Here is a 57671-nt window from a genome sequence, read left to right as displayed (position 1 = left end):
TATTGATAGAAGATATAAAAGAGGATTTCCTTCAACTACTGGAACTACGAATATTCCACCATGAGGAGCTGGTAAACCTATTTTAAATACCATTGATAATCCTCCAGCTATAGCTGAACCTATAACACAAGCAGGAATAACTCTGAATGGGTCAGCCGCAGCAAATGGAATAGCTCCTTCAGTTATGAAAGTTAATCCCATTATATAGTTAGTAGTACCAGCATCTCTTTCATCTTTAGTAAATTTATTTTTGAAGAAAGTAGTTGCTAAAGCTGTAGCTAAAGGAGGTACCATACCACCAGCCATTATAGCAGCATGTGGATAGTAGTTTCCAGAAGCTATCATAGCTATACCAAAAGTAAATGCAGCCTTATTTATAGGACCACCCATATCTATAGCCATCATTCCACCTAATACTATTCCAAGAAGAACTAAGTTTCCAGTTCCCATGTTTTGTAACCATATTGCTATGTTATTATTTAAAGCAGTTACAGGGCCAACAATTACTAAGTACATTAGGGCACCAGTTATTAAGATACCAAATAGAGGATATAGTAAAACAGGTTTAATACCTTCTAATGATTGAGGTAATTTACTAAATATTTTCTTTAATAATACAACTACATATCCACCAAGGAAACCAGCGATTAATCCACCAAGGAAACCAGAGCCACTGTTAGCAGCAATTAAACCACCAACCATAGCAGGTGCAAATCCAGGTCTATCAGCTATACTTGATCCAATGAATCCAGCAAGAACAGGAATCATAAGGAAGAAAGCATTTCCCCCACCAATATCTTTTAATAATTTAGCTATTGGATTAAAAGTAGGATCATTTATTTCAGCTGAGTGAATACCAAACATAAATGATATAGCTATTAATATACCACCACCAACAACGAATGGTAACATATTTGAAACACCATTCATTAAGTGTTTATAAAATCCTCTTCTTTCAGTCTTACCAGAAGATTGATTAGAAGAATCTCCAGAATGAGAATAAACTGGAGCAGAGCCACTTAATGCTTCGTTTATTAATTCTTGAGGTCTTTTCATAGCTTGAACTACAGGAACTATTACGACCTTTTTACCATTGAATCTAGCCATTTCAACTTGTTTATCAGCTGCAACTATTATACCGTCAGCCTTATCTATGTCTTCTTGAGTTAATCTATTTTTTACTCCTGTTGAACCATTAGTTTCAACCTTTATATGTACATCCATTTCCTTAGCAGTTTTGTTAAGTGAATCAGCAGCCATATAAGTATGAGCAATACCAGTTGGACATGCTGTAACAGCTAAGATATATTTCTTATTTGAATTATTTTCTGCTTCATTAGAAGCTTGAGTTTCATCAGATTCTTCATTTTCTTCAAATTTATCAAGAAGAGAAATAACTTCTTCTGGTGTTTTAGCATTTAAAAGTCCATTTTTGAAATCAGGATTCATTAAAAGTACTGAAAGTCTAGATAGAGTTTCTAAATGCTCATCATTTGCTCCAGCTGGAGCAGCAATCATAAATACTATATTAACAGGTTCACCATCAAGTGAATCATAATCTACACCGTATTTGTATATACCAAGAGCTAAAGATGCATTTTTTACTGCCTTTGTTTTAGCATGAGGAATTGCTATTCTTTCGCCAATACCAGTAGAAGATAAACTTTCTCTCTTTAAAATCTCTTCTTTATAAAGATTTTTATCAGTTAACTTTCCAGCATCCCATAAAACATCAACTAATTGATCTATAACTTCATTTTTATTAGATGCAGCAAGGTTAAGTTTTATTGTGTCAAGACTTAATAATTGAGAAATTTTCATATTTTAAACCTCCTCATATTTTTCAATTTTTATAATTGGTAATAATTTATTGACATCTTCAGCAAGAGCTAAATCTAGAGAAAATGCACTAGCACTTCCTGAGGCTATTCCATTTTTGAAGGAAGCAATTAAATCTTTAGTTTCAACATATTTTGCTAAGAAACCTCCTACTAAAGAGTCGCCAGCTCCTACAGAATTTTTAACTTCTCCTTTAGGTGCGTTTCCTTTGAATACACCATCCTTATTTATTAATAGAGCACCATCTCCAGCCATAGAGATTATTACGTTTTCTGCTCCAAGGGAAACTAAATCTTTTCCGTATTTAATAAGTTCTTTCTCAGAATTTATTTTTACATCAAATATTTCTTCAATTTCATGATTATTTGGTTTTATTAAAAAAGGTTTATTTTTTATAGCTTCTAAAAGAGCTTTTCCAGAAGTATCAACTACAACCTTTACATTTTTCTTAGAAACTCTCTTTTGTATTTGAAGGTATAAATCTTTAGGAAGAGTAGATGGAATACTACCTGCAAGAACTAATATATCGCCTTCTACTAATTGATCCAATCTATTAAACAGTGAGTCTAATTCTTCAGATGTTATCATTGGACCAGCTCCGTTTATTTCTGTTTCTTTGTTAGATTTAATTTTTACATTAATTCTTGAATCACCTTTTACTTTTATAAATTCTGTTTTTACCCCTAAAGCCTTTAGATTATCTTCAATAAACTTACCAGTAAATCCACCAAGGAATCCAAGGGCTATATTATCTATTTTTTGATTTCCTAAAATTCTTGAAACATTAATTCCTTTTCCGCCAGGAAATTTAAAATCTTTACTTGTTCTGTTTACTTTTCCTAGCTCTAAGTTTTCTACATCTATTACATAGTCAATAGATGGATTAAGAGTAAGAGTATAAATCATTAAATATCAACCACCTTTATATCAGTTTTTTTATCATATGTATTATCTTTAGGTTTTTCGTTTGTTATTATTACACATTTGTTAATATCAGAGAATTTTATTGTTGAAATCTCTCCAAATTTAGAGTCGTCAGCTAATACATAAGCTTTTCTAGAATTATTTATTGCACATTCTTTTAATATTGCTTCTTCAGTATCTGGAGTAGTAAGTCCATAGGTATGATGAACTCCATTAGCACCAATAAAGCATTTATCGAATCTAAATTTTGAAAGACACATTAATGCATCACATCCAGTTATTGCTTTTGTAGAAATTTTAATATTTCCACCTATTACATAGCACTTAATATTTTTTTGGATTAATGTATCTATATGAGATAAGCCATTACTTACAACAAGTATATCTTTTCCTTCTAAGTAATCGATTAATTCATATGTTGTAGTGCCTGCATCTACAAAAATACAATCGCCATCTTCTATTAAAGAAGCTGCATATTTTGCTATAGCTCTTTTTTCGTGAATGCTTTTGGATGATTTCTCGTTGTAACTTAATTCTTTTGAAACATTAGCCAATGATTTAGCGCCACCATGAACTCTTTTTAATAGATTTATAGATTCTAAATAACTTAAATCTCTTCTTATAGTTGATTCAGAGCTTTCAGTAGCTTCAAGCAATTCAGTTAGGCTAACAAAACCCTTTAGTTTTAATAAGTTTAATATTATCTCATGTCTTTTTTCACTTAACATAATAACCTCCTAAAACCTTGTAACTAAATTATACATCCAAAAACAATCAAAATCAATAAAAAACATTCAAAAATTACAAGGTATTATATCAAAAATTTTAATTATAAAAGATTTTGTGATTGAATTTGGCTTTTTATGAATTATATATTCTATAACTTATTATAAAGGAAAAAGATAATTTATTAAGATATTCTTTAATTAAGATAAGTGTAGATAGAATTATAATTTAAAAGCTGAAAACATATAAATTAATAAGGTCTAAATATTTTAAAAACAAGAGGTGTTTATATATGTTAAATAAATCAGATAATGAAATTTATATTATGGCGCCAGGTGAGGGAAATGTTTTAGATTATATTGTTTTAAACAAGGCTTTTAATTTAGAGGATTTAGAAGAAATAATTAGTTTAAATTCACATAATGAATTTTTATTTTCTCCAGTTCATGGGGAAGTTATTAATATTTCAAAGGATTATGGATTTATAGAGATTGGGATGAAAGAAGGAGTTAATATAATAGTAAGCACTCATATAAATAAGAATATAAAAGCTATTGAGCCTATGGTTGATATTAGGGGAGAAGTTTTAACTGGTCAAATACTTATGTATTTTGAAAAGGATAATGACTGTGATATGCCAATTACTGTAGCAATAAAAAAATCTCATTCAATATTAAAAATTGTAAAATCAAAAAATAAAAATATAGTTGTAAATGAATATATAATGAAATTAAATTTGATTTAAAATATATTTAAGTAATAAAAAGAAGTTGTATTAAATACAACTTCTTTTTATTATTCTGCTCTATATTCAAATTTTTTAATTAATTTTAAAGTATAGATTCTAATAACTGACATAACTGGACTTCCAAGTATCATACCTATAGGACCATAGATAGCTCCTCCAAGGGTAACTCCAAGGATTACTAAAAATGGGCTAAGACCAACTCTGTTTCCTATAAGTTTTGGATCTAAGTACCAAGCATCAAATTGTTGTAATATGAAAAGATATATTAAAACAATAACTGCTTTCATTGGGCTTATAAATACATTTATAAAGAATCCTACAACCATACCTATAAATGGTCCAAAGTAAGGAATCATATTAGTTATACCAACTACTACTGATAATAAAAGTGCATACTCAGATTTCATTATTGTTAATCCAATAAAGGCTAGTACACCAATTATTAAGGAATCTATTGCTTTTATTCCAACATAAGTTCCTATTTTTTCATTAAGTATCTTTATAAATTCTAATATTTCGTTTCCAAGATCTTTACCAAAAATGATTCTTGTAACTTTACTACTGTGAGCTAAGAATTTATCTTTATCTACTAAAACATATATGGAAATTAAGAATCCAAATATCCAGTTTATTATAGAACTAGTTAAGCTTATGGCAGCATCTAGTAACCAGTTTGATAACACTGTAACCATAGAACCAATAAATGTTATTAGTTTATTAGTATCTCCATGAGGTAAATAAGAGTTTATTCCTTCAGGAACTTTAAAACTTGCCATTATTTCTGTAAATAGGTTTTGTACATAATTAGTAAATGCAGGTATATTATCTATTAACTCAATTAAACTTGTATATAATTTAGGTAATAAATAAGTTGCTGCTAGTGAAATTGATGTTACAAATATTAAGTAAGTTATTACTATACTAATTCCTCTTGATAATTTAAATTTTTTGCTAAATAAATTTACAATTGGATTTAATATATAGGCAATAATAAATGCTAATAAAAAAGGTAATAGTACTGCTAAAATTGTATGAATAGCAGACATAACACTAGGAATATTATCTATTAACTTTATTGATAGATAAGATACTATTATTACTAATACCATTTTTATATATGATTTATTGTTTCTAAAAAAATTATTCAATATGTACCCTCCTTCTCTATAAGATTTAACATTTGATAATATAAATTACTCTTTGATTATATGGGTTTAAAATCAATTTATCAAATGAGAGTTCATGTTATATAAATATAATAAAGGAAATTATTTTATGTAATTTTTAAAAATTTCTTAAGAATCAATTCTTTAATTAAATGTTAAAAATATCTATAATTATTGATAAAGATATGAATTGGTTACATAATAAAATAAATATAAAAAAATATAGGGGGATTTAAATCGTGGATACTAAAGAACTATTATTAAGTGAAAGTAATGAAATGATAAGTGGAATTTATGAAAGACTTCAATCTTTAGAAAGTTTAGATTTAAAAAGTTTAGATAAGAATAGAACAATGCTTTTAATAGTTGATATAAATAAAGGATTTGCTAAAGAAGGAGCTTTATATAGTGATAGAATAGAGAAGTTAATAAGTCCAATAAGCAATTTAGCAAATTATGCTTTAAATAGTGGAATAAGAGTTAAAGCCTTTACTGATTATCATACAGAAGACTCAATAGAATTAAAAGCATATCCTAAGCATTGTATGAAAGATACAGATGAATGGGAACTTGTTGATGAGTTGAACTTAGAGGGAATAGAAGTTATAAAGAAAAATTCAACAAATGGATTTTTAGAGGAGAATTTCATATTAAATAAAGAAGAGATAGACAATGTAATAATAGTAGGAGATTGTACAGATATATGTATTTATCAATTAGCTATAAGCTTAAGAGCAGAGTTTAATAGAGTTAATAAAGATGGAGAGATATATGTACCAAAAAAACTTGTAGATACATTTGATATGCCTATGCATAAAGCTAATTTTATGAATTATGTATTTTTAAACTCTATGCTTGATAATGGTGTGAAGGTTATTGAGGATATTATTTTAGATTAGAAATATAATTTCTTCAGTAAATTAATATAAGTAGTTTTAAGTAATTATAAGTTTTTTATAAGTTGAAATTTTATATCTTAGTTAGAATTTGAAAAAAATTTTAATCCTTATAAGAGTTTTTTATTATCAATGTATATTTTCTAAGTAAATTAGTTAATGACCAGTTATTAACTTAGTATGATTTGAAATTGAATATGGACAATTATTTATAATTATGTTACTATTTTTAAGTAATTTTTATAGGCGATGGAGTTCGCCATTAAATGCTTTATGCTAATGACTCCTACAAAATACAAGTTATATGTTTATATAGCTTATATTTTGTAGGAGTTATTTTTTGCTCAAAAATTATTAATATCAATGAAGGGAGAATATAAATGAAGCAAAAATCTAAGAAATATTTAAAGTATATAAGTAGAAATAATACCTTTCTTCTAGGAAAGACATTTTTAAAGTGGCTATTAATAGGAAGTTTAATAGGAATTTTTATAGGAGGAGTAATAGCTATATTTTTAAAATCTTTAGAATGGGCAACTGATTACAGAGTTAATCATGGCTTTGTTTTATTTTTACTTCCTATTGGTGGAGCTTTAGTAAGCTTTCTATACTATAAGTTTGGAAGGAACTCAGTAAAAGGTAATAATTTAATTATTGAAAATATAAATAATTATTGTGGAGATGTACCACTTCGCATGGTTCCCTTAGTTTTCTTTGGAACAGTTGTAACTCACTTTTTTGGAGGATCAGCAGGTAGGGAAGGAACTGGAGTACAGATTGGTGCAAGTATAGCAGAAACTATAGGAAAGTTATTAAAATTAAATAAGGAAGATTCAAAGATAATGCTTATGGCAGGGGTAAGTGGAGGATTCTCAGCTATATTTGGTACACCGCTTGCTGGAACTATATTTGGATTAGAAGTCTCTGTATTAGGTAAAATGAGTTATGAAGCTTTAATACCAAGTTTCTTTGCTAGTATTGTTGGAAATGAGGTTGTTAAAATCTTAGGAGTGCATCATTCTCATTATAAGGTTTTGGGAGTGCCAGATATCTCAGTTCTTATTATTTTAAAAGTAATAATTTCAGCAATTTGTTTTGGACTAGCTAGTAGATTATTTAGTGAACTTACACATAAATTAAAAGGTCTATTTTCTAATAAGTTTAAGAATACCTCATTAAAAAGCTTTGTAGGAGGATGTATTGTAATATTATTAGTTTATTTAGTAGGAAGTAGAAAATATTTAGGTTTAAGTCTTCCTTTATTATCAGAAGCTTTTGATGGACATGTATCACCTTTTGATTTTTTAGGGAAACTTATTTTTACATCAATAACTTTAGGTGCTGGATATCAAGGGGGAGAAGTAACTCCTTTATTTGTTATTGGATCAACCTTAGGAAATACATTATCAGGAATATTAAATTTATCACCTTCATTTTTAGCTTCTTTAGGGTTAGTAGGTGTATTTGCAGGAGCAACTAATACGCCTATTGCTTCTTTTATTTTAGGAATAGAGATGTTTGGAGTAGGAGGTGCACCATATTTATTTATGGGCGTGTGCAATAAGTTATATCTTCTCAGGGCATACAGGAATATATACTTCTCAAAAAATAGGAGTAAGTAAGAGTAATTTAATAAATTTTTCTCATGATTCAACTCTCGCATCATTGAGTAAAAGGGAAGAGGTAAAACTATAGTCAATAAAATAAGTCACTTTCTAATTTTTTTATAAGAGTATTTTTATAAATAGCTTATAGTATTCTTTGAAGTTTTTCTAAAGAATACTATAAGTTAATAAAAAGTAAATAAATTCATAAAAAATACACTTTTAGGATTAGGTATAAGTTAAAAGCTACTTTGTTTTAAAATAAACTTAATTTTAAAATTAAATTCGTAAATAACCTATAGAAAAATTATATGAAGTAAAATTTTTGAGTTTTGATTTTGAAATTATTAACTGTTTATAATATTTTTAGAAGATAAATTTAGAGGTGATTTATATGGATATAAATTTAGATGCTTTAGTAGAAGCTAATAGAAAATATACAAAAGAAGGACATGTAGCTACATATATTCCAGCCCTTGCAAAGGTAAATCCAGATCAATTAGGTGTTTGTATTTATGATTTAAAAGAAAATAAAGAGTTTTCAGCTGGAGAATATGATGTTAGATTTGCAATTGAAAGCATATCAAAGGTTCCTACATTAATATTAGCTATATTAGATAATGGAATAGAAAAAGTATTTTCAGAAGTTGGAACAGAACCTTCTGGATTTGCTTTTAATTCAATTATGAATATGCAAATAAATCATAAAAATAAACCATCAAACCCATTTATTAATGCAGGAGCTATTAAAGTAGTATCCTTACTTAAAGGAAAAAATGATGAAGAACGTTTTAAAAGAATTTTAGATTTTTATAGAAAGATTATGAATGATGATGAAATTACTTTAGATACTGAAATATATTTATCAGAAAGAGAAACAGGTGATATAAACAGATCTCTTGCTTATTATATGAAGGGTAATGGAATCATGGAAGGTGATGTTACTGATATTTTGGATTCATACTTTAAACAATGTTCAGTTTTAGTTACAGCTAAGGATTTAGCAAGATTAGGTGCTGTATTAGCTAATGAAGGGGTTATGCCTTGGAATGGTGAAAGATTATTTTCTGTAGAAACAGCTACTGTTGTTAAATCATTAATGACTACTTATGGATTATATGATGAATCAGGAGCTTTTTCAGTTCATATTGGACTACCATCTAAAAGTGGTGTAGGAGGAGGAATACTATCTTCAGTTCCTAATAAATGTGGTATAGGATTATTTAGTCCAGCCTTAGATGTACCAGGAAATAGTGTTGCTAGTATGAAACTTCTAAAGGAAATAGCAGATAAATTAAAATTAGATATATTTAGATAGAAGTTTTTAAATAAGTAAATTAGGTTTAAGTATGTTTAGAGTGATTAAAAATCTAAATATATTTAAGCCTATATTTTTTAGAATTTAACAACTATTTTATAGGTTAAAGAATATTTAATAGTGTAGAGATTAATAAGTAGGTTAATATTTATTTTATATTTAATAACATACTTTATATAAATATGTTGTTTAAATTAATTCTAAAATAAAAATATTCTAATATGAATTAAGACTAAATATTTTAACATTTATTTAGCATATCTTATAATAAGTTCATTTAAAGTATTTGAGGAGTTTATTATGGGATTAACTTTAAGTTTTAAAGATATAATTATAAGGTTGTTATTAGCAACAATAGTTGGAGGGGTTATAGGTTATGAAAGAGAGTATCACAATAGAGCTGCTGGATTTAGAACACAAATATTAGTTTGTGTAGGCGCAGCTATAGTTTCTTTAATAGAAATAAGATTAGGTCAGGATGTGTTCGAAGCCATAAAAGATAATTATTATATAAGAAGTGTAATAAAAATTGATTATGCTAGATTGGGAGCTCAGGTCATTTCGGGAATTGGCTTTTTGGGCGCAGGAACAATATTACAAAACAAAGGATCAGTAAAAGGGTTAACAACTGCTGCATCACTATGGGTTGTGGCTTGTCTTGGTTTAGCTATTGGTATGGGGTATTATAACTTAGGCATTTTAGGGTTTTTATTTATATTCTTAACCTTAGTAAGCTTAAAGAAGTTTCAATCTAAATTTATAACCAAGGCTGGAGAAAAATGTTTTGAAATAATATATGAGAAAGATTCACAAGTTTTAGAGTTTATAGATAAGATTTTCACTCAAAAAGGTGTAAAGATAAAAAGCATAGAGTTTTTGGGGAGAAATAACAATGAAGCTGCACAATATAAAAATGCTATATATAGAGTTGAATTACCTAACTATATAGAAGTTGGTGAAATAATAAATAAATTAAGTATAAATGATGGAATTATAAAAATAAGTGAATATAATGACATATAATAATGATTTATTGTAATTAAAATAAAGAAAAAATAAATTTAATACTTTGCTTTATAATTTGATATTTATGAAAATGTAGTTTTTTTCTACATAATAAGACAATAAATAAAAGAAAACTTACCCAAGTGTATCAATGTAGTTATTTGAAAGAATTATTTAGAAAAAACAAGAAAAACATATTTAATTTGTATAAATGACTATAAAAAGCTTAATTTATGGGGTTATATATGGTAAGATAAATCTCGTCGTTGAGAGACACACAAACAATTCATTTTCAAAATTAAATTTAATTAAAAAATTAAAAAAATATTTTGAAAAAAGTTGTTGACAAGATTTCGAAGTGATGATAAACTAAGGAAGTCGCTTGAGGGCGACGAAGAAATGGTCTTTGAAAATTAAACAGAAGATATTAACATAAACCAGCAATTCTTTTATAAGTAATATGAGTATAGATTAAACTTTTAAATTGAGAGTTTGATCCTGGCTCAGGATGAACGCTGGCGGCGTGCTTAACACATGCAAGTCGAGCGATGAAGTTTCCTTCGGGAAACGGATTAGCGGCGGACGGGTGAGTAACACGTGGGTAACCTGCCTCATAGAGTGGAATAGCCTTCCGAAAGGAAGATTAATACCGCATAATGTTGAAAGATGGCATCATCATTTAACCAAAGGAGCAATCCGCTATGAGATGGACCCGCGGCGCATTAGCTAGTTGGTGGGGTAACGGCCTACCAAGGCGACGATGCGTAGCCGACCTGAGAGGGTGATCGGCCACATTGGGACTGAGACACGGCCCAGACTCCTACGGGAGGCAGCAGTGGGGAATATTGCACAATGGGGGAAACCCTGATGCAGCAACGCCGCGTGAGTGATGAAGGTTTTCGGATCGTAAAGCTCTGTCTTTGGGGAAGATAATGACGGTACCCAAGGAGGAAGCCACGGCTAACTACGTGCCAGCAGCCGCGGTAATACGTAGGTGGCGAGCGTTATCCGGATTTACTGGGCGTAAAGGGAGCGTAGGCGGATGATTAAGTGGGATGTGAAATACCCGGGCTCAACTTGGGTGCTGCATTCCAAACTGGTTATCTAGAGTGCAGGAGAGGAGAGTGGAATTCCTAGTGTAGCGGTGAAATGCGTAGAGATTAGGAAGAACACCAGTGGCGAAGGCGACTCTCTGGACTGTAACTGACGCTGAGGCTCGAAAGCGTGGGGAGCAAACAGGATTAGATACCCTGGTAGTCCACGCCGTAAACGATGAATACTAGGTGTGGGGGTTTCAACACCTCCGTGCCGCCGCTAACGCATTAAGTATTCCGCCTGGGGAGTACGGTCGCAAGATTAAAACTCAAAGGAATTGACGGGGACCCGCACAAGTAGCGGAGCATGTGGTTTAATTCGAAGCAACGCGAAGAACCTTACCTACACTTGACATCCCTTGCATTACTCTTAATCGAGGAAATCCCTTCGGGGAAAAGGTGACAGGTGGTGCATGGTTGTCGTCAGCTCGTGTCGTGAGATGTTGGGTTAAGTCCCGCAACGAGCGCAACCCTTGTCGTTAGTTACTACCATTAAGTTGAGGACTCTAGCGAGACTGCCTGGGTTAACCAGGAGGAAGGTGGGGATGACGTCAAATCATCATGCCCCTTATGTGTAGGGCTACACACGTGCTACAATGGCTGGTACAGAGAGATGCAATACCGCGAGGTGGAGCCAAACTTAAAAACCAGTCTCAGTTCGGATTGTAGGCTGAAACTCGCCTACATGAAGCTGGAGTTACTAGTAATCGCGAATCAGAATGTCGCGGTGAATACGTTCCCGGGTCTTGTACACACCGCCCGTCACACCATGAGAGTTGGCAATACCCGAAGTCCGTGAGCTAACCGTAAGGAGGCAGCGGCCGAAGGTAGGGTCAGCGATTGGGGTGAAGTCGTAACAAGGTAGCCGTAGGAGAACCTGCGGCTGGATCACCTCCTTTCTAAGGAATACATCTTAGGACAACTAAGATGATAATGAATTCTGGATAATATCTCTGTTTAATTTTGAGAGACTATCTCTCAAAATTGTTCTTTGAAAATTGCACATAATTTAATTTATAGAAACAACAAGCCAAATTGGCAAAACCAATTTCTATTCTTTGTAAAATGAGAACTATAACTAATATAGGTCAAGCTACAAAGGGCGCATGGTGAATGCCTTGGCATCAGGAGCCGATGAAGGACGTGATAAGCTGCGATAAGCTTCGGGTAGGCGCACATAGCCTGAGATCCGAAGATTTCCGAATGAGGAAACTCACATGGGAAACCCCATGTATCATTAAGTGAATACATAGCTTAATGAAGGTAACCCAGGGAACTGAAACATCTAAGTACCTGGAGGAAGAGAAAGAAAAATCGATTTTCTTAGTAGCGGCGAGCGAAAGGGAAAGAGCCCAAACCGGAAACTTGTTTCCGGGGTTGTGGACATAACATAAAAGTGGAGGCTATTGTAACTGAAGAGAACTGGAAAGTTCCACCGTAGAAGGTAATAGTCCTGTAAGTGAAACGAGAAGACCACGAGTTATGATCCAGAGTACCACGAGACACGTGAAACCTTGTGGGAAGCAGGGAGGACCACCTCCCAAGGCTAAATACTACCTGATGACCGATAGTGAAGCAGTACCGTGAGGGAAAGGTGAAAAGAACCCCGGGAGGGGAGTGAAATAGAACCTGAAACCGTGTGCCTACAACCGCTCAGAGCCCCTTATGAGGGTGATGAGGTGCTTTTTGTAGAACGAGCCAACGAGTTACGGTATGTAGCAAGGTTAAGTACTTAAGGTACGGAGCCGAAGGGAAACCGAGTCTGAATAGGGCGACTAGTTGCATGCCGTAGACCCGAAACCGGGTGACCTATCCATGGCCAGGTTGAAGCGAGGGTAAAACCTCGTGGAGGACCGAACCACGTTGCTGTTGAAAAAGCATGGGATGAGCTGTGGATAGCGGAGAAATTCCAATCGAACCCGGAGATAGCTGGTTCTCTCCGAAATAGCTTTAGGGCTAGCGTCGAGTATGAGTAGTGGAGGTAGAGCACTGAATGGGCTAGGGGGCATAGCGCTTACCGAACCTTATCAAACTCCGAATGCCACATACTTTGAGCTCGGCAGTCAGACTACGAATGATAAGATCCGTGGTCAAAAGGGAAACAGCCCAGATCGTCAGCTAAGGTCCCAAAGTGTAAGTTAAGTGGGAAAGGATGTGAGATTTCTAAGACAACTAGGATGTTGGCTTAGAAGCAGCCATTCATTAAAAGAGTGCGTAATAGCTCACTAGTCGAGAGATCTTGCGCCGAAAATGTAACGGGGCTAAACTTACCACCGAAGCTACGGGCTTGAACTAAGTTCAAGCGGTAGGAGAGCGTCGTAACCGGGCTGAAGTCGTACCGTAAGGAGCGGTGGACTGGTTACGAGTGAGAATGTTGGCATCAGTAGCGAGATGTGGGTGAGAATCCCACAGGCCGAAAACCTAAGGTTTCCTCAGGAAGGTTCGTCCGCTGAGGGTTAGTCGGGACCTAAGCCGAGGCCGAAAGGCGTAGGTGATGGACAACTGGTTGATATTCCAGTACCACTACCATCGTTATTATCGATGGCGTGACGCAGGAGGATAGTGTGTGCTAGCTATTGGATGCTAGTCTAAGCGTTTAGGCAGTGAGAGTAGGCAAATCCGCTCTCATAATGCTGAGGCGTGATGGGGAAGGTTCTACGGAACCGAAGTACATGATTCCACGCTGCCAAGAAAAGCGTCTAGAGAGAGAAGTAGTGCCCGTACCGCAAACCGACACAGGTAGGTGAGGAGAGAATCCTAAGGCCGGCGGAAGAATTACAGTTAAGGAACTCGGCAAATTGACCCCGTAAGTTCGCGAGAAGGGGTGCCTACGAGAGTAGGCCGCAGAGAATAGGCCCAAGCAACTGTTTAGCAAAAACACAGGTCTCTGCTAAAGCGTAAGCTGATGTATAGGGGCTGACGCCTGCCCGGTGCTGGAAGGTTAAGGGGAACACTTAGCGCAAGCGAAGGTGTGAACTTAAGCCCCAGTAAACGGCGGCCGTAACTATAACGGTCCTAAGGTAGCGAAATTCCTTGTCAGGTAAGTTCTGACCCGCACGAATGGCGTAATGACTTGGGCACTGTCTCAACTGTAAATCCGGCGAAGTTGTAGTGCGAGTGAAGATGCTCGCTACCCGCGATTGGACGGAAAGACCCCGTAGAGCTTTACTGTAGCTTAGCATTGAGTTTTGGTATTGTCTGTACAGGATAGGTGGGAGACTAGGAAACCAGGGCGTCAGCCTTGGTGGAGTCAACCTTGGGATACCACCCTGACAGTACTGAAATTCTAACTGGCGGCCATGAATCTGGTCACAGGACATTGTTAGGTGGGCAGTTTGACTGGGGCGGTCGCCTCCTAAAAAGTAACGGAGGCGCCCAAAGGTTCCCTCAGAACGGTCGGAAATCGTTCGAAGAGTGCAAAGGCAGAAGGGAGCCTGACTGCGACACCCACAAGTGGAGCAGGGACGAAAGTCGGGCTTAGTGATCCGGTGGTACCTCGTGGGAGGGCCATCGCTCAACGGATAAAAGCTACCTCGGGGATAACAGGCTGATCTCCCCCAAGAGTCCACATCGACGGGGAGGTTTGGCACCTCGATGTCGGCTCGTCGCATCCTGGGGCTGAAGTAGGTCCCAAGGGTTGGGCTGTTCGCCCATTAAAGCGGCACGCGAGCTGGGTTCAGAACGTCGTGAGACAGTTCGGTCCCTATCCGTCGCGGGCGTAGGAAATTTGAGAGGAGCTGTCCTTAGTACGAGAGGACCGGGATGGACTGACCTCTGGTGTACCAGTTGTTCCGCCAGGAGCACAGCTGGGTAGCTAAGTCGGGAATGGATAAACGCTGAAAGCATCTAAGCGTGAAGCCAACCTCAAGATGAGATTTCCCATAGCGTAAGCTAGTAAGATCCCTTGAAGAACACAAGGTTGATAGGTCGGGGGTGTAAGCATGGTAACATGTTCAGCTGACCGATACTAATAGATCGAGGGCTTGACCAAATATAGTAAATTAAATATGTGCAATTTTGAAAGAACAAAGTTCTTTTAAACATCTGGTGATGATGTTCTTTAGGGTAACACCCGTTCCCATTCCGAACACGACGGTTAAGCCTTTAGAAGCCGATGGTACTGCACGGGAGACTGTGTGGGAGAGTAGGTGGTCGCCAGGTTAGTTTGGCCCCTTGGTCAAGCGGTTAAGACACCACCCTTTCACGGTGGTAACAGGGGTTCGATTCCCCTAGGGGTCACCATTAACTCGATAAGCAATGCTTATCGAGTTTTTTATTTATAAAATTTTTTGTTTGATGAAAATAACTGGCTATGACAGTGTGTTTAAATAAGTTTTAGACATATAAGAAAAAATCTTTTTGTTCAAATAAAAATAAGTTCTCAGTCAATTTGAGAAACAAAATAATGTTTTTAAATGGATCTAAGAGAATCAAATTACATATCTTCTTCATTTCAACCTTGTTAATAAAAGTATTTTTATGTAGAATATAATAACAAGGAATGTAGAAAAAAAGATATTTTATTAATTCATAAAAGGGAAATGTTTATGTTTTTTTATTAACTGAAAAAGACTCATGTTTTTAATTAACATAGATAAGGAATAAAAAAATTATTAATTTATAACTAAAATTAAAAGTTAAATAATATATGAAGAGGTTACCATAGATGAAGTACAATAGTGTTATCAGAAAAGCTATTTTTTTAAGAAGACCAAATAGATTTCAAGCTTATGTAGTTTTAGATGATGAGGAGTTATTAGTTCATGTTCCTAACACTGGAAGGTGTAGAGAGATTTTAAAAGAAGGATGTACAGTTCTTTTAAGAAAAGGAACTACTCCAAATAGAAAAACTCCTTATGATTTAATTGCAGCTTATAAGGGTGAGGTTTTAATAAATATAGATTCTCAGATTCCTAATAAAGTTGTAGAAGAGGCATTAATAAATAAAAAGATAGAAAAGTTAGTAAATTTTAATAATATAAGTAGAGAAAAAACTTTTGGAAATTCTAGATTTGATTTTAAATTACAAGATGATAATGAAAATACATACTTTTTAGAAGTAAAAGGGGTAACTTTAGAGGAAAATGGAGAGACTAGGTTTCCAGATGCTCCAACTGAAAGAGGAAAGAAACACATATTAGAACTGATTGAAATTAAAAAATTAGGAATGGGTGCAGGAATAATTTTTTTAATACAGATAGATAATGTAAATAAGTTTTCTCCTAATGATGAAACAGATCCTAAGTTTGGGGAAGCATTGAGATTAGCTAAAAAAGAAAGAGTAGATATCTTTGCATATAATTGCAAAGTTACTGAAGAGGAAATTGAGTTACTTAATCCTGTAGAAATAGTTTTATAAGTTTAATTTATAGAATTGAAAGGTAGAAGTCTAAATAGCATAAGTTAAGGCATCTATTATCATAATTTTAGTTTATAGAATTAAAAATATAAATATATGTAAAATATAAAACACAAAATATTAAATATTAAGTTAATGTTAGTGGATTTATTATTTAAAGTTAGAATTTATTATTTAAAGTTGAATTTATAGAAAAGATATGATAAGTATTTGAGAATATGAAAGGTGGTGAACTTTAGTTAGCTTAATTTATATATTACTATTCTTATCTAAAATAGCGAATTTTTATAAGTTATAGATGGTGATTTTAAGAAATTACAGAAGAAAATATATTTGTTTTAACTTAGAATCAGATAAATTTGAAATAAAAAATTATAGAAGGTAATATATTTGCTTTACTAAAGAAATTAATTATGAAATTTAAATATTGTCCGTTATGTGGTGAAAAATTAGAGTTAAAGAATAGCTGGGATGAGGGAATGATACCTTATTGCAGTAAACATGATATGATGTTTTTTGATTTACCTAAGCCTTGTATTGTTGTTGCTGTAATAAAAGGTGATGAGATAATTCTTTTAAAGCAAAGTTATATATATGAAAATTCTAAAGTTCTTATATCTGGATATGTAGGTGTAGATGAATGTGCAGAGGAAACTGTTTATAGAGAGGTAAAAGAAGAAACAGGAATAACAGTTAAAGATATAAAATATTTAGGTAGTGATTTTGTAAAGGGAAAAGAATTACTTATGCTAACTTATTTAGCATATTATGAATCAGGAGAAATAGAGAAATCAACTGAAGTAGAAGGAGCTGCTTGGTACAATATAGAGGATGCTCTTTGTGAATTAAATGAGGATAGCATAGGAAAAAGAGTGGTAAAAAAAGTTTTAAAAGAAATAGGTTATGAAGGTACTAATGCATTTAGATGTGAAGGAAATAATTGTAATGTATAAATTTTTTTATTAATAATTTTAGTTTATACTATTGCATTATTTGAGATTTTTTAGTAACATTATAAACAATAATTAATATAATAAAAGCATAAATAATTTGAAAATAGGACCAAAGTAGAGGTGCCGTAATTAAGAGTAGTCATAAGTAGCTGACAAGTGTTTTATGTATGATGAAAGGGATTATGGCCGAAGAGATATTAATGGTGATTAATATTTCTGGGTATATGTATAATATGCATATAACTGTCACTTTGAAAAAAGTGGAGTGCTACAAGGTACGCTAAGTTGCGATTAAGGCAGCAAAGGTGTTCCTTTGCTGTTTTTATTTATTGGAATTAAATGCCAGGAGAGTCGGTAGCTTTGCATACTTTTATACTCTGCCACTAAAAAAGTTTGTGGAGGGAAAAGATATGAAATTATTTGGATCAATGAAAGTAGAAGAAAATGAGTTATATGTTGGAGGAGTAAAAGCAAGTGCTTTAAGCAAGGAATATGGAACTCCTTTATATGTTATTGATGAAGAGTTAGTGAGAAGCAATTGTAGAAGATACTATAATGCTATGAAGTGTGAAGAAAGAGGAAACAGAGTTACCTATGCAGGAAAGGCATTTATAAATATGTCCATGTGCAATTTAGTTAATGAAGAAAATTTATATTTAGATGTTGTTTCAGGTGGAGAGCTTTATACTGCTTATAAAGCAGGTTTCCCATTAGAAAGAATATATTTCCATGGTAACAATAAATCTGATTATGAAATAGATTTAGGAGTAAGATTAGGAATTGGAAGATTTATAGTTGATAATATTCATGAACTAGAAGTTCTTAATTCTATAGCTCAAGAATATGGAAGAGTTCAAAAAGTTTATTTGAGAATAACTCCTGGAGTAGAGGCCCATACCCATGAATATATAAAAACAGGTCAATTGGACTCAAAATTTGGATTCCCTGTAATTGGTGATACAGTTTATGACGCTATTAAAAGAGCAATGGAATTAGAGTATATAGAACTTAATGGATTGCATTGTCATATAGGTTCGCAAATATTTGACTTAGAACCTTTTGAAGATACAACAGAAATTATGCTAAATCTTATAAATGATATAAAAGAAACCTTAGGATATGAAATAAAAGAATTAGACTTAGGTGGAGGATTTGGTATATATTACACTGAAGGAGATAAGCCAAAAGAAATAGAAGAATATTGTTCAGTTATAATAAATAAAGCTGATGAAATATGCAGAAAGTTAAATATGAATGTTCCTATATTAAGTATAGAGCCAGGAAGAAGTATTGTAGGGAATGCAGGATTAACTCTTTATACTGTAGGAGCTATAAAAGAAATTCCTAATATAAGAAAATATGTAAGTGTAGATGGTGGAATGAGTGATAATATAAGACCAGCCTTATACAGTGCAAATTATGAATCATTAATAGCTAACAGAGTTTTTGATAATTCTAAGGAGATAGTTACTGTAGCGGGAAAATGCTGTGAATCAGGGGATGTACTTTTAAATTCCATAGAGATGCCTAGAATGGAAACTGGAGATATATTAGCTATAATGTCTACAGGAGCATATGGACATTCAATGGCTAATAATTATAATAGAATTCCTAAGGCGGCAGTTGTAAGTGTAAGTAATGGAATTTCAAAAGTTATGTGTAAAAGAGAAACTTATGAAGATTTGCTTAGAAATGAATGTTTTTAATTAATATAAAAGTTGTATGGTAAAAAAACTATACAACTTTTTTTATTAAAAGTATTTAGAATAATGTATTAAAGTATATAATAAAAGTGAAGGATAATAATGAATATAGTAGAATATAATTTTTTTAGAATTATATAAATTTATTTAATAAAATTAAGAATCAAAAATTATTTAATAAATTAGATTGTTTCAAAATATTACTATTTAAAAGTGAAAAATATTTAATAATGAAAGACATAAAAAAGACACAATAAGTTGATAAAATAATATTGAAATATTTATGAAACTTGAGGGAAAAAGTATGAATTAAAGTTTACAAAGTTATGGTAATTTATGATATACTTATACTTGATACTTTAAGATTATTAAAGGTAAAAAATTCTAAAATTATTGAGGAATAATTTTAAATTGAGTTTAAAGATTTCTCATACTAATATTCGGAGCAAGGAGTATAAAATGAAAAAAATAATAGTAGATAGAATAGAAGGACATTTTATTGTATGTGAAGATGAAAAAGAAAATATTTTAGAATTAAAAAAAGATGACGTAATAGGTGACGTAAAAGAGGGGGATGTTTTAGTTAAAGGCAAAGATGGTAAGTTTTGCTTGGATAAAGCGCTTACAGAAAAAAGAAAAAAAGAAATAGAAGATTTGATGAAAGGTATGTGGGAATAGTAATGAGTTCTAGTAATACAAAGAAGAAATCATTCTTTTTAGATTGGATTATACCAATTTTAGCAGCTTTACTATTAGCAGCTTTGATTCATCAATTTTTATTGTTTAAGATAAAAGTTCCTACAGGATCAATGATGCCTACAGTAGAGATTGGTGATCAATTATTTGTTACTAAAATATATAATCCTAATAATATCAAAAGAGGAGATATAGTAGTTTTTAATTCTGATGAATTAAAAGAACCACTTTTAAAACGTGTCATTGGATTACCAGGTGAGCATGTTGAAATAAAAAGTGATGGTTCAGTTTATATAAATGGAAATAAACTTGAAGAAGACTATGTAAAATATCAAGGTGGAAAAACTGATATGTCTTTTGATGTTCCAAGTGGAAAGTTTTTAATGTTAGGTGACAATAGAAATAATAGTGATGATGCTAGATATTGGAGCAATCCTTATATAGATGGAAAAGACATAGAAGCAAAGGCACAGTTAACAGTATATCCTTTTGATAGAATAGGATTTGTAAAATAAACGTTAGAGAAGGAGGAATGATGTATGTTTAAAGATAAAAAAATGCTTAAATATATTGTCATATATAGTATTATAGCGTTTGGTATATTATTAACCTTTAATATGGTTAAAGATGAAATGCTATACGAAAAAGTAGATTATAGTACTTTCATGCAAATGTTAGATAAAAAAGAAGTTAAATCAGTAAACTTTTCAGGAAATCAAATTGAGATAACACCTTCAGATAGCAGTAATTTAAAAGGGAAAATCTTATATACAACTAATCCAGCAGTTGCTGGTATTACTCAACCAGAGTTAATTAAAGATTTAACTGTAGCTGGGGTAGAATTCAATGTAACTAAACCAGAAAACTATCAACTTTTAGGTTTATTAATGTCATGGGTTTTCCCATTAATACTTATATTCTTTGTTGGTAGAATGATGTTCTCTAAAATGAATAATAAAATGGGTGGCGGAGTAATGTCATTTGGTAAAAATAATGCTAAGCTTTATGCTGAAAATGAGACTGGAATAACATTTAAAGATGTTGCAGGTCAAGATGAAGCTAAAGAATCCTTAGTAGAAATTGTAGACTTTTTACATGATACAAGAAAATACGTAGAAATAGGAGCTAAGCTTCCAAAGGGTGCTTTATTAGTAGGGCCTCCAGGAACAGGTAAAACTTTACTTGCTAAGGCTGTTGCAGGGGAAGCAAAAGTACCATTTTTCTCTATGTCAGGTTCAGACTTCGTTGAGATGTTTGTAGGTATGGGAGCTGCGAGAGTAAGAGATTTATTCAAGCAAGCAGAAGAAAAAGCTCCATGTATAGTTTTCATAGATGAGATTGATGCTATTGGTAAGAGTAGAGATGGTGCTATTCAAGGAAATGATGAAAGAGAACAAACTCTTAACCAATTATTAACTGAGATGGATGGTTTTGATTCTTCAAAAGGAGTTGTTATTTTAGCAGCTACAAATAGACCAGAAGTTTTAGATAAAGCTTTATTAAGACCAGGTAGATTTGATAGAAGAATAATTGTTGATAGACCAGATTTAATAGGTAGAGAGGAAATATTAAAGGTTCACTCTAGAGACGTTAAATTATCAGATGATGTATCTTTAGAAGAAATAGCAAAATCTACTCCAGGTGCTGTTGGGGCAGACTTAGCAAACATAGTTAATGAGGCTGCTTTAAGAGCCGTAAAACATGGTAGAAAGTTTGTAATTCAAGAAGACTTAGACGAAGCTGTTGAAGTTATAATAGCGGGTCAAGAAAAGAGAGATAGAATACTTTCACCAAAAGAAAAGAAAATAGTTGCATATCATGAAGTAGGTCACGCATTAGTTGCAGCTTTATTAAATAATACTGACCCAGTTCATAAAATAACAATAGTTCCTAGAACAATGGGAGCTTTAGGATACACAATGCAACTTCCAGAGGAAGAAAAATACTTAGTATCTAAGGAAGAAATGATAGATCAAATATCAGTTATGCTTGGTGGTAGAGCAGCAGAGGAAGTAGTATTTAATAGTATAACTACTGGTGCATCAAATGATATTGAAAGAGCTACTCAATCAGCTAGAAATATGATAACTATTTATGGTATGAGTGAGAGATTTGATATGATGGCTTTAGAAGCTATGAGTAATAGATACTTAGATGGAAGACCAGTTAGAAACTGTTCAGAAACTACTGCTGCCATAGCTGATGAAGAAGTTTTACAAGTTATTAAAAAAGCTCATGAAAAATCAATTAAGATTTTAATTGAAAATAGAGAGTTATTAGATGAGATAACAGGTGTTCTTTTAGATAAAGAAACTATCATGGGTGACGAATTCATGGAAATAGTTTATGGTAAATATCCAGAAAAGAGAGAAGCTGATGAAAAGGCTAAGAAAGAAATTCAAAGTCTAAGAGAGCAAGCTTTAGCTAAGAGAAAAGAAAAAGAAGAAGCAATCAAAAAAGCTAGAGAAGAAGCATTAAGATTAGAAGAAGAGCAAAGAAAACAAGATGAATTAAAAGCTATGATCGAAGCTCAAGAAGAGGCTGCAAAATTAGCAAGAGCTAATAATGAAGCTAACAATGATGCTTTAGATTCATCTAAAGAAAATGAAGAAGTTAAATCTAATGTTAATGATGGAGCTACAGAAGAAAAGAAAGATGATAGCTCTACAAATAATAAAGTTGACGGTGAATAGAAATAAGGCGCATAAAAATATAGAAAAAAATATTTTCTATTTCACTTTTAGTGTTAGTTTAAAATAATATACACTATAATTTTATAAGATGATAAAATGTGCATGAAGTTAAAAATGCTTCATGCACTTTTTGACTTTTCATTTGTATTTTTAATGAGAGGAAAGTTAATGTTATAATTGGGTATAATGTAATAGAGAAAGTAAGAAAGGAAGATTCTAATGACTGATAAAAAAGATATAGAATTTTTAGTTGAAGAGAAAAAATTAGAGGAAGTTTCTAATATATTAAATGAAGAAATGCTTTCATATATAAATAAAAGAAAATTTGTAACACAATATATATTAGATTATAGAAAAAATGCAGTTGAAGAATATAAAGATGATGAAGATAAATTAATAGAGTACTTTGACCATGAAAGATATGTAAAAGAACAAGCCTTTACTACAATAGATAAAAAATTAAAGGAATTAACAATCTTAAAGGAATCACCTTACTTTGGAAGAGTTACTTTTAATGATTTAGAGTTTGATCAAAAGGATACTTTATATGTTGGTAGATTTGGAGTAACTCCAGAGGGAAGCTATGAGCCTGTAATAGTAGATTGGAGAGCCCCTGTGGCTTCACTTTTTTATCATGGTAGTTTAGGAGAAGCAAGTTATACATCACCAGATGGACCTATAAAATGTGATATAGAAGGTAGAAGACAGATTATAGTTAAAAAAGGAGAATTAAAGGGAGTTTTTGATTCAGCCATAGATGTAAAAGATGATATTTTACAAATGGTTCTAAGTAATAACAGTTCTGATAAGCTTAAAGATGTAATAATGACAATCCAACAAGAGCAAGATGAAATCATAAGAAAAGAGAGAACTTCTAATATAGTTGTAAATGGAGTAGCAGGTAGTGGTAAAACTACAATAGCTCTTCATAGAGTTGCATACCTTTTATATAACTATAGAAAAGAATTAGAAGATAAAGTTCTTATCTTAGGACCAAATGGTATATTTATGGAGTATATTTCACAAGTATTACCTAGTCTTGGGGAAGTAGGAGTAAAACAGGAGACTTTTGCTAGTTTTGCTTTAAAAGAAATGGATAGTGAATTATACATAATGAGTTTTGATAAGTATTTAGAAAAAATACTTTCAGAGGATAAAGAGTTTATAGAGGATGCTAAATATAAAAATTCATATGAGATAATTAAAGATTTAGATAACCTAGTAAAAGAAATGGATAAGGATTATTTCCATGTTGAAGATGTAAAATACTTTGGTGATTTAGTTATTTCAAAAGAAGAAATAGAAGAAATGTTTAATAAACATTATGAGTATATGCCTTTATTCAGAAGAAGTGAAAAAATTAAGAGAATAATATTATCTAAGATAAAGGATAAGAGAGACGAAAAAGTTTGGGAGCTTAATGAAGAATTAAGAAAAGAAAAGGAAAAATTAACTCCTGAAGAACTTTTAATTGAAGAAAATAACTTAGAATTTAGAAGAAAATTAAGAATAAGAGAAATTGTTAAGGAAGTAATGGATTCAAGAGCTAAGTTAGATAGTTGGATTTCAAGAGAAGATGTTTTAGATATCTATGATAGATTTAATGGAAATAAAAAAGAATATACAATAAATGATTTAGCACCAATATTATACTTAGCAATAAAATTAGAAGGTAAAAAAGCAACAAAAGATTATAGACATGTGGTTATAGATGAAGCTCAAGATTATTCACCACTTCAATTTAAGGTTGTAAGAGAATTAACAGGAACTAAGTATTTTACTGTTGTAGGAGACGTAAATCAAAGACTTATTAAATATTCAGACTTAGCTCCTATGATGGAACTAGGAAAAATATTTGATGATGTAAATCCAGATATTTATAACCTAAATAAAAGTTATAGAAGTACTTATGAAATAATGGAATATGCAAATAAATATCTTGATGAAGATAGAATAATTCCTATAGTTAGACATGGTAAACCAGTTGAGGAAATTGAATTCCATAATGATGAAGAACTTTCAGAAAGCATTATTGAGTCTTTAAAAGAATTTTCAAATGAAGGCTTAGAAAGTATTGCTATTATAACAAGGGACAAAGAAGAGTTAGAAAAGGTGTATAATCTTATAAGTAATAAAGTGCATTTAGTTAAGTTTGATAACGAAGATGTATTATATAAAGGTGGAAATGTTATAATACCATCTTACTTTGCAAAGGGATTAGAATTTGATGGGGTTATTATTGTAGATAATGGATCATTAAAGGATGAAAATGAAGATCTAATAAAATATATAATGAGTACTAGAGCGCTTCATAGATTAAAAGAAATACAATTTAAATAATTTTACTTTTTAAAAGGATTTTATAAAAATAGATTTTAATAAAAGTTACAAGCATATTTTGAGAGTTTTTAAACTAGATATTTTCATTATACTCTTTGTAACTTTTATTATTAAACTTTTATAAAATCCTTTTTGTTTTACTAAAGGAGATTAAGTTTTATTGCTGTATAAAATTTGTTTAACATAAGAATAAAATGTATAAAAACACAAAAGGGATATCTAGAATCAAATAATAAATTTGAAAATAAAATATATTAAAATTAATTAAATAACTAATGAATATGTTTTCTATATGAGTATATAGTTATAAAATGCTTATTAAAAATAATTTTATATTAAAAATCAACCTTTGCAATATATTTATATTAAAAAAAATATATTGCATTTTTATTCATTAATAATGTATAATTATTCAAGAAGAGAGCAATGAGCGAATAAATATTAGGGGGAATATATATGAAAAAGAATATATTTAAAAAGATATTGTCAGTGGCTATGATTGGAGGATTGACTTTAAGTTTAGCAGGATGTGGGGCAAAAACTGCTAAAGAAAATGGATCTAATGATAAGGTAGCTAAGATAAAAGAAAGTGGAAAATTAGTAGTTGGTCTTAGTGCTGATTATGCACCTTATGAATTCCATATAATTAAAGATGGAAAAGACCAAATCGTTGGGTTGGATATAGACATTGCAAAAGAGGTTGCTAAAAATCTTGGGGTTGATTTAGAAATTAAAGAGATGGAATTTGGGGCTATAATTCAATCTGTTAAAAATGGAATGATTGATATGGGGATTTCAGGAATAACTCCTGATGAAAAAAGAAAAGAAGCAGTAGATTTTTCAGATATTTATTATGAAGCAGAGCAAGGAATATTAATAAATAAAGATAATAAAGAATCTATAAAAGGAATTGGGGATTTAAAAGGAAAAAAAGTTGGGGCTCAAATGGGGTCTATTCAAGCAGAGATAGCTAAAGGAATAGAAGGAGCCGATGTTAAGCTTTTAGATAATGTAAATACTTTAATTTTAGAATTAAAAACTGGTAAGTTAGATGCTGTAATTACTGAACTTCCTGTTGCTAAAATAGCTTCAGAGGTTAATTCTGAGTTAGCTGTTGCAGATGAGGTGATTAAAAACTCAGAGGGTGGTTCAGCCATAGCAATACAAAAAGGAAATAAAGACTTAGTTGATGAAGTCAATTCTACAATTAAAGAGTTAAAAGAAAGTGGAAAGATAGATCAATTTACAAATGATGCTATTGAATTAGTTCCATATCAAAAGAAAGAAGAATAAAATTAATTTTAATAATTAGGGGGCAATACTATGGGGGGATTAGACTTCAGTTTTTTAAAAGAGTATTTTCCAGTATTTTTGGAAGGTGCTAAATGGACATTAATAATTTCAGCAATAACAGTTATTTTGGGAGCTTTATTAGGAACAATTTTATGCTTTATGAAACGTTCCAAATTTTCAATATTTAAAGTTAAAATTTTAAGGGTTATTTCTACTGCTTATGTAGAAGTTATAAGAGGAACACCTCTTTTATTACAAATATATATAGTTTATTTTGGATTACCTTCCTTTGGAATTCAATTAGAGGTTTTACCTTCATGTATTATTGCTATTTCCTTAAATTCAGCAGCTTATGTTTCAGAAATAATAAGAGCGGGGATAGATGCTGTTGATAAGGGACAATTAGAAGCCGCTAGAAGTTTAGGTATGACAGAAGGAATGGCTATGAGACTTATAATACTTCCTCAAGCTATAAAAAACATACTTCCTGCTATAGGAAATGAGTTTGTTGCCATAATAAAGGAATCATCTATGGCATCTACAATTGGAGTAGCAGAACTTATGTATTCATCAAAAATAGTTACAGGGGCTACTTATAAAGGTTTTGAACCACTTATTGTTATAGCAATGTTTTATTTTGTTATGACCTTTAGTTTAGGAAGAGTTATGTCTTATGTAGAAAAGAGGTTGAGTAAATCATGATAAATGTTAGAAATTTATATAAAAGTTTTGGTAAAAATGAAGTTTTAAAAGATATAAATGAAACAATAAAAAAGGGAGAAGTAGTAGTTATAATAGGGCCTTCAGGGTCAGGAAAAAGTACATTTTTAAGATGCTTAAATTTATTAGAGGAACCCACTTCAGGGGTAATTAATTTTGAAGGGGAAGATATAACAGATAAAAATGTTGATATAAATAAAATAAGAGAAAAGATGGGAATGGTTTTTCAACAATTTAATCTTTTCCCACATAAAACAGTTATGGAGAATTTAACAATAGGACCAACAAAAATAAAAAATATTTCTAATGGTGAAGCTATAAAAAAAGGAAGTGAATTATTAGAAAAGGTAGGTCTTTTAGATAAAAAGAATGTTTATCCCAATTCACTTTCAGGAGGACAAAAACAGAGAATAGCTATAGCAAGAGCTTTAGCTATGGAACCAGATGTTATGCTTTTTGATGAGCCAACATCTGCTTTGGACCCTGAAATGGTAGGAGAAGTTTTAGGAGTTATGAAGTCTTTAGCTAAAGATGGAATGACCATGGTTGTAGTAACCCATGAAATGGGCTTTGCAAAGGAAGTTGGAGATAGAATATTATTTATGGATGAAGGAAGAATAATTGAAGAAGGTACTCCAGAGGAGATATTTCAAAATCCTAAAAATTCAAGAACTAAAGATTTTCTATCAAAAGTTTTATAAATGCCTTTAAGAGATTAAATCTTAATAGATTTAATCTTTTAAATAAATTAATTAGTACAAAAAGAGGATGTAAAGAAAAAAATCTTTATGTCCTCTTTTGTATTTTAAAATAAAAATTAATTATTGAATAAATATTAATTATTTTTTAATGAAAATTTTACTGTAAATGTTATAATATTTAAGTAAATATTATATAGAAAGATAGTGAGGAAATTTTATGAAGGAAAAAGTAAAAAGCTTTTTAAAGTGTAACTGGGTTTTTATTTTCTTAGTGATAACACTTCAAATAAAATCAATGTTACTTTTATCAATGCTTAGAACCCCAGGGTCTAGAGGAATTAATTTTGATTTAATGTATTTTACTCCCCCTGCTTGGTGGGCTCATATAGCAATAGTTACGTTAATAGCGAGTTTTGTTTATCTATTTAAAGGTAAAGGAAGAATGTGGGCAGGTATAGTTATTGATATTCTAGTAACAATTTTATTCGTGGCTGATATTTGGTATTACAGAGTAAATGGAACTTTTTTATCAATAAGACATATAATTGAGCCAGGAATATTTAATCCTGTAGGAAAGAGCTTATTTAATTTAGCTAAAGTAGATGTAGTGTTCATAGTTGATTTTATAATATTATTTTTAGTTTATAACTTTACAGGTTTAAAAAAGGTTAAATATAAAAATAATATAAAAACTAGATTAATTGCATTTATATGCATTTTTGGAATAAGTGCAACAGTAATAGGGGTATCACACTACTATATAGATATTCAAAGAAAATCAGATAAAAGTTTTTTAAGAATATCATGGGCGCCTTTTCAAACAATTAGTGACTCAAGTCCATTAGGATATCATGGATATGATATTTATTATTATGCTAACAGAAAAGAAACTTTAACTGATACTCAAAAAAATGAAATTAAAGCTTGGTTTGATGAAAACAAAGAAGATTTACCAGATAACAAGTATAAAGGTATGCTTCAAGGAAAAAATGTTATAGCCTTGCAGGTTGAGTCTCTTGAAAACTTTGTTATAGGTAAAAAAGTTTATGGTCAAGAGATTACTCCAAACATAAATAAACTTTTAAAGAATAGTCTATATTTTGATAATATAAAAGAACAAAACAATTCAGGAACAAGTTCAGATTGCGATATAATGGTTAATACATCAATACTTCCTGTTAGAGAAGGAACTACAGTATTTGGTTATCCATGGGCTGAATATAATACTTTACAGAAAATATTAAAGAGTAATGGATATTCAACAGTTTCAACACATCCAGAGGTTCCTGGAAATTGGAACTGGGCAGAGGTTCATAAGGCATTTAAAGCTGATGAAATATGGGACGCTCATCAGTTTGATCAAAGTGAAATAATAGGACTTGGAATGTCAGATGAATCTTATTTAAGACAGGTTGGAGAAAGATTAAAGAGTCAAAAACAACCTTTCTATACATTCTTAGTAACATTAACAAGTCATGGACCATTTGATATGCCTAAGGATAAACAATATTTAAATTTACCAGAAGATTTAAATGAAAATATGTTAGGTGCATATTTCCAAAGTGTTAGATATACAGATGAAGCTATTGGAGAATTTATAAATCAATTAAAAGAAGAAGGTCTTTTAGACAATACTGTAATAATGATTTATGGAGATCATGGTGGAGTTCATAAATTCTACGAAGATAAAATAAAAGATGCTCCTTTAGAGGGAGATTGGTGGAAAGATGATGAAAAGGAAATACCTTTCTTAATATACAATCCAAGTATTAATGGAGAGACTATATCAAAAGAAGGTGGTCAAATAGATTTCTTACCAACTATAGCATACCTTTTAGGATTTAATAGAGATACTTTTGATAGTACAGCAATGGGAAGAGTATTAGTAAATACTAATAGAAATGCAAGCATATTAAATAATGGAGAAATAGTTGGGAATCCAACACCTGAAGAAAAAGCTCATCTAGAGAAATCATTTAATATTGCAGATATGATTATACAAGGAAATTATTTTAAAAATAATTAATTAAATTTAAAGCTATTAGCTATATTTTGATTAGGATTTAGCTAGTAGCTTTACATATGTTTTATTAGTTTTAATATTAGGAGGATAAGTTATTAGAAAGGTAACAATTATTTTGATTTAATTAAAATATTTAATACCTTCTTTCTATTAAAATGTAAAAAGTTTACTTGGTAATAGATTCAAAAAATGCAATAATAATAGAGTGATAACTAAATATTTATTTACTAATTATATTAGAAAGGAGAAGATTTATGGCTAAAAGTAATGGACTTTTAAGTAAAATAGGTGGATTCTTTAAAAAGTTTCCTTTAGAAATTTTATTTTATATTTTACTTGTATTTAAGATAACTGTTTTTTGTACAATGCTAAAAAGCAATAGTGGAATGGAGCTGAATTTAGGATTTGTATATGGATTAATAGATTATAAGATAATATATCTTTTATTCCCATTAATATTCATAAGTTTTGGATTTTTATTTAAAAGATGGGGAAAGTTTATTTATCTATATATTGTAGACTTAGGAATTTCAGCACTTTTAATTTTTGATTTACTTTATTACAGATTGTATGGAACTTTTCCATCAATAAAGTTTTTAATTTACCCAGATTTATTTAATCCTTTAAATAAGGATCTTATCTTCTTTAGAAGTAGAATGATATTATTTATAATAGACTTAGTATTATTACCTATACTTTACATATTATTTAGAAAGTATAATAAGGATTGGTATTTTGGAAAGGTAAAATATAGAGTTATAGCATTTTTATTAACATTCTTAGTACCAAGTGGATGTGTTTTAGGAAAATACTATTTATATGATGTTAAGGATATAACTAATGGAGAAAAAGGATTTTTAAGGGTTGCTTGGACACCAACTAGTGGAATTTTCAGAGCTACTCCTTTAGGATATCATTTCTTTGATATTTATAAGACCTTAGTTCTTGATAAGGATATAAAATTAAGCAATGAAGAAAAACAAGAAGTTAAAAATTGGCTTGATGCAAATTATGAAAACTTACCAGACAATCAATATAAAGGAGAATTAAAAGGCAAAAACTTAGTTGTTTTACAAATTGAATCTTTAGAAGATTTTGTTATAAATAAAAAAATTGATGGACAGGAGATAACTCCTACATTAAATTCAATACTAAAGAATTCATATTATTTCCCTAATATTTATGAAGAAAACTTAACTGGATTTAGTTCAGATGCAGATTTAATGGTTAATACAGGTATGTTACCAATAACTAATACTGCTACATCTTTTGCTTATCCAAGTAGAACTTTAACAACATTGCCATCTATATTAGAAAAGAATGGTTATACTACAGTTTCAGCTCATCCAGAAGTAGCTGGAAGTTGGAATTGGGGGGAAGTACACCACAGTTTACTAAAATTCCAAAATTCATATACATTATATGACTTTAATGAAGATGAAATAATTGGATTAGGAATTTCAGATAAGAGTTACTTAACTCAATTAGCTACTAAGGCTGGGGATTTAAAACAACCATTCTATCTATTTACTGTTACTTTAACAAATCATGGTCCTTTTGAGATTGATGATGCACATACAACAATAAAAATACCTAGTGAAATAGAAGGAACTCTTATAGGACAATACTTTAAAACAGTAAGATATACAGATGAAGCTATTAAAATGTTTATGGACAAACTAAAAGAAGAAGGAAGATTTGATGATACTGTATTTGTTATATATGGTGATCATGCTGGTCCAAATAAATATTATAAAGATCAATTAAAAGATGTTAATTTTGACGGTAACTATTGGAAGCTTAATGAGAAAAAAGTACCACTTATAATCTATAATCCATCAATACAAGGAAAAACAATAGAAACTAAGGGTGGACTTATAGATGTTATGCCAACAGTTTCATATCTTTTAGGTGTTAATGATGGCAGCTTAAGAAATGTAATAGGAAGAAATCTTTTAAATACAAATAGAAATATAGTAGCACTTCCAGATGGTGAAGTAGCAGGAGAAGCTAAATCTCAAGATGAGTTAAATCATGTTAAGAAATCTTATGATATATCAACTAAGATAATAAGATCAGATTATTTTAAAAATAATTAATAAGAAGGAGACTTTGAAAAAATAAGTTTTAAATATTTTTAATATAAGTTCTCAAGTTTGTATAAAAAAAGTAGCTATGAAAATTCATAGCTACTTTCTCTTTTAACAAGTAAAATCTTTATCAATAGTTATTATGCAGTTATATTGAGGGTGAGTTTCTTTAACAGCTTTTATAATTTCTTCTTTAAGCTCACTTTCAGACATAACTTTTCTTAGTTTTTCTGGGTTAACAACAATATCGAATATAAGATTTTTCTTGTTACCATGACCAACAATTCTAAAATCATGCATTGATTCTATTAGTGGATTATATTTGATTATTTTGTCTATTTCTTCTTTAGCCTGTTTTATTTCATCATCTTCTAAACAAATAGGGTCCATATGAATTACTAGATAAATCTTTAGTTTTTTAGAAATTTCTCTTTCAGCCATATCTATGATATCGTGTATTTTCATAACATTTATGTCAGAAGGTATTTCTGCATGAATTGAAGCCATACATTTACCTACACCATAGTTATGAATTATAAGATCGTGAACTCCTATTATATGATCATATGATAAAACCATTTCTCTAATATTTTTAGCAAGCTCTGGATCAGGTGCTTCTCCTAAAAGTGGATTTATAGTCTCTTTTACTAAAGTAAATCCAGCATATAAAATAGCTAAGGAAACAATAACACCTATATATCCATCAATAGGGAAAGTAGTAAATTTTGCAGCTAAAAATGATATAACAACACATGTTGAAGTAAATACATCCCCTAAAGCATCAACTGAAGCAGCCTTAAGAGCTGAAGAATTTATTCTGTTACCTGTTAATTTATTAAATCTACTTAACCAAAATTTAAAGAATATTGATACTACAAGTAGAATAAAAGGAATTACTTCAAAGGTTACAGGTGTTGGATTAAGAATTCTTTCAATTGATGACTTGGTGAATTGAAAACCTACTAACATTACCATGAATGCTACGATTAGAGCTGAAATATATTCAATTCTACCATGTCCAAATGGATGTTCTTTATCAGCTGGCATTTTAGCTAATTTAAAACCTATCATGGTTATTACAGAAGAGCCAGCATCAGATAAGTTATTAAAGGCGTCTGCTGTTATAGCTATACTTGCTGAAATTAATCCTACAGAAAATTTTATTAAGAATAAAATTATATTAACAATTATTCCAACTATACTAGCTAAGTACCCATAAGAACTTCTAACACTTTCATTTTCTGTGTTTTTGTAATCCTTAATGAAGGTTTTTATTATAAGATTTGAAAACATATTAATCATCTCTCCATTTTTATTAAGTTTTAAATTAAGTTTATATTAAATTAAAAAATAATTATTATAGTTGATTTAAAAAAATAAAACCTAGAAGTTATATAAATTTATTCAACTAAATCTCATTATATTATATCATAATATTTTATATTGAAAAATATTGAAATAGAATATAAAATAATAAGCAAATTGGGGAATTTTTAATATAGGGAAATTATGAAATATAGGAGAGAAAAAGACATATGAATAGAAGAAAAATAAGTGCTTTATTACTGTCGTGTACTTTAGCTATGAATATTTCAAGCTTTAATGAAATTGTTCTAGCAGATGAAAATAAGGGAGAAGAAGTTCAAAAGGAAAGTCATAATGAAAGTAATTGTATAGCTGGGGATTACCATGAAGTTAATAATGGAAATGCAAAAAATACAGAGAACACACCTGTTATAAATGGAATAAAAGTAAACAAACAATTGATAGATATAAATTATTCTCAAGGAGTTACTATAAATCCAAAATATATAGTTATACATGATACTGATAATAGACAAGCTGGTGCTAATGCTATGGCTAATAGAAATTACTTTGCAAATCATCCAAATGCTAAAGCATCAGCACATTATATAATTGATGAAGGCAATATTATTCAAGCTTTAGAAGATACTTGGAAGGGGTGGCATGTTGGAGATGGTAATAATCCCAATATAAATAATTCCACAACTATTGCTATAGAACTATGTGTTAATAAGGAAAATGATTTTGATAAAACTTTAGAAAATGGAATTGAATTAACAAAATATCTAATGAATAAATACAATATACCAGCAGAAAACGTTGTTATGCATAGAGATGCAAGTGGAAAAACATGTTCAAGGATGATGATTGAAGATAGACCAAGTTTATGGCCTTATTTTAAAGAGAGAATTTCTGGTGGAGATGGAAGCTTAGAAGATGACGGGTTAAAACCTAAAATGCAGGGAAAAGTTACTAATGCTTCTGTTCTTAATGTGAGAGAGAGTCCAAGTACTTCAGGAAGAATAGTTCACAAATTAAATAGAAATCAAGTGGTAGGAATATATGAAGAGTTAAATGGATGGTACAAAATTGACTATATAGATGGAGTTAAAAAGAAGTATGGATATGTAAGTAAGGATTATATATCAATAATTAATGAAAATCCTGAGGATGAAGAAACTAATGGGGATATTGAAATAGAAAAACCATCTGTATCAGCAAATAAGAAAGGGATAGTAAAAGTAAATAGTGCCTTAAATATGAGAAGCGGTCCAGGAAGCAATTACGGAGTAATAGGAACTTTATGTAATAATGATGAGGTAGAAATTATCAAAGAAGTTGATGGATGGTATGAAATAAAGTTTAATGGAAAAAGTGGATATGTATCAAGCCAATACATAAAAGTAGTAGATAACGAGTCAAATGAAGAAAAACCATCTGTATCATTAAATAAACAAGGGGTAGTAAAGGTAAATAGTGCTTTAAATATGAGAAGTGGCCCAGGAAGTAATTACGGAGTAATAGGAACTTTACGTAATAATGATAAGGTAGAGATAATTAAAGAAGTAGATGGCTGGTATGAAATAAAATTCAATGGTAAGGTTGGATATGCTTCAAAGTCATATATAACTATAGTCAATGAAGGATCTAATAATGGAACTGAGAGTGAAATTAAAGAAGGAACTGTATATGGGGTAAGTACAAATCTAAATGTTAGAACTGGTCCAGGAACTTCATATCAAGTTATTGGATACTTATTATCAGGAGATAAAGTTAAAATTTTAGGAGAGGAAAATGGTTGGTATAAGGTTCAATTTAATGCTAGTACAGGTACTAAGAATGGATATGTAAGTAAAGATTATATTAAGGTTTAATTAGTTGTGAATATATTTAAATAGTGTAAATTTTTGAATAAAGGAAGTACTTTTTGGATAACTTTAAGATTTTGTTAATTATGGATTTTGTGGTAAAGTATAATTAAAAGTATCTATTTTATACAGAAAGGTGAGATACATATGGAAAAAGTTATTGCAAATGAATTAATTAATTTTTTATATGAAAGTCCAACAGCTTTTCATGCAGTAAAGAATGTTAAGGACACTTTAGAATTTGAAGGCTTTAAAGAATTAAAAGAGGCTGATAGATGGAACTTAGAAGTAGAAGGAAAGTATTTTGTAACTAAAAATGATTCAGCTTTAATTGCTTTTAGAGTTGGTAAAGGTGATATTGCTGAAAATGGATTTAAAATAATTGGTGCTCATACTGATTCACCAGGATTTAGAATAAAACCAAATCCAGAGATTACAGTTGAAAATACTTATGTAAAATTAAATACAGAAGTTTACGGAGGACCAATACTAAATACTTGGTTTGATAGACCACTAGCTTTAGCTGGAAGAGTATCCTTAGTAAGTAAAAATCCATTAAAACCAGTAAATAAGATAGTTAATATAAATAGACCTATACTTATAATTCCAAACTTAGCTATTCATATGAATAGAGAAGTTAATGAGGGATATAAAATAAATAGACAAAAGGATACATTACCTTTATTATCACTTGTTAATGAAACTTTAGAAAAAGGTAATTATTTAGTTGAACTTTTAGCAAAAGAATTATATTGTGAAAAAGAGGATATTCTTGATTTTGAATTATATCCATATGAATATGAAAAAGGTTGCTTAATGGGATTAAATGAAGAGTTTATATCTTCAGGAAGATTAGATGATTTATCAATGGTTCATGCAGGTATTAAAGCATTAATGGATGCTGAGGTATCACAAGCTACTAATGTAATGGTATGTTTTGATAATGAAGAGGTTGGAAGTGCTACTAAACAAGGTGGAGATTCAGATTTCTTAAAAACAATATTAGAAAGAATAGTTCTAGCTTTAGGTAAAGATAGAGAGGATTTCTTAAGATCATTATCAGAATCATTTATGATTTCAGCAGATTTAGCTCATGCTGTTCATCCAAATTTAGGAGAAAAACACGATCCTGTAGTTAGACCTGTTTTAGGAAAAGGACCTGTAATAAAAATAGCAGCATCACAAAGCTATACAAGTGATAGTGATTCATCGGCTGTTTATGAAATGATATGTAGAAATGCAGGGGTTAATGTTCAAAAGTTTGTTAATAGATCAGATATGAGAGGTGGTTCAACTATAGGACCAATATCATCAACTCATTTACCAATAAGATCAGTTGACATGGGAACTCCAATATTAGCAATGCATTCAATAAGAGAGTTTGGTGCTGTTAAAGATCATTTTGATTGTATAAAGTCATTCACTGAATTCTTTAGAATTTAGTCTATTAATAATTTTCAATATATTTAGTTAATATAATTTTTATTAATTATAATAAAAGTGGGATGTAGAAATTTACATCCCATTTTTTATATTTAAATATCATCGTCATCTAGCATATCGCCTTCTATATAGTCAAATTCACTATAGGATATATTGTTACAAACTATGTCATCTTCTAATGGGTTTGGCAATTTAGTATAAGTTTTACCAGTTTTAGAATAAGAAACTAAATCATGTTTTTCTGGACTATAAAAGTCTCTATCTCTTGGAGGATATTTTTTACTCATATTTATTTCCCCTTTCAAATTTAAATTTTGAGTTTTGTTTTAGATTAATGATTTAATTTAAATTAGATAAATTAAAGTTACATTAATAAAAACAAATTATTAATATAGCTATAAATTAGAGTTTTAATCTCTAAATTTTTAGCTTAAATTTATTTTCCCCAAAATAAATTTAGTTATTAAGTTAAAATTAGAGTTTGCTTGGTAATTAGTATAGTTTTAGGAAACCTATGTGTTATTTTGTTAAAACTATTATTAATAAGTTTTAAGTAGCTTATATTTATTTAAAGTGGAATTAATAAAGTTGAAAAAAGAAATACTATACTTTAGGATGGTATAATAAGAAGAAAAAATAGATAATACACAGTTGGAAGTTTGGAGGGAGAATTTAATTATGTCATATAAATTAATATGTATAGATATGGATGGAACATTATTAAATAATAAACATGAAATTAGTGAAAGAAATAAAGAGGCTATAAAAAAAGCTACAGAGAGAGGCGTAAAGGTAGCTGTAACAACAGGTAGATTATTTGCCTCAGCTAAATATTATGCAGGACTTTTAGGAGTTAAAACACCTATAATATCATGTAATGGTGCTTTTATAAGAGAAAAGGATGAAGATAAAGTAATATATGAATCTGTTTTAAATGAGGATCAACTAGATAGAATATATGATGTCATAAAAAAATATGATATTAATATGGCCTATTTTAATACACCAAACACTGTAATCTCTGAAAAGATTGTTCCAGAAGAGCATGGCTATAAGGTTATGAATAAAATGATGGGAGAATCAAAGGAAAAGGTAATGTTTTCAGAAGGAATAGATTTTAAAGAAGCTTTTAAAACTTATGGGAAACATATACTTAAGGCTATTTGTATAGAAAATGATAGTAATAAGCTTGAAGATTTATTTAAGGCAAAAGAAGAATTGAAAAAATATGAAGATTTAGAAGTTGTAAGTTCTTCACCAAGTAACTTTGAAGTAATGAATAAAGGTACTTCAAAAGGACGTGCCGTAAAAGTTTTAGCTGATATATTAAATATAAACAGGGAAGAGATTATGTGTTTAGGAGATAGTGAAAATGATCTTAGTATGATAGAATTTGCTGGACTTGGAGTAGCTATGGGAAATGCAGAAGAATTTTTAAAAGAAAAAGCTGATTACATAACAGATACAAATGAAAATGATGGAGTAGCTAAGGCTATAGAAAAGTTTGTATTAGATTAATTTAACCATATTTTTTATAATATAGAAGATATTAATTTTATATAAGATTAAATAAAAAGTTAAGTTTTTTTATTTAGTATTTTAAAAATATTTTCTTAAATAAATAGAGACTAAAATCGTAAAATTTAGGATTTTAGTCTCTTTATTTTCATAAAAATTTATGTTGCAAAGTAGAAGCTTTCTATAAATTTCTCTATATTATTTATTTTATTCCTTTGTTGTGGTTGTTTTGGATTCTTTTTTTGTTATGGTAGAAGAACCATTTTTAGTTGTAGTGGTAGTTGTAGTAGTGGTTGTCACCACTGTTGTAACAATAGTAGTGGAATCATCTAAATTTTTATCTTCTTTTGATAAAGCTGGTTTAAATGGCCACCAATTTGCCTTTCCAAATATTTTTACCATTGCTGGAATAAATAGAGGAAGAACAAAGACAACATATAAAAGTATGCCTGTTAGAACCACCATGGAAATTTCAATTAAGGATAATACTCCAGATGGAAGTAAGGCTGCAAAGGTACCACTAAGGATTATTACGGCAGATATTATTACTCCACCCATACTTTTCATTGTTCTTATTATACGTTCTTTTATAGAACCATTAAGATCTTGGTTAAATCTTGTCATTATAAATATTGAATAATCTATACCTAAAGCCATTAAAACTACAAAACCAAAGAATGATGTTATCCATGATATACCTGGATATCCCATGATTTTAGTGACAACAAATTGTATTACGCTTATTGAAGTAAAATAAGTTAGTAATAAAGAAATCATTAAGTAAATTGGCATTGTTAAAGATCTTAATATAATAATTAAGGTAATAAATACTCCAACTATTACAAATATTAAAGCTTTATCATAATCAGAGTCAGCCATCCTTTTAGTTTCGTATGTTGTACTAGCCATTCCACCAATACCTATATTAGCGTTTTCTAACTTAGTTCCTTTAACTCCATCTTGAACAAGAGATTTAAGATTAGGAATTTCATTAACTGCTTCATTGGAATAAGGATTCTTTGTAGTAATTACATTTATTACTGCTAATTTACCATCTGAGCTCATATATTGATTTAGGGATTTTTTAAATTCATCATTACTAAATACCTCAATTGGAACACAAATTCCTGAAAGATTATAAGATAGATTTGACCAATCATTTATAAATCCGTTAGCATACTTAAGACCATTTTGAATTTCAGTTAATCCATTAGAACCAGCCTCAAGTCCATTAGATAATTCATTTATTTGGCCAGAAAATTCTTTGAAACCATCTTGGATTTTAGATTGACCATTAGCTATTTGGTTTAAGGCATTTGAAATTTCAGGAACTTTAGATGAAATTTCTTCTCCCCCTGCTAAGGATTTGCCAAGACCACTATCTAAAGCCTTTAATCCATTTTCAATTTCAGAAATTCCAGAATTAAATTTATCTAAATCATTTATTACAGTATCCTTTTTACTATTTAAAGTGTTTATTAAAACTTTTAATGCACCTATGCTTTCATTTATTGCTTTAATCTCTGGAGTATTATTAAAAGTTCCTTGTAAATTATTAGAGTTATTATTTAAATTATTAATATCATCAGAGAATTTTTTGAAATTTTCATCATTTAAAACCTCTGGATGTGACTTTGAATATTCACTTAAATGAGAATTCAATGATGAAAGAGATTCTTTAAGTTTACTAGTATCTACATTAACTGAATTTGGATTACCTGTTAAGGAACCAATTTTGTTTAAATTTTCAAGAACATCATTAGCAGAATTAACTATGGCACTATAATCTTCTTCAAGTTGAGATTTACTTAGTTTTAAAGAATTAACTTTATCTAAGGCACCGTCTATGGAATCTTTTAATTCTGTGGCACCATTATGTTCTTCACGAATACTTTCCACAAGTTTATTAAGAGCACTTTGAAGTTCAGAAACCCCAGTTTCAGTTTTTTTAGTACCTTCTTGAAGCTTAGCTGTACCTTCTTCAGCCCCTTTTAACTTGCTTTTTGATGAATCTATTTTTTTACTAGCATCACTTAATCCTTCATTTATTTTGTTTAATCCATTATTTGCTTTATCTATACCTTGTGAAACTTGACCAGCTTGGTCATTTACATAAATTTCATCAAGACGAACTCCTGTTGGTCTAGTAACACTTAATACTGATTTTATATCATTACTAGAGTTTTGTAGATTATTAGAAAGTTTTTCTATTAAGGCTACATATTCAGGCTTTCTCATATCATCATCATTTTCTATGTATATTGAAACAGGAGATGCTTGTCCTATACCAAAGTCATCTGCTATTATATTAAATCCTTCCTTAGCAGAGTAAGTATCCCCAATTTCATTTAAATTGTTAAATGATTGATGAAAGTTATTAAATAAAATAGGAAGTAAAAGTATGGTGAATATAGCTCCAAGTATAGGAATTGGTTTACTAAATGCTTTATTAGCTAACTTAGCCCAAAGTCTATTTTCTTCTGCTTTAAAGGTTCCTTTAACAGGCCAAAAAATATTCTTTCCTAATATAATCATTACTGCTGGGAAAATTGTAAATAAGGCTGCAATTAAAAATAATATACCAATTGCTACAGCTACGGCACTTCTATATAAATTAAATCCAATAAAATTTAAGGATGCAAAAACAACAAACACTGGAGTAGCACTAGATAAAACTGTTTTACCAGCAGTTTTAAAGGTTATTTTTACAGAATCAAGTCTATTATTTCCATTAGCTAATTCCTCTTTAAATCTATTAAGTAGCAAAATAGAGTAATCAGTTCCAATACCGAACATTATACAAATCATAAATATTTGAGTGTAGTTTGAAAGAGGAAAATTAAACTTATCTGCTAAAATCCCAACAACAGATTGAGCTCCTAAATAACTTATTCCTACAGTAAGTAAAGGAATAAATGGAGTAACTACTGATTTAAACAATAATATAAGGACTATGAATATAAATATTACAGTTATTGTTTGAGTTTTATTTAGTCCTTTTTGTGCAGCCACATTAACATCATTCTCTATAAGACTTTGTCCTGTAACATAGGTTTCAACCCCTGGAGTTTTTAATTCATCATTTAAAGTTTTTTCTATTGTACTTACAGAGGAATCCTTTGGATTTACTGTCATTAAGGCTATAATAGTTTTACCATTTTCAGAGTTAAGTTGATTTTTTAGCTGAGGAGTATCAAAACTATCATTTATACTTTGAATATAATCACTATTTTCTTTTGATTTCAATCTATCAATAGTATCCTTTATATTTTTTAGATTTTCATCTGTTAATTTATTACTTGAGTGAAAAACAGCTATATAGCTATCTTTGCTATTAAATTTATTATCTGATTGGAGTATGTCTGAAATTTTAGAAGAATAATCATCAGGTAATTGTATTCCTCCTTTTTCACTAACTAGCTTTGATAGGGAAGGGGCAGTTAAAAATAAAAATGCTACAACTGCACACCATATTATTAAAATAAAAAAGCTAAGTGGTTTATTAAGTTTAATCTTTTTAAGTATATTATCTTTCATATATTCCCTTCTTTCTTTTACCACTTTAATTAACTTAGTTAATAAAAAATTAATAATTTCATTAAGTTTTTTAGATTTGTTTTAAATTAAATTTCACTTAAGATATAAGATATTATTTAATTAAAAGTAATGTTGCTATAAATTTATCATAGCACATATTTAGTTTAAATATGAACTAAATGTTAACTTGTTAAATGCAAAAAAACACATGATTCTTTAAGAGTTTTCTTAAAATCATGTGTTTTCTTTAAAATAATGTATTAGTCGTTAGATTTACCAACACCTGAAAGTATTATTCCAGGGTTATGATCTATAGCCCATGAAATACCCCAGTCATTTTGGAATATAAGTAGATTTCTATCTTTAAAATCTTTAACTTTCTTTGTATCAGAAGTTAAGTTTAGTGAATCTACATCTATATTATCATTTTCAATCCATCTAACATATCTAAATGGAAGTCTTTCCATTTTTATATCAACATTGTATTCATTTTTTAATCTATATTCTAAAACTTCAAATTGAAGAACACCAACAACACCAACTATGATTTCTTCCATACCGATGTGTAATTCTTTAAATACCTGAATAGCACCTTCTTGAGCTATTTGAGTAACACCTTTTATGAATTGTTTTCTTTTCATAGTATCTACAGGTTTAACTCTAGCAAAGTGCTCAGGAGCAAATGTAGGAATACCTTCAAATTTGAATTTCTTAGGATTTAAACATAAAGTATCTCCTATTGAGAATATACCTGGGTCAAATACCCCTATGATATCTCCAGCGTAAGCTTCTTCAACAACCTCTCTATCTTGAGCTAAGAATTGTTGAGGTTGAGCAAGTTTAACCTTCTTACCACCTTGAACGTGGAAAACATCTTTTCCTTTTTCAAATTTACCAGAACATATTCTCATGAAAGCAAGTCTATCTCTATGAGCTTTATTCATGTTAGCTTGTATTTTAAATACGAAAGCTGAGAATGGTTCAGTCATTGGATCTATTTCACCTATTGATGAATTTCTTGGAAGTGGAGAAGTAGTTAGTTTTAAGAAGTCATTTAAAAATGGCTCAACTCCAAAGTTTGTAAGAGCTGATCCAAAGAATACAGGAGTTAATTCTCCTTTTCTAACTTTCTCTAAATCAAATTCGTCACCAGCTATATCTAATAGTTCAACATCTTCCATTAACTTATTATGTAAATCTTCACCTAGAAGTTCTTTAAATTTAGGATCTTCTAAGTCACCAGTTATAGTTGAAACCTCGCTTTGTCCATGGTTTCCACCATCAAATAAGTGGATTGTGTTTGTAGCTCTATCATAAACACCTTTAAAGTGACTTCCACATCCTATTGGCCAATTCATTGGGTAAGATTTTATACCAAGTTCACTTTCAATATCTTCTAGAAGTTGGAATGGATCTCTAGTTTCTCTATCCATTTTGTTTACAAAAGTAAATATAGGAATTTCTCTTAATGAAGCAACTTGGAATAATTTTCTTGTTTGATCCTCAACCCCTTTAGCTCCATCTATAACCATAACAGCTGAGTCGGCAGCCATAAGTGTTCTATATGTATCCTCTGAGAAGTCTTGGTGACCAGGAGTATCTAGTATATTTATACAATATCCACCATAGTTAAATTGCATAACAGATGAAGTAACAGAGATACCTCTTTGCTTTTCTATTTCCATCCAGTCAGAAACTGCGTGTGTAGCAGCTTTTCTAGCCTTTACAGAACCAGCCATTCTAATAGCTCCTCCATAAAGTAAGAATTTTTCAGTAAGAGTAGTTTTACCAGCATCAGGGTGAGATATGATGGCAAAGGTTCTTCTTTTCTCTATTTCCTTAATTAAATCGCTCAATCTAATTTCCTCCTTAATTTTTTTATGTATATTAAAATATTAACTATTTTCCTTCATTAATATATATATAAATATGAAAGATTAAGAAAATAATTGTTTTATCTCTTAAATAGCCTAGACTATTATATCATAAAATAACTATCAAATTAATAAATACTTTTAAGTAAAAAAATAGGTCATATTCTTAATCTTTAATATGACCTATTTTATATATTTTATTTTGAATTTTTCTTTTTAAGTTCTCTCATAGTAGGTAGTGCGTCTTTATTATCTAATCCAACAATAGATAGTATTTGTTTAGCTCTATCTTTAGTTGAACCTTCTATAGTTGTGTATTTAACATTTTCACTATCTAAGAATTGCTTTAATGCATTATCAACTGCAGAGGCAGTTGATTCATCTTGCCATCTAACACCATCTTGAGTATAACCAAATTCTCTAGGAACAAAGAAGATATGATCATACTTTTGAAGATCTTTAAGAGCTAAATGGTAAAGATCTTTTAGTATTTCAATTTCTTTTTCAGATCTTTTTTTATCACCTAGCATAAATCTTCCATATATATATGGTACAAAAGTTGCATAATCTGTTAAAGCATAATCAAATTGATTTAATGATTCTTCTAAACGAAGTTGTCCTAAATAAATACCGTATTGTTCAGAAATAGTTTCTATCATACCTTTTTCTTTAAGATATTCTGTACTATATTCAGTTGCGGCTCCAACATCTAAGCCTCTGATTTTAAACTCAACATAAAGTTGTTGTATTAAAGTAGTTTTTCCACATCTTGGACCACCAAGTATTGCAATTCTAACTGGCATATTGACCCCCCATTAAATTATATATTTACAGTAAGTAAAATAGAGAAATAATTTGTTTTTAAGAATTAATTTATTATATACATTAAATCAAAATTTCTAAATAAATGACAAATTTCATTATATCAACATGATAGAAGTATTTCAATATTTTAAATTCCTTAAAATAATTAATAAAAACTTTATAATATATTAATGATACAAACAAATTATTACAATTTATTTGCAATAATTTGAAAAAAAGCAATGATATGATATAATCTTAAATGTATATGTCAAAAAATAATGAAATAGTATAATAATTTTGATATAATTACCTAGTATAAAATAAAGAAAAATTTAACATATATTTGTAAATAAAGTTTAAGAGGTGAATTAATGTATAAATTAGTAGCTATAGATATGGATGGAACTTTATTGAAAGAAGATAAAACTGTATCTGAAAAAACTAAGGAAGCAATAAAGAAAGCTAGAGAAAAAAATGTAAAAGTAGTTTTAGCAACAGGAAGACCAGTAGATGGAGTAAAAAGATATTTAGAAGAATTAGATTTATGTCATGATGATGAGTATGTTTTAACTTTTAATGGAGCTATAGTTAAGGAAGTTGGACCTGATAGAGTAATTTGTAGAGATACTTTAAAAGGTAGCGATTTAAAATATTTATATGAAATAAGCAAAAATGTTGGAGTTAATATACATGCTTTTTCTAATTTTGGCTGTGTAACTCCTAAGATGAATAAATATACAGAATTAGAAGGTAGAATAAACGGAATAGAAGTTTGTGAAGCTGATTATAATGACATAAAAGAAGATGAAGAAATAATAAAGATAATGATGATTGATGAACCAGAAGTTCTAGAAGAAGGAATTAAGAAGTTACCAGAAGAAGTATATGAAAAATATACTGTAGTAAGAAGTGCTCCTTATTTCTTAGAGTTTTTAAGTAAGACTTGTAATAAAGGAGAAGGGGTTAAATCTCTAGCTGAAAGCTTAGGTATAAAAAGAGAAGAAGTTATAGCAATTGGAGACGCTGGAAATGATCTTCATATGATAGAGTATGCAGGCCTTGGAGTTGCTATGGGAAATGCTTTTGAAGAAGTAAAAGAAAAAGCTGACTTTATTACAAAAAGTAATGAGGAAGATGGCGTAGCTTTTGTTTTTGAAAAATTTGTTTTATAGATTTTAATATAAAAATATGATTAAAGTTAAGGGGGATTTTATGCAAAACATAAATGATATTCCAATTAAATCAGAGTGTAGTAAGGAAAAAAGCTATCTATTTTATAATGTTGCAAAAAGATGTTTTGACTTAATATGTTCGTTAATTGCGTTAATATTATTTTCACCAATATTTTTGATTTTATATATATGGGTGAAGGTTGATTCTAAAGGACCAGCATTTTTTGGGCATAAAAGAATTGGTAAAGACAGAAAATATATAGATGTTTATAAATTTAGATCTATGGTTTCTAATGCAAAAGAGGTGTTTGATAATTTTACACCAGAGCAAAAAGCTGAATTTGAAAAGAATTTCAAGTTAGATGATGATCCAAGAATAACTAAATGTGGAGCTTTTTTAAGAAAGACAAGTTTAGATGAATTACCTCAATTAATAAATATTATTAAAGGAGATATGAGCATTGTTGGACCAAGACCAATAGTAGATAAAGAAGTTGAAAAGTATGGTGAATATGCAGACAAGCTTTTCAGTGTTACACCAGGATTAACTGGTTATTGGCAAGCAAATGGAAGAAGTGACACAACATATGAAGAAAGAGTACAAATGGATATGTACTATATAGATAATAGATCTTTATGGCTTGATATTAAAATAATATTTAAGACGGTTATATCAGTTATAAAAAAAGAAGGAGCTGTATAGATGAAGATATCTATAATTTGTCCATTGTATAATGCTGAAAATTATATAATGAGTTTACACAATAAAATATTAGAACAAGAAAAACCAGAGGGTACAGAAGTCGAAGTTTCATATGTTTTAACTAGATGTAAGGATAAAACAGAAGAAATGTTAAAAAATATGAATTTACAATATACACTTATAGAACCAAAGGATTTTTCACATTCAAAAACTAGGGAGATGATGGCTTTTAAGTCAACAGGAGATATTATAGTTTTTATATCACAAGATGTAATGATGAAGAATAACTTTTGGCTTAAAAATTTAGTACAACCTATTATAGATGGGGAGTGTGAAGCTTCATTTAGTAGACAACTTTGTACTAATAATACTATAGAAAAATATATAAGAGAAAAGAATTATCCTGAAGAATCAAGAGTGGTTTCTAAAAAGGATATTAATAAATATGGATTATTAACATTTTTCTATTCAGATGCATCATCAGCTGTTAAAACAAGTGTATATAAAGAGTTAAATGGATATGACAATAAAAGACTTTTAATAAATGAAGATATGTATTTTGCTGAAAAGCTTATACAAGCTGGATATAGAATAAAGTATTGCTCAGATTCTGAAGTTTATCATTCTCATGTATTTACTCTTAAATCATTGTATGAAAGATACTTTGATACTGGAGTTTTCTTTAGACAAAACTCACAGTTCCTAAATTATAAAGGGAATAAGAGTGGTAAAGATTTAGCTATTCATGTATTAAAAAGATCATTAGAAGATAAAAACTTTAAGGTTACATTAAATATATTACCTAATTTTGGAGCGAGATTTATTGGAAGTTTCTTAGGAAAGAAATATGAAAGTTTACCTAGAAGTTTTGTTATGGCTTCTTCAATGAGTAAAAAGGTATATAGTCAAATTTAGGATTAAGGTAGAAGGTGAGAAGATGAAAGGAATTATATTAGCTGGTGGAAGTGGGACAAGATTATATCCAGTAACAAAGGCAATGTCAAAGCAAATGGTACCAATATATGATAAGCCGATGATATATTACCCAATGTCAGTATTAATGTTAGCTGGAATAAGAGAGGTATTAATAATATCAACAGAAAGAGATTTACCTAATTTTAAAGAGTTATTTAAAGATGGAAGTGAATTAGGTTTAAATATAGAATACAAAGTTCAAGAAGCACCAAATGGACTTGCAGAAGCATTTATAATTGGAGAAGAATTCATAGGAGATGACAATGTAGCTATGATTCTAGGAGACAATATATTCTATGGACAAAACTTCTCAAGTAATTTAAAGGAAGCCGCTGCTTTAGAAAAGGGTGCTATGGTATTTGGATATTATGTTCAAGATCCTAAGGCCTTTGGAGTAGTAGAATTTGATGAGAATGGAAAGGTAATTTCTTTAGAAGAAAAGCCAGAACATCCAAAATCAAAGTATGCAGTTCCAGGACTTTATTTCTATGACAATACAGTAATAGAAAAGGCAAAAGGATTAAAGCCATCTGCAAGAGGAGAACTAGAAATAACTGATTTAAATAGATTATATATGGAAGAAGGAACTTTAAAAGTTAATTTATTTGGTAGAGGAATGGCTTGGTTAGATACAGGAACTCATGCTTCAATGTTACAAGCATCTAACTTTGTTGAAGCTGTTCAAAATACTCAAGGTACATATATAGCTTGTTTAGAAGAGATTGCTTATAGAAAAGGATGGATTTCTTCAGAGAAGGTATTAAACTTAGCTAAACCATTAATGAAAACTGGTTATGGTAAGTATTTAGTTGATATAGTTGAAGAGTTAGAACAAAAAAAATAATAGAGAGATATTAGACGATTATATAAATTTACATAATATAACAAATTCTTATATTATGTAAATTTTTTTGAACTTTATATACAATTTATTGAAAGTGGTGAAAAGATGAGTAACTTTAAATTTATAGAAACAAAAATAAAAGATTTATATATTATAGAACCAAAAGTTTTTGGAGATGAAAGAGGATATTTCATGGAAACATATAGTCAAAAAGCTTTTGAAGAAGCTGGACTTACTATGAAATTTGTTCAAGATAATGAATCAAAATCTAAAAAAGGTGTTTTAAGAGGATTACATTTCCAAACTAAACATACTCAAGGAAAGCTTGTTAGAGTAACTCAAGGAGAGGTTTGGGATGTAGCTGTAGATTTAAGAAAAGGATCACCTACATTTGGACAATGGGAAGGTGTTCATTTAAGTGCAGAAAATAAAAGACAATTCTACGTTCCAGAAGGATTTGCTCATGGATTTGTAGTTTTATCTGATGAAGCTGTATTTAACTATAAATGTACAGATTTTTATGCTCCAGAATATGACAGTGGACTTCTTTGGAATGATAAATATGTTAATGTAGAATGGCCTTTAGAAGGAATAGAAGAAATAATCTTATCAGAAAAAGATAAGAAACAAAAAACTTTAAAAGAATTAGATATTCCTTTTATATATGAAGGTTAATAGGAGGAAGTCTATGAAAATATTAATAACAGGTTCAAATGGACAATTAGGAAATGAACTTCAATCAATAATAAAAAGTGGAAAAGCAGAAATAGGTTCAGTTAGTGAAAATATAAAAAACTCAGAAGTTATTGCTTTAGATGTTGATAAATTAGATATAACTAGCTTAGAAAATGTTAAAAATGTACTTAATGAAGAAAAACCAGATGTAGTAATAAACTGTGCAGCGGCAACAAATGTTGACGGATGTGAAAGTAATGAAGATTTTGCATTTAAAGTTAATTCTTTAGGAGCAAGAAATTTAGCTATGGTTTGTGAAGAAATTGGAGCTAAATTAGTTCAAGTTTCAACAGATTATGTATTTAGTGGTTTTGGTGAAAAACCATTAACTGAGTTTGATTTAACTGCACCTTATAGTGTTTATGGAAAAACAAAACTTTTAGGTGAAAATTATGTTAAAGAGTTTTGTTCAAAATATTATATAGTTAGAACCGCTTGGTTATATGGATATGTGGGACATAACTTTGTTTACACAATGATGAGACTTGGAAAAGAAAAAGAATCATTAAATGTAGTTAATGATCAAAAAGGAAATCCAACTCACGCAAATGATTTAGCATATCATATATTAAAGCTTATAGAAACAGAAGAATACGGAATATACCATTGTACAGGAAAAGGGGAATGTACTTGGTATGATTTTGCTAAAGAAATAATGGAGTTAGCTGGCAATAAGTGCATTGTTAACCCATGTACTTCAGAAGAATATAAAACACCAGCTAAAAGACCAGAATATTCATCATTAGATAATATGATGCTTAGATGTACAATTGGTGATGAAATGAGAGATTGGAAGGAAGCTTTAAAAAGCTTTTTTGAAAATCAACAAAATCAATAAAAGTTATTAAAGTTAGGAGAGAATTAAATGAAAACTTACTTAGTTACAGGTGGAGCAGGATTTATAGGATCTAACTTTGTATTATATATGTTAAAGAAATACAAAGATATAAAAATAATAAACTTAGATAAATTAACTTATGCAGGAAATTTAGAAAACTTAAAATCAATAGAAAATGATGAAAGACATATATTCGTTCAAGGAGATATATGTGATAAAGAATTAGTTTCAAGTTTATTTGAAAAATATGAGATAGACTATGTAGCTCACTTTGCAGCAGAATCACATGTTGATAGAAGTATAAGAGAGCCAGAAGTATTTGCTAAAACTAATGTATTAGGAACAGTAAATTTACTTAACTGTGCTAAAAATGCATGGGAAACAGAAGAAGGATGGAAAGAAGGAGTTAAATTCCTGCATGTTTCAACAGATGAAGTTTATGGTTCATTAGGAGAAACAGGATATTTCATGGAAACAACACCATTAGATCCACATAGTCCATATTCATCAAGCAAAGCAAGTTCAGATTTAATGGTTAAGGCTTATGCAGATACATATAAAATGCCAGTAAACATAACAAGATGTTCAAATAACTATGGACCATTCCAATTCCCAGAAAAACTTATACCACTTCTAATAAATAACTGTTTAAATCATAAGGATTTACCAGTTTACGGAGATGGAATGAATATAAGAGACTGGTTATTCGTTGAAGACCATGCAAAAGCAATCGATATGGTAATAAACGGGGGAAGACTTGGAGAAGTTTACAATGTTGGTGGACATAATGAAAGAACTAACATACAAATAGTAAAAACAGTTATAGAATACTTACATGATAATGTAGATGAAGAAATAACTGAAAACTTAATAAAGTATGTTGAAGATAGAAAAGGTCATGATAGAAGATACGGAATAGATCCAACAAAGATAAAAGAAGAGTTAGGATGGTATCCAGAAACAACTTTTGAAGTTGGAATAAAGAAAACAATAAAATGGTACTTAGATAATAAAGAATGGATGGAAAATGTAACATCAGGAGATTATCAAAAATATTATGAGAAGATGTATAGATAATAAATTGAATATAGGAGATAATATATGAATTTAAGAAATAAATCAAACACAAAGTATGAACTTTTTATATATTTTGTGCTATTCTCAATATTTATTAGAGACTTTAAAATATATATACCTCTATTTGTACTAAATATATTATATGTTATATATCTTATTTTTAAAAAAGAGATACATATAAATTTAAAAAAATGGAATATTACTTTAGCTTTATTTATAATATGGACAGTTATAAATACTATAATAGCAAGTTTTATTTTTAAACATCCTGTATATTATTCAAATGTTATAAAACTTTTGCTTAATATGAGTTTTCTATTATCAACATATTTTGTTGTAGATGGAACAAATATGAAGTTCCATAAGAAAACTTTAGTTAGATTTTTAGAGTTTATAATATTGATTAATTTTATACAAATTATATATATTTATTTTGATGGCAAGTTATTTAATGATTTTTTTAGTGGCGCACTAACAGAAAGTTCTGATGCAGCTTATACAATCAGTAGTTATCATAATATAATTGGAGCAGAAAATAAGAATATTTGGGCTACTAAGTTTGCATTAATATATATGATATACCTTTACATATGTGCCTTCGATAATTTTAATATAAATTTAATTGAAAAAATAAGTTTTATAATTTTAGGGATAGTAACAGTTGTACTTTTATTAAGCAGAACTGCTCAAGTAGCTATAATAATACCGATAGTATTTTTAGCTTTTTATAGTATGAGAAATTTAAATTATAAATATAGAATAGGTATATATGCAGTAAGTGGAATTTTATTCTTGGGAGCACTGTTTGTCTTTTTTGATAAATTTTTCCACTTAGAGTTTAATATGACAGATGGTGGCTTTACAAGATTATATATATGGAAAGAATTTATTATAAGCGTTTTTGATACTCATTTTATAGTAGGTAATGGTATAGGATATAGTGCTTATTTCATTCAGGATATATTAGGAAGGTTTGAATCAAATCTTCATAACGTATTTCTTAATATATTTTTTGAACTTGGAATAATAGGAATTGTTCTTTATATTACCTTTATAATTCAATTTTTTAAAGATTTTATTACAAGAAAAAATATATTGAAAAATTTATTTATGATAATATTTCCTATGTTAGCCATAGTTTGTTTACAATACTTAGGATATGATAATGATTTAGTAGTAACTTTAACACTATTAATTATAATAAATATGATTATGAAGAAAGATGAGCAAAGAATATGATTAGAAAATTTTCATTGATAATGGCTACCTATGGGAGAAAAGATGAAGTAGGGTGTTTTCTTGAAAGTCTAATGAATTCAAATTATCCAATGGATAAAGTTGAAGTAATCATTGTTGATCAAAATAAAGAAATAGACTTAGAGCCCATAATTAGTAAATATAAAGAAAAAATAAAAGTGGTTCACATAAAATCTAATGAAAGAGGATTAGCTTTAAATAGAAATAAGGGGTTAGAGATAGCAACTGGAGATATAATAGCTTTTCCAGATGATGATTGTGAATATCTAGTAGATACCCTTAATATAGTTAATAATTACTTTGAAAATGAACATTGTGACTTATTAATGGGAAGAATTGTTGAGCGTAATGGTGAAGATTCACTTAGGGAGTGGCCTAAAGAGAAGATAGAAATAAATAAAAATAACTTTTATACAAAGTGTTCTTCAGTAACTATGTTTTTAGATAGTAAAAAATGCTTTGTAAAATTTAATGATCAATTAGGAGCAGGTAAATATTTTGGAGCTTGTGAAGATGCAGATTTGATATATAAAAACTGTAAAAAGGGTCTAAAAATAATATATAATCCAGAACTTCAAATATATCATCCACATTATGATTCAAATAGCAATATGGATGATAAGAAAATATATAGTTATGGTTTAGGATTTGGTGCAATGGTAAAATCAAATTTTGATTTTTCTATGCTAATATTATTTATTAAGGCTGAGGGATATCATTTCTTAAAATCATTAATATATTTAATAACATTTAAGACAACTAAGTCAAAAAGAAGTTGGCTTGCTTTTAAAAGTAGAATAAAAGGATTTTTTGAATATAAAAATTAACCATAAAGCATAAAAGAATTTTGAAATATAAAATTCTTTTATGCATTTATAATATAATTTGCTTATGAAATAAGAGATTTTTAGGAGATAGTTATGAGTAAAGTGAAAAGAAAATTAAAGAACATAGTAAGAAATATTATGTTGAGTGAAACTTTTGCAAATACAAATTTAGTAAAAAATATGAGGAAAAATCATAAAGAGAAATTAGAAGAAGGAAGAAGAGTTTTATTTAAAGAGCATGCTAAAGATTGTTTAGAAACTATAAAGGAAAATTTAGATAAGAATAATCTTCATTTTTGGCTTGATTATGGAACTTTGCTTGGAGCTATGAGAGAAAAGGATTTTATAGCACACGATTTAGATATAGATTTAGGAATGTTTTACGAAAATCAAGTTGAAGAAGTAGAAAAAGCTTTTAAAGAAGCTAATATAAAAAAAGTTCGTGAATTTACTTTAGATGGTAAGGTAGTAGAGCAAACATATAGCTATAAAGGGTTATACTTTGATATATTTTACTATTTTAAAGATGAAAATCTTATGTGGACATATGGATTTACTTTTAAAAATAATAAACTAAATAAAGTTAGTTATAAAGATAAGGATGTATCAACTGGCTTTGAAGGAATGAAGTATTTTGTTAAGAAGAGAGGCCTTGAAAAAATCATGTTTAAAGGAAAAGAATATACAGTTCCTGAAAATCCAGATGGTTATTTAAGAGAAAATTATGGACCAAATTATATGACACCTATAAAGGAATGGGATTATGTAGAAGCACCAACAAATCAAGAAAAGTTAAAGGGTGGAGACATAGTAATGATAGAATATTATAATTAGGAGGAACTATGAGTAAATCAATATCGAAAAATATAATATTTAAATTCTTATTAAATATTTTTAATGTAGTAGTTCCAATAATTATAGGTCCTTATGTATTAAGAGTTTTAGGACCAGACTTAATGGGAACAATAAACTTCTCCCAAACAATATATGGATACTTTTTCATATTTGCAGGTTTTGGAGTATATCAATATGGTTTAAGAGAAATAAGTAGAGTTAGAGACGATAAAAAAAAGCTCTCACAGGTATATACCAGTCTATTTACTCTAACCTTTATAACAAATATACTTACAACAATTGGGTATGTATTATTTGTTCAGTTTAACTATTCTGGAACAGAAATATATGTTGCTTGTATGATATTAACTTTTAATTTATTAGCTAATATCTTTTATACTGAATGGGTAAATGAAGGATTAGAAAACTATGACTTCATAACAATAAAAACTATTATAATTAGAATTGTTTATGTAGTATTTTTATTTATACTTGTTAGAAGTGCAAATGACTTAAAAGAATATATGATTCTTTTAGTTTTATCAACATTTTTAAATAATATTGTAAGTTTTATATACATAAGAAAAAGAATACCTTTTGATTTTTCTGACTTAAAATTATTAAGGCATATAAAACCTATGTTTTTAGTTGTTATATTATCAAATGCCAATGTATTATACACTCAACTTGATAGATATTTTATAGGAGAGTATATAAATATGGATTCTGTTGCTTATTATACAACAGCGCAAAATATAAGTAACATAATAAATACCTTGTTGCTTACAGTTATTTATGCAACTATTCCAAGAATGTCAAATTATATAGCAAATGAAAATCATGATGAATATAAAGGTTTATTAGATAAAATTTCTAAAATGTATTTTATAGTTCTTTTCCCAGCTGCTATAGGTATGTTGGTTTTAGCTAAAGAGGTAATTCTTATATATGGTGGTAGTAAGTATTTAGATGCTATACCAATGCTTAAGGTTTTTGCTATATATATAATTACTTTAGGATTTGAGACCATATTAAGTAATCAGGTTATGTATATAAGAGGAAAAGAGAAAGAACAAGTAAAGATAACATTTATAGGGGGAGCAGTAAACCTAATATTAAATGTAACATTATTATGGACAGGTTATTTCAATGGAACAAATGCAGTAATAACAACAATGCTAGCTAATATAGTCGTTATTATATTAGAATACTTATATATAAAATTTGTTATGAACTTAGATTTTAACATTTTTAGCCTAGATAAGATGAAGTATCTAGCAATATCATTATTATTTATACCTATAACTTATTTTATAGGAAAATTTATAAGTGGAGTTATACTATTTACTTTAGCAGTAATGATTATAAACCCATTAGTTTATTTCTTGATTTTACTAGTTATTAAAGATGATTGTTTATTAGAAATAATAAATAAATTTACTAAAAAATTAAAAAGATAAAAAATAAAAGGGGGAGTTTCATTGATTAAAAAGTTTATTCTTGCTACAGTTATTACTTTAAGTGTAACTTCAATTAATGTTCTAGCTTCAGAGAATGTAAATGATAAGTCTGATGAAAATAAGTCTTCTACTTTAGTTGGAGAAACTTATGAAATTGTAAAAGAGCCAAATATGTTTTTTTCAATTCCAGGTGATAATGTAGAAAGCTATAAAGATGAAAATGGAATTGAGAGAGAAGAATTTAAAAAGGATAAAGAAGGTCAAGAATCTATAAACAGACTTGTTACAAAGACTAAGAGTAAGTATGAGATAGCATTAGCTCATGAAAATGGGAAATATACATTTTTAGATTCTGCAAACACAAAGGAAGAAGCAGAGAAAAAGGTTGAAAATGCAAGTGAAAAATATAATACTTTTGCAGCAATGCCTGTTGTTTTAAATGATAGTGGACAAGTAGCTTATTCAGAAAAATCAATGGGAAGATTAGTTAAATATAAAAATGGAAGTCCAGCTGGATATGGAGAAATAACTAATATATATGCTAATCCTAATTTAACAAATGACTTTACATATATTAATCATGGTTATGTAGATGATGTTCCAATAATTGAGGATAGAGGAAATGTTGCAAAAATAGAAGTTGGAGGATATGAAGGTTGGGTAAATAAAGATACTAGTTCTGGAAATTATGATTTAGTCATAGTACCATTAAACCAAGTAAAAAATCCAAGTTATTATATAGTTAGAGATGGAGAGTTAATCCATTATATAAGTAGTGATCTTACCAATTATTCTGAAGGTGGATATGAGGTTGTTATAGGACCAGCACCTAATTTCTTAAGTGAAAATGTAAAATATTATAGTTATGATAACAAATATTTTTATAAAGATTTAAGTACATTAATAGGTGATTTACAAAATGATAATCATAATAATTCCGTAAATGCAAATAATCCTTTTTATCCATATTATATGCATTTACCATTTAGAAGTAAAACAACATTTACTGCTGAAGAATTAAATAATTTTATTGCTAAAAAGACAAAATCATATAGCAAATTAAGAGGAACTGGACAAGCTTTTATAGATGCACAAAATAAATATGGAGCAAATGCTCTTTTACTTTTAGGACTAGCGGCTAATGAATCAGCTTGGGGAACATCTCAAATAGCTCAACAAAAAAATAATTTATTTGGAATAAATGCTATTGATTCAAGTCCAGGAGCATCAGCAAATTCATTTGAAACTGTTGAAGGCTGTATAAATGATTTTGCAAAATATTATATTTCTAGAGGATATTCAGATCCAGAAGATTGGAGATATTTTGGAGGATACCTTGGAAATAAGGGTAGTGGAGCTAATGTTAAATATGCTTCAGATCCATTCTGGGGAGAAAAAGCAGGACAAAATGCTTATATAGCTGATTACTGGACAAGTGGAAAAGGAATAGCAGGTTTAAAAGATTATAATTACTATCAGTTAGGCATTTATACAGGGGCTAGTAGTGTTACAAATAAAGATAATGAAAAATTATATGATGTAGGTAGCTTATATACTGAAAGAGTAGAAAAAATAGGAGCTACAACAATTTTAACTAGCAAAGAAAAGATTAATCACAATGGAAAAGAATGTTATGAAATAAATCCAGTTAGAACAACTCCTGTAATATCAAATGGATCACCAGTAGCATTCCCAGGTCCATACGATTGGAATGATAAAGGCTTTGTAGATGCATCAAAAGTTAAGCTTATAAATGAAGGTAAGTATTCTGAAAATGTTATGGGAAAATGGGAATTAAATAATGGCATATGGTACTATTATATAGACGGAAAATATGTTACTGGGTGGAATAATATAGATAATAACAAGTATTATTTTGATCAATCAGGTAAGATGCAAACAGGTTGGCTATGTATAGATAATATATGGTATCATTTTAGAGATAATGGAACAATAGACATAGGTTGGAGAGAAATAGATGGATATTGGTATTATTTTAATAATGATGGAGAAATGCAAAAGGGTTGGCAGACAATAGGTAAATATAAGTATTATTTCAATGATAATGGAGTAATGAATATTGGCTGGAGAAAAATAGATAATATTTGGTACTATTTTAATATAAATGGAGAAATGCAAACAGGATGGTTATTTGAAAATAATATATGGTATCATTTTGAAACTACAGGTTCAATGACTGTAGGATGGAAAAAAATAAATAATGATTGGTACTATTTTAATTCAAATGGAGAAATGCAAACAGGATGGCAAAATATTGGTACTCCAAAATATCATTTTAGAGATAATGGTGTAATGGACATTGGATGGAGAGAAATAGATGGACAATGGCATTATTTTAATGAGAATGGAGAAATGCAAACAGGTTGGCAATATATAAATGGAAATAGTTATTATTTCGATGAAAAAGGAATATGGAAACAGTAATAAAAAGACTGATTAAATTCAGTCTTTTTATTATAGAATAAATTTCTAATATTGATAAATATAACGTAATAAGGTAATATTTAAGTATAAGCAAGTTTATACGCTAATTCAAAAAAAGAGGTGGACAAGTGAAGAGAAAAAGTATTGCATTAGTTCTTTCTTTAGGACTGTTAGGTTCTGTTACTTTAGGTAGCATTGAAACAGTTTATGCTGAAGGAAATAAGAACACAACTAATATTAGTGAAGTAAAAGTTGACAATA

41 protein-coding genes, 1 tRNA gene, 3 rRNA genes, 1 pseudogene and 2 riboswitches (2 of these 48 only partly in view) are annotated in these 57671 nt (G+C 29.4%); of the genes and pseudogenes, 37 read left to right on the top strand and 9 right to left on the bottom strand.

Annotated features, from left to right (window positions below):
* The 3 genes in view from I6G60_RS13570 to I6G60_RS13560 are tightly spaced (at most 3 nt apart) and all read right to left on the bottom strand, a layout consistent with a single transcriptional unit that may run on beyond the window.
* Window positions 1–1821, bottom strand: partial view of a PTS fructose transporter subunit IIABC gene (locus tag I6G60_RS13570; RefSeq protein WP_011590257.1) — the 5' portion only. The gene continues 72 nt to the left of window position 1, outside the view; only the first 1821 of its 1893 coding nucleotides appear in the window; the start codon lies at window positions 1819–1821; its stop codon lies beyond the left edge, outside the window.
* A gap of 3 nt (window positions 1822–1824) precedes the next feature.
* On the bottom strand, window positions 1825–2745 hold the full coding sequence (pfkB, locus tag I6G60_RS13565; protein WP_011590258.1) for a 1-phosphofructokinase: 921 nt from the start codon (window positions 2743–2745) through the stop codon (window positions 1825–1827).
* Complete coding sequence (locus I6G60_RS13560; RefSeq protein WP_003465612.1) at window positions 2745–3491, bottom strand: DeoR/GlpR family DNA-binding transcription regulator; 747 nt, start codon at window positions 3489–3491, stop codon at window positions 2745–2747. Before I6G60_RS13560 ends, pfkB begins: the two co-directional genes overlap by 1 nt.
* Before the next feature lie 290 nt (window positions 3492–3781).
* Between I6G60_RS13560 and I6G60_RS13555 the strand changes: the two genes are divergently transcribed.
* Window positions 3782–4234, top strand: coding sequence for a hypothetical protein (locus tag I6G60_RS13555; protein ID WP_003457637.1), 453 nt, complete (start codon window positions 3782–3784; stop codon window positions 4232–4234).
* 50 nt (window positions 4235–4284) lie between these two features.
* Here I6G60_RS13555 and I6G60_RS13550 read toward each other — a convergent pair whose 3' ends face one another.
* A complete protein-coding gene (locus I6G60_RS13550) occupies window positions 4285–5385 on the bottom strand; it encodes an AI-2E family transporter (protein ID WP_003457700.1) in 1101 nt (366 codons plus the stop codon).
* 257 nt (window positions 5386–5642) lie between these two features.
* Between I6G60_RS13550 and I6G60_RS13545 the strand changes: the two genes are divergently transcribed.
* From I6G60_RS13545 to I6G60_RS13450, 20 genes and pseudogenes are all read left to right on the top strand, one after another.
* A complete protein-coding gene (locus tag I6G60_RS13545; RefSeq protein WP_041702615.1) occupies window positions 5643–6302 on the top strand; it encodes an isochorismatase family cysteine hydrolase in 660 nt (219 codons plus the stop codon).
* Window positions 6303–6535: 233 nt separating this feature from the next.
* A riboswitch (Fluoride riboswitch) is annotated at window positions 6536–6595 on the top strand.
* Window positions 6596–6679: 84 nt separating this feature from the next.
* Window positions 6680–7994, top strand: a pseudogene (locus tag I6G60_RS13540) (voltage-gated chloride channel family protein).
* Window positions 7995–8297: 303 nt separating this feature from the next.
* Window positions 8298–9221, top strand: coding sequence for a glutaminase A (gene glsA, locus I6G60_RS13535; protein ID WP_003450257.1), 924 nt, complete (start codon window positions 8298–8300; stop codon window positions 9219–9221).
* Between the two features lie 300 nt (window positions 9222–9521).
* The gene (locus tag I6G60_RS13530; protein ID WP_003480305.1) at window positions 9522–10244 is read left to right on the top strand and encodes an MgtC/SapB family protein; all 723 of its coding nucleotides are present in this window, start codon (window positions 9522–9524) and stop codon (window positions 10242–10244) included.
* Between the two features lie 462 nt (window positions 10245–10706).
* Window positions 10707–12219, top strand: a 16S ribosomal RNA gene (locus tag I6G60_RS13525).
* 187 nt (window positions 12220–12406) lie between these two features.
* Window positions 12407–15311, top strand: a 23S ribosomal RNA gene (locus I6G60_RS13520).
* Between the two features lie 52 nt (window positions 15312–15363).
* Window positions 15364–15481, top strand: a 5S ribosomal RNA gene (gene rrf / locus I6G60_RS13515).
* Together the 16S, 23S and 5S rRNA genes with 1 tRNA gene alongside form the textbook arrangement of a ribosomal RNA operon.
* A gap of 6 nt (window positions 15482–15487) precedes the next feature.
* Window positions 15488–15562 (top strand) — tRNA-Glu (locus tag I6G60_RS13510).
* A 424-nt stretch (window positions 15563–15986) separates the two neighbouring features.
* Window positions 15987–16679 (top strand): DNA/RNA nuclease SfsA, encoded by a 693-nt coding sequence (gene sfsA / locus I6G60_RS13505; protein WP_003460225.1) that lies wholly within the window; start codon window positions 15987–15989, stop codon window positions 16677–16679.
* 413 nt (window positions 16680–17092) lie between these two features.
* A complete protein-coding gene (locus I6G60_RS13500; protein ID WP_003460223.1) occupies window positions 17093–17632 on the top strand; it encodes an NAD(+) diphosphatase in 540 nt (179 codons plus the stop codon).
* Window positions 17633–17739: 107 nt separating this feature from the next.
* A riboswitch (Lysine riboswitch) is annotated at window positions 17740–17911 on the top strand.
* 131 nt (window positions 17912–18042) lie between these two features.
* Entirely contained in the window at window positions 18043–19338 is a 1296-nt protein-coding gene (gene lysA / locus I6G60_RS13495) for a diaminopimelate decarboxylase (RefSeq protein ID WP_003460208.1), read from the top strand.
* Window positions 19339–19794: 456 nt separating this feature from the next.
* Window positions 19795–20013 (top strand): DUF3006 domain-containing protein, encoded by a 219-nt coding sequence (locus I6G60_RS13490; RefSeq protein ID WP_003460209.1) that lies wholly within the window; start codon window positions 19795–19797, stop codon window positions 20011–20013.
* A gap of 2 nt (window positions 20014–20015) precedes the next feature.
* The gene (lepB, locus tag I6G60_RS13485; protein WP_003460206.1) at window positions 20016–20546 is read left to right on the top strand and encodes a signal peptidase I; all 531 of its coding nucleotides are present in this window, start codon (window positions 20016–20018) and stop codon (window positions 20544–20546) included.
* 24 nt (window positions 20547–20570) lie between these two features.
* The gene (ftsH, locus tag I6G60_RS13480; RefSeq protein WP_011590264.1) at window positions 20571–22724 is read left to right on the top strand and encodes an ATP-dependent zinc metalloprotease FtsH; all 2154 of its coding nucleotides are present in this window, start codon (window positions 20571–20573) and stop codon (window positions 22722–22724) included.
* 219 nt (window positions 22725–22943) lie between these two features.
* Window positions 22944–25064, top strand: a complete 2121-nt coding sequence (locus I6G60_RS13475) for a HelD family protein (RefSeq protein ID WP_011590265.1) — start codon at window positions 22944–22946, stop codon at window positions 25062–25064.
* Window positions 25065–25520: 456 nt separating this feature from the next.
* On the top strand, window positions 25521–26357 hold the full coding sequence (locus tag I6G60_RS13470; protein WP_011590266.1) for an ABC transporter substrate-binding protein: 837 nt from the start codon (window positions 25521–25523) through the stop codon (window positions 26355–26357).
* 30 nt (window positions 26358–26387) lie between these two features.
* The gene (locus I6G60_RS13465) at window positions 26388–27059 is read left to right on the top strand and encodes an amino acid ABC transporter permease (RefSeq protein WP_003476881.1); all 672 of its coding nucleotides are present in this window, start codon (window positions 26388–26390) and stop codon (window positions 27057–27059) included.
* A complete protein-coding gene (locus I6G60_RS13460; protein WP_004458356.1) occupies window positions 27056–27778 on the top strand; it encodes an amino acid ABC transporter ATP-binding protein in 723 nt (240 codons plus the stop codon). Before I6G60_RS13465 ends, I6G60_RS13460 begins: the two co-directional genes overlap by 4 nt.
* 217 nt (window positions 27779–27995) lie before the next feature.
* Window positions 27996–29804: an LTA synthase family protein gene (locus tag I6G60_RS13455; RefSeq protein WP_197925422.1), complete on the top strand. Its 1809-nt coding sequence runs from the start codon at window positions 27996–27998 to the stop codon at window positions 29802–29804.
* Window positions 29805–30055: 251 nt separating this feature from the next.
* The gene (locus I6G60_RS13450) at window positions 30056–31900 is read left to right on the top strand and encodes an LTA synthase family protein (protein ID WP_004459683.1); all 1845 of its coding nucleotides are present in this window, start codon (window positions 30056–30058) and stop codon (window positions 31898–31900) included.
* Window positions 31901–32002: 102 nt separating this feature from the next.
* On the opposite strand, the gene I6G60_RS13445 is transcribed toward I6G60_RS13450, so the two are convergent.
* The gene (locus I6G60_RS13445; RefSeq protein WP_003448713.1) at window positions 32003–33184 is read right to left on the bottom strand and encodes a cation diffusion facilitator family transporter; all 1182 of its coding nucleotides are present in this window, start codon (window positions 33182–33184) and stop codon (window positions 32003–32005) included.
* Window positions 33185–33426: 242 nt separating this feature from the next.
* Here I6G60_RS13445 and I6G60_RS13440 point away from each other — a divergent pair, with 242 nt between their 5' ends.
* Complete coding sequence (locus I6G60_RS13440; protein ID WP_110078127.1) at window positions 33427–35070, top strand: SH3 domain-containing protein; 1644 nt, start codon at window positions 33427–33429, stop codon at window positions 35068–35070.
* A gap of 135 nt (window positions 35071–35205) precedes the next feature.
* Window positions 35206–36507: a M18 family aminopeptidase gene (locus I6G60_RS13435; RefSeq protein ID WP_369866388.1), complete on the top strand. Its 1302-nt coding sequence runs from the start codon at window positions 35206–35208 to the stop codon at window positions 36505–36507.
* 92 nt (window positions 36508–36599) lie between these two features.
* On the opposite strand, the gene I6G60_RS13430 is transcribed toward I6G60_RS13435, so the two are convergent.
* Window positions 36600–36794, bottom strand: coding sequence for a hypothetical protein (locus I6G60_RS13430; protein WP_003448762.1), 195 nt, complete (start codon window positions 36792–36794; stop codon window positions 36600–36602).
* Between the two features lie 391 nt (window positions 36795–37185).
* On the opposite strand from I6G60_RS13430, the gene I6G60_RS13425 reads away from it, so the two are divergent.
* Window positions 37186–38025 carry a Cof-type HAD-IIB family hydrolase gene (locus I6G60_RS13425; RefSeq protein WP_003460189.1) on the top strand — a complete coding sequence of 280 codons (840 nt, stop codon included), beginning with the start codon at window positions 37186–37188 and terminating at the stop codon, window positions 38023–38025.
* A gap of 207 nt (window positions 38026–38232) precedes the next feature.
* On the opposite strand, the gene I6G60_RS13420 is transcribed toward I6G60_RS13425, so the two are convergent.
* The 3 genes from I6G60_RS13420 to I6G60_RS13410 all read right to left on the bottom strand — a co-directional run bounded on the left by I6G60_RS13420 (window position 38233) and on the right by I6G60_RS13410 (window position 44239).
* Window positions 38233–41562, bottom strand: a complete 3330-nt coding sequence (locus I6G60_RS13420) for an MMPL family transporter (RefSeq protein WP_138329539.1) — start codon at window positions 41560–41562, stop codon at window positions 38233–38235.
* 260 nt (window positions 41563–41822) lie between these two features.
* On the bottom strand, window positions 41823–43418 hold the full coding sequence (locus I6G60_RS13415; RefSeq protein WP_003448736.1) for a peptide chain release factor 3: 1596 nt from the start codon (window positions 43416–43418) through the stop codon (window positions 41823–41825).
* Between the two features lie 215 nt (window positions 43419–43633).
* Complete coding sequence (locus I6G60_RS13410; RefSeq protein WP_003448743.1) at window positions 43634–44239, bottom strand: AAA family ATPase; 606 nt, start codon at window positions 44237–44239, stop codon at window positions 43634–43636.
* Between the two features lie 375 nt (window positions 44240–44614).
* Between I6G60_RS13410 and yidA the strand changes: the two genes are divergently transcribed.
* The 13 genes from yidA to I6G60_RS13345 form a co-directional block, all read left to right on the top strand.
* Window positions 44615–45415: a sugar-phosphatase gene (gene yidA / locus I6G60_RS13405; protein WP_003460506.1), complete on the top strand. Its 801-nt coding sequence runs from the start codon at window positions 44615–44617 to the stop codon at window positions 45413–45415.
* Between the two features lie 40 nt (window positions 45416–45455).
* A complete protein-coding gene (locus I6G60_RS13400) occupies window positions 45456–46118 on the top strand; it encodes a sugar transferase (RefSeq protein ID WP_003476898.1) in 663 nt (220 codons plus the stop codon).
* A complete protein-coding gene (locus I6G60_RS13395) occupies window positions 46119–47033 on the top strand; it encodes a glycosyltransferase (protein ID WP_003460502.1) in 915 nt (304 codons plus the stop codon).
* A gap of 22 nt (window positions 47034–47055) precedes the next feature.
* Window positions 47056–47937: a glucose-1-phosphate thymidylyltransferase RfbA gene (gene rfbA / locus I6G60_RS13390; RefSeq protein WP_011009932.1), complete on the top strand. Its 882-nt coding sequence runs from the start codon at window positions 47056–47058 to the stop codon at window positions 47935–47937.
* Between the two features lie 105 nt (window positions 47938–48042).
* Entirely contained in the window at window positions 48043–48612 is a 570-nt protein-coding gene (gene rfbC / locus I6G60_RS13385) for a dTDP-4-dehydrorhamnose 3,5-epimerase (protein WP_003460494.1), read from the top strand.
* Between the two features lie 13 nt (window positions 48613–48625).
* Window positions 48626–49510 (top strand): dTDP-4-dehydrorhamnose reductase, encoded by an 885-nt coding sequence (gene rfbD / locus I6G60_RS13380; protein ID WP_011009934.1) that lies wholly within the window; start codon window positions 48626–48628, stop codon window positions 49508–49510.
* A 27-nt stretch (window positions 49511–49537) separates the two neighbouring features.
* Window positions 49538–50587, top strand: a complete 1050-nt coding sequence (rfbB, locus tag I6G60_RS13375; RefSeq protein WP_003460529.1) for a dTDP-glucose 4,6-dehydratase — start codon at window positions 49538–49540, stop codon at window positions 50585–50587.
* 24 nt (window positions 50588–50611) lie between these two features.
* A complete protein-coding gene (locus I6G60_RS13370; protein WP_003448723.1) occupies window positions 50612–51826 on the top strand; it encodes an O-antigen ligase family protein in 1215 nt (404 codons plus the stop codon).
* Window positions 51823–52671, top strand: a complete 849-nt coding sequence (locus tag I6G60_RS13365) for a glycosyltransferase (protein ID WP_003460503.1) — start codon at window positions 51823–51825, stop codon at window positions 52669–52671. The genes I6G60_RS13370 and I6G60_RS13365 overlap by 4 nt, the downstream gene beginning before the upstream one ends.
* Window positions 52672–52764: 93 nt before the next feature.
* Window positions 52765–53505 (top strand): LicD family protein, encoded by a 741-nt coding sequence (locus tag I6G60_RS13360; RefSeq protein ID WP_003448712.1) that lies wholly within the window; start codon window positions 52765–52767, stop codon window positions 53503–53505.
* 8 nt (window positions 53506–53513) lie between these two features.
* A complete protein-coding gene (locus I6G60_RS13355) occupies window positions 53514–54965 on the top strand; it encodes a flippase (protein ID WP_011590273.1) in 1452 nt (483 codons plus the stop codon).
* Between the two features lie 21 nt (window positions 54966–54986).
* Entirely contained in the window at window positions 54987–57410 is a 2424-nt protein-coding gene (locus I6G60_RS13350; RefSeq protein WP_003460505.1) for a glucosaminidase domain-containing protein, read from the top strand.
* Window positions 57411–57538: 128 nt separating this feature from the next.
* A protein-coding gene (locus tag I6G60_RS13345; protein WP_003460499.1) for a cell wall-binding protein crosses the window boundary here: on the top strand, window positions 57539–57671 show its 5' end (the start). 1520 nt of this gene lie beyond the right edge of the window; only the first 133 of its 1653 coding nucleotides appear in the window; the start codon lies at window positions 57539–57541; the stop codon falls past the right edge of the window.

It is taken from the genome of Clostridium perfringens, assembly GCF_016027375.1.
GTDB lineage: Bacteria > Bacillota > Clostridia > Clostridiales > Clostridiaceae > Sarcina > Sarcina perfringens.
The sequence above is the reverse complement of the archived record's forward strand: the minus strand, read 5'-3'. Positions and strand labels throughout refer to the sequence as shown.

Coding starts and splice junctions, on each gene's coding strand:
- pfkB (WP_011590258.1), bottom strand. CDS start 2,745: ATGATTTATACTCTTACTCTTAATCCATCTATTGACTATGTAATAGAT.
- I6G60_RS13560 (WP_003465612.1), bottom strand. CDS start 3,491: ATGTTAAGTGAAAAAAGACATGAGATAATATTAAACTTATTAAAACTA.
- I6G60_RS13555 (WP_003457637.1), top strand. CDS start 3,782: ATGTTAAATAAATCAGATAATGAAATTTATATTATGGCGCCAGGTGAG.
- glsA (WP_003450257.1), top strand. CDS start 8,298: ATGGATATAAATTTAGATGCTTTAGTAGAAGCTAATAGAAAATATACA.
- I6G60_RS13530 (WP_003480305.1), top strand. CDS start 9,522: ATGGGATTAACTTTAAGTTTTAAAGATATAATTATAAGGTTGTTATTA.
- sfsA (WP_003460225.1), top strand. CDS start 15,987: ATGAAGTACAATAGTGTTATCAGAAAAGCTATTTTTTTAAGAAGACCA.
- I6G60_RS13500 (WP_003460223.1), top strand. CDS start 17,093: ATGAAATTTAAATATTGTCCGTTATGTGGTGAAAAATTAGAGTTAAAG.
- lysA (WP_003460208.1), top strand. CDS start 18,043: ATGAAATTATTTGGATCAATGAAAGTAGAAGAAAATGAGTTATATGTT.
- I6G60_RS13490 (WP_003460209.1), top strand. CDS start 19,795: ATGAAAAAAATAATAGTAGATAGAATAGAAGGACATTTTATTGTATGT.
- lepB (WP_003460206.1), top strand. CDS start 20,016: ATGAGTTCTAGTAATACAAAGAAGAAATCATTCTTTTTAGATTGGATT.
- ftsH (WP_011590264.1), top strand. CDS start 20,571: ATGTTTAAAGATAAAAAAATGCTTAAATATATTGTCATATATAGTATT.
- I6G60_RS13475 (WP_011590265.1), top strand. CDS start 22,944: ATGACTGATAAAAAAGATATAGAATTTTTAGTTGAAGAGAAAAAATTA.
- I6G60_RS13470 (WP_011590266.1), top strand. CDS start 25,521: ATGAAAAAGAATATATTTAAAAAGATATTGTCAGTGGCTATGATTGGA.
- I6G60_RS13465 (WP_003476881.1), top strand. CDS start 26,388: ATGGGGGGATTAGACTTCAGTTTTTTAAAAGAGTATTTTCCAGTATTT.
- I6G60_RS13460 (WP_004458356.1), top strand. CDS start 27,056: ATGATAAATGTTAGAAATTTATATAAAAGTTTTGGTAAAAATGAAGTT.
- I6G60_RS13455 (WP_197925422.1), top strand. CDS start 27,996: ATGAAGGAAAAAGTAAAAAGCTTTTTAAAGTGTAACTGGGTTTTTATT.
- I6G60_RS13450 (WP_004459683.1), top strand. CDS start 30,056: ATGGCTAAAAGTAATGGACTTTTAAGTAAAATAGGTGGATTCTTTAAA.
- I6G60_RS13445 (WP_003448713.1), bottom strand. CDS start 33,184: ATGTTTTCAAATCTTATAATAAAAACCTTCATTAAGGATTACAAAAAC.
- I6G60_RS13440 (WP_110078127.1), top strand. CDS start 33,427: ATGAATAGAAGAAAAATAAGTGCTTTATTACTGTCGTGTACTTTAGCT.
- I6G60_RS13430 (WP_003448762.1), bottom strand. CDS start 36,794: ATGAGTAAAAAATATCCTCCAAGAGATAGAGACTTTTATAGTCCAGAA.
- I6G60_RS13425 (WP_003460189.1), top strand. CDS start 37,186: ATGTCATATAAATTAATATGTATAGATATGGATGGAACATTATTAAAT.
- I6G60_RS13420 (WP_138329539.1), bottom strand. CDS start 41,562: ATGAAAGATAATATACTTAAAAAGATTAAACTTAATAAACCACTTAGC.
- I6G60_RS13410 (WP_003448743.1), bottom strand. CDS start 44,239: ATGCCAGTTAGAATTGCAATACTTGGTGGTCCAAGATGTGGAAAAACT.
- yidA (WP_003460506.1), top strand. CDS start 44,615: ATGTATAAATTAGTAGCTATAGATATGGATGGAACTTTATTGAAAGAA.
- I6G60_RS13400 (WP_003476898.1), top strand. CDS start 45,456: ATGCAAAACATAAATGATATTCCAATTAAATCAGAGTGTAGTAAGGAA.
- I6G60_RS13395 (WP_003460502.1), top strand. CDS start 46,119: ATGAAGATATCTATAATTTGTCCATTGTATAATGCTGAAAATTATATA.
- rfbA (WP_011009932.1), top strand. CDS start 47,056: ATGAAAGGAATTATATTAGCTGGTGGAAGTGGGACAAGATTATATCCA.
- rfbC (WP_003460494.1), top strand. CDS start 48,043: ATGAGTAACTTTAAATTTATAGAAACAAAAATAAAAGATTTATATATT.
- rfbD (WP_011009934.1), top strand. CDS start 48,626: ATGAAAATATTAATAACAGGTTCAAATGGACAATTAGGAAATGAACTT.
- rfbB (WP_003460529.1), top strand. CDS start 49,538: ATGAAAACTTACTTAGTTACAGGTGGAGCAGGATTTATAGGATCTAAC.
- I6G60_RS13370 (WP_003448723.1), top strand. CDS start 50,612: ATGAATTTAAGAAATAAATCAAACACAAAGTATGAACTTTTTATATAT.
- I6G60_RS13365 (WP_003460503.1), top strand. CDS start 51,823: ATGATTAGAAAATTTTCATTGATAATGGCTACCTATGGGAGAAAAGAT.
- I6G60_RS13360 (WP_003448712.1), top strand. CDS start 52,765: ATGAGTAAAGTGAAAAGAAAATTAAAGAACATAGTAAGAAATATTATG.
- I6G60_RS13355 (WP_011590273.1), top strand. CDS start 53,514: ATGAGTAAATCAATATCGAAAAATATAATATTTAAATTCTTATTAAAT.